Here is a 56,606-nt window from a genome sequence, read left to right on the forward strand (position 1 = left end):
GCCGTACGCCGCAAGGACAGTTGGTGGCTGCCGATGGATCGAGCCGTACGCCGCAAGGACAGTTGGTAGCTGCCGATGGCTCGAGTCGTACACCACAAGGGCAACTTGTTGCCGAAAACGGAGCGAGTCGGACCCCACAAGGTCGTTTGGAGGATAACTAGGCGCTCTGAAGTATGTTTCATAAACACCATCGTTCCTTTTTAGGCGCTGGCGTGCCAACCCCTGCCCCGCTGCACTCTTTGATCTTCCTGCAATCCTGCATGGAATGATTTGGTCGAACGTAGTCGCCCTCATTCAGGTTAAGACTTTGCCGGCACTGTGATGGAGGCCACGCATTTCGCTGAATCGCCTGTGACGGATCTCATCTGGGTAAGGGCAATCAAGGCGATCACCCCCAACCCTATCAAATAGCCATTGATGTAAAACGGGTCACCCCCTCCATATGCAAGCAACGATGTGGCAATGATAGGGGCTAGCCCGCCACCGATAGCTCCGGATACTTGCACTGCAACGGAAATTCCTGTGTACCGCACGTCTGGAGTAAATTGGCCGGAGAATAGCGCACCTTCGGGCCCGTACAGCATCGAGTAAATAATCCCAATGGCTACTACCATCGCAAAAATGATCCAGAACTGTTCCTGGGTTTGAAGCAATTGGAAGAAGACAGAGGAAAACAAAATGACGCCTACAATACCAGCAGCAAACATCTTTCTCTGACCGACTTTGTCACCTATCCAACCGCAAAAGGGCATGGTGAACATGGCAACGGTAGCGCCCCAGACGACCGCATTCAGCATTAAGTCCTTCGGTATCGCAAGCGTCTTTGTTGCATAAGCCAAGGAAAAGGTCGCAATCGTGTAGAACCAGGTCACCTCAGCCAAACGAGCACCGGCAACAGCAAGCAACGCTCGGGGATGCGCACGTAGTACGGTTTTAAACGGCATCTCACGAGGTACATCTCTTTTCACAGAGATAAAGTCGGGGGATTCGGCCACTTTTTCGCGTATATACCAGCCCACTAGAAGCAATGCAGCACTGGCAAGGAAAGGAATTCTCCAACCCCAGCTGAGCATGTCCTCCTCAGGCAATTGGGCGACAGCACCCATCGCAAGTGATGAAAGAATCAATCCAGTGGCAACGCCAGTTTGGGGCAGACTGCCGAAAAAGCCTTTCTTACCCTCAGGCGCATGCTCGACGGCCAAGAGAATCGCCCCTCCCCATTCACCGCCGACCGCAATGCCTTGCAGCACTCGCATCAGTACAAGTAGCACAGCCGCCCAATAACCGATGGAATCGTAGGAAGGGATCAACCCTATGATGATCGTCGGCACACCCATCATGAACAGCGTGATAATGAGCATCGACTTTCGGCCTAATCGGTCTCCGAAATGGCCGAATACAATGCCACCAAACGGACGCGCAAAGAATCCGACGGCATATGTCGCGAACGCTGCCAGGGTGCCAGTGACCGGGTCAAAATCAGGAAAGAATATTTTATTGAAAATGAGCGCAGCTGCGTTGCCATAGAGGAAGTAGTCATACCACTCAATCGTGGTTCCCGTCATGCTCGCAATACCGGCTATCACTGTCTGACGTTTCACGGCTGAAGGAGCCGCATCTGCCTTCGTTATTTTCGACATTTTTCAGTCCTTTATCTGGCAGTGATTGTGTGTGGGAGTCTTTCTTATAAGCACGCAAACTCGGGCCCATACGAAGATGCAGTACGGGCTTGTGGAATGAGATCTTTACATCGGCGGCATGCCAGGCAATCGGTGCGTCTGACGACACCAGTAATCGAATGTCGCTCGCACAATGGAGGGTTTCAAAAGATAGTCGTGAGCTTCCTGCGCTAAGACCGGGTCGACTGGTGTCAGATCACCGAACGCCTTGGCCCGGATCTGCATCCTCGCCGCCCTCTCCAGGTATACCGAAAGGTAAGTGGCTTCCTCTACCGATACGCCGGCGGTGAGATATCCGTGGTGGGCCAGAATGATTGACTTCATCCCACCCAGTGCCTCGGATATCAAAGTCCCCTCGTGGTCGGCGATCGGTACCCCTGGCCATTCACCCAAGAAAGCGCAATCGTTGAACAGCGGAGTCATATCCATCTGCGAGATCACAAGTGGCTGCCTCGCGGCGGCTAGCGCAGATGCCCAGGGAGAATGCGTGTGGATGATCGAAGTGACGTCTGGGCGATTTCTGTAAACCCACAAATGAAAGCGGGTGGCGGGATTAGCCATCCCTTCGCCAGTTACTGTATTGAGATCCTTGTCGACCTCGATAAAGTCTTCCGCTGTCGCTTCTTCAAATCCAAGGCCGAAACGTAATGTCCAATAGGTATCTTCCCTATCGGAGCGCGCGGTGAGCTGCCCGGCAAGACCAGCCTCTTGTCCGGTCATCGCAAGGATTCTGGCTGCGTAAGCAAGGCGCTCCTTCAGAGGCATCTCTTTTGATTTAAGGTGTTGGGCCATCTCGCTTGTGGCCCGCAAATCGAAATATTCTTTACTGCGTAGTTCCTGACTCACTTGGCAATCCTCAATCTAACCATCAACGGTGGCTCAAGCTTATGAAGCTTGATCATCGATGGCGATGAGGCTAGGGCTATATCAGGTATTCACTAGAGCGACTTCGCCGCATCCATGGCAAATCCCAGTATCGATCTGGTAATGGCTGTCGAGGGTGAGTCGGAGCGGTAGATGGCGACTACCTTGCGTTTTAGCAACGGTTTTACGTCGGTCACACGAGTGAGGCTGTACTGCTCCAGCACCCTATTTGGAATGTGTGCGGGGAGGACGCAGGCTCCCACACCTGAAGCGACCAGTTCGAGCATTGCGTCAACGGTTTCAACCTCTGCAGCCACGACATAAGGCACTTCACATGTGTCCAGCATTCTTCGTAGCGCATAACCACTCGGAAACACCACAAGCCTTAATGGCTGCTCCCCCATGTCGATGCTCAGCGGCGCTGGTTCCAGTTCGGCCTTGATTATGATTGCCATTGACTCGGTAAAAAGACCGCTCGACAGCAACTCCTTTGACGCCACTTCGCTGTCGTATACGAAACCCAGATCCGCTCTGCCTGACTCCACGAGCTTTACGACCTCGGTCGAACTTCGGGCCATGAACGAGACGTTTACGTCCTGATTTTGGTGCACGAATCGAGAGACCAGATCTCCAAGAAAATAGTAGGTAAGCGTATGCACCGTTGCCAAGCGCAGACTGCCTTGCGTGATGCCGAATTGATCTCTGATTTGAACGATGGCCGCATCAATTGCCATGAACGCAGGGCTCGCCATAGACGCCAAATGCTTTCCAGCATCGGTTAAAATTAGCCCTCGACCCGTTCGCCTAAAAAGTTGGTTTCCGAGATAGCTTTCCAAACTAGCGAGCTGTCGGCTCAGACTTGGTTGAGAAATATCCAGCTGTTCAGAAGCGGCCGATATCGACCCATGCATGGAAATGCAGAGGAAATTTCTTATTTTTCGATCCAGCTCATCGCTCATAACTAGGACACCCTTTAATGTTGGACACACACGGACATTGAAGCTGCGCCTTGTAGTCCCACCACGATAACAATTGCCGCGCCATGGATTCACCTCCGGCGCAGACGCTCGTTAATCAACTGCGCGTTGCAAGGCCCGGCATTGACTTGCTAGGGAGGTAGGGACAGCCACAAAAGGGCCACAGCGGCCTTTAATCGACGTAATGATAGCGTGCAGTAGATCGCATACCCGCAGCAGATATACGTTACGTCGCTTGTTACCATACCGAGCCTGTTACTCCTATCGCTTTCCAACGGGTTGCCCTCCCCTAGTAGTACCCCTATCGCATGGAGCGTGTATCCGAAACCAAGCCCGATACCATCGTGTAATCGTCCCGCTTTGAATGCTCTGTTCTGATTACTCCTGACTTTGATCCAGACCTAAGTGACAGGGACACTGGAAAAATGCCCATGCGTTCGAAGATCAGGAGATAGAGATGGGGGCCGGAAGAGCGTTGTATACCGTCAGGGTTCACACAAAAGGTTTTCGCGACGGGGGTTACTCTCGCAGTGATGACGGCTGCTTGAACATCAGGCACTCGCTACCGGGTTTCGATAGCAGCGGGACGAACTCGGAACAGCTTTTTGCAGCTAGTTGGTCTGCCTGTTTCGACGCGGCGCTGGGCCTGGCGGCACTGAAGCAGAAGGTGTCACTACCGGTTGACGTCTCTATCGATGCCGAGGTCGATCTTTGTCTCAGTGGAGAGGCGTACTTTCTATGCGCTCGGTTGACCGTCAGCTTGCCGGGACTGGATCGCGAGGTAGCGCACAAACTGATCTACACCGCCCACCAGACATGCCCTTACTCCAAAGCCGTCCGCGGCAATGTCGAGGTTCAGCTCAGCCTCCTCTGAGCTCAGTGCTAATCATTTTCCCCCATTTCAGATACACGCCAAAGAACGTCACAAGCGCGGAATTACGGGCCATGGCGGCCGTCATGTCTGGTGCCGCGCGTTTTCCTGACCAGCACATCTTATGCAGGCTTTTTCAACAACCATAAAAGCAAGGGTCCGATAATGAAAAAATTGACGACAGCAGCCGGCGCGCCGGTGGGCGATAACAACAACTCTCAAACGGCTGGTCCTAGAGGCCCCGTGTTATTGCAGGACGTTTGGCTGCTAGAGAAGTTGGCGCACTTTGACCGTGAAGTTATTCCTGAACGCCGGATGCACGCAAAGGGCTCAGGCGCATTCGGCACTTTCACGGTTACTCACGACATCACCCGCTACACAAAAGCAGACTTATTTTCGAGCATTGGTAAGACCACGGATGTATTCGTCCGATTTTCTACCGTGGCTGGCGAACGTGGAGCCGCCGACGCCGAGCGTGACATTCGCGGGTTTGCCATCAAATTTTATACCGGCCAAGGCAACTGGGATCTGGTGGGCAACAACACACCTGTGTTTTTTCTGCGGGATCCGTTGAAGTTTCCAGACCTCAATCACGCAGTCAAACGTGATCCACGTACAAATATGCGTAGTGCCAGAAACAACTGGGATTTCTGGACACTACTGCCCGAGGCTTTGCATCAGGTCACGATCGTTATGAGCGACCGCGGACTACCGCACTCCTATCGACACATGCACGGATTCGGCAGCCATACGTTCAGTTTCATTAGTCCGGCAAATGAACGTTTTTGGGTGAAGTTCACCTGGAAAACCCAACAAGGCATCAAAAACCTGACTGATCAGCAAGCCTGCGAACTGGTCGGCGATGATCGCGAAAGCGCGCAACGGGATTTGTACACCAGCATTGAGGAGGGTCGCTTTCCCCAATGGAAACTCTACGTTCAAATAATGCCAGAAGCGGAAGCTGGGTCTTATCCGATCAATCCTTTCGATTTGACCAAGGTCTGGCCGCATAAAGATCATCCCCTGATCGAAGTCGGTGTCCTTGAGCTCAACCGCAACCCCGACAACTACTTTGTCGACGTCGAACAAGCCGCCTTCAACCCTGCCAACGTCGTGCCTGGCATCAGCTTCTCACCAGACAAAATGCTTCAGGCTCGATTGTTTTCCTATGGCGATGCGCAACGCTATCGCGTAGGCGTAAATCATCATCAGATTCCGGTAAATGCCCCTCGATGCCCAGTCAACAACTATCACCGGGACGGGCAAATGCGTACCGACGCAAATGCCGGAAGCGCCATCGGATATGAGCCCAACAGCCATGAACAATGGGTGGAGCAACCCGACTTCCGTGAGCCGCCTCTATCACTGCTGGGCAGTGCCTGGCACTGGAACCACAGGGAAGACGAAGATTATTTCACCCAACCTGGCGCCCTATTCCGGCTGATGGACACGGCTCAGAGACAGGCGCTGTTCGATAACACTGCGCGATCGATCCACGGAGCTAGTACACAGGCGAAGCAGCGCCACATCAATCACTGCACACAAGCTGATCCGGAATACGGATCAGGCGTCGCCCAGGCAATTGAACAACTAGCTTGATCGAGACGCTATCAGCAAGAGCAAAAAGGCTACTCGCGTCATTTGCTCTTGCCCCTCCTCACCAGCCCCAACATTGATAATGATTCCAAAGCCATTCAATACAGTCCTGCCAAAGGCTCAGCCATTAGAAGCCGTTCCAGATCACGCGAGGCGGCGTGAAGGTTAGAACCTCGTGGCGTAAGTGGCCTCGCTGATTCAAAAGCGTTCCAGTTCTTTCAGGTACCCGCGTAACTGGGTTGCAGCACTTACACCTTGATGTAATAGACGGCCGCGCACCCAATCGCTAAAAACGTCGCTCGTTAGGGGACATGGCTAAATGCTGAGGATCTATGGTGAGTCAGATGGAACACGTTGATCACATCCTGATAGTCGACGATGATCGCGAGATTCGAGAACTCGTAGGTAACTACCTAAAAAAGAACGGTTTGCGAACCACAGTCGTGGCGGACGGCCGACAGATGCGCTCCTTTCTTGAGTCTTCCACCGTAGACCTCATCGTGATGGACATCATGATGCCGGGGGACGATGGACTGCTTCTATGTCGAGAACTTCGTTCAGGCAAACATAAAAGCATCCCGGTCCTGATGCTGACCGCACGCAACGAAGAAACCGACCGCATCATCGGCCTGGAAATGGGAGCTGATGATTACCTGGTTAAACCCTTCGCAGCCCGTGAGCTGCTTGCACGTATCAATGCCGTACTGCGCCGCACGCGCATGCTGCCACCCAATTTGATTGTCAGCGAGGCTAGTCGCCTGCTTGCGTTTGGTAAGTGGCGGTTAGATACCACTGCGCGTCATTTGCTCGATGGCGAGGGCACTATCGTCACCTTAAGCGGAGCGGAATACCGTTTGTTGAGGGTATTTGTCGATCACCCCCAACGCGTCCTGAGCCGCGATCAGTTACTCAATCTGACTCAGGGGCGCGACGCAGATCTCTTCGATCGCTCCATCGATTTATTGGTAAGCCGTCTGCGTCAACGCTTGCTGGACGACGCCCGCGACCCAGCCTACGTCAAGACCGTGCGCAGCGAAGGGTATGTTTTCACCTATCCGGTGGAAATTTTAGGAGAGCAGTCATGACGCTGCTGCGGTGGCCAAGAACGTTGGCCTCTCGACTGTCGTTGATCTTTCTCGTCAGCCTTGTTGCAGCTCATGGACTGTCTTTTGGGCTGCAGTTTTATGAGCGATACCAAAGCGCGATGACACTGATGCTGGGCAATCTGGAGCAAGACATGACTACCACTGTGGCAATGCTTGAGCGCCTGCCCGCTAGTGAACGTCAAAGCTGGCTAACGCGCTTCGAACATCCCAACTATCGCTATCAACTGGACGAGGGCCAACCTGGTACGCCGATGAACATGGCCTCCGCCCCGCCGTCTGTTAGCTCCATGGAAGCGACACTGGGGCAAGATTACGACCTAAGATTTACTGATATTTCTGACCTGCGTCCGCATTATCAAGCGCACCTACGCCTGAGCGACGGAAGCCCGCTGACGATTGATGTTCGGCCAAAAATATCCCCGCTATCGCCATGGTTACCGTTGCTGTTAGTCGTGCAGCTGTTGCTACTATTCGGCTGTACGTGGTTCGCGGTACGAACTGCAATACGCCCCCTAACCCGTCTATCAAAGGCAGTCGATACCCTTGATCCGAACGGGGGAGGAACTCGTCTTGATGAGGCAGGCCCTATAGAAGTGGCTTACGCAGCAGTTGCCTTCAATACCTTGCAGGAACGCATCGCGAATCACATAAAAGAGCGCATGCAACTGCTGGCTGCCATTTCTCACGATTTGCAGACTCCCATCACGCGAATGAAACTGCGCGCCGAGTTCATGGAAGACTGCATAGAGAAGGACAAGCTCTGTAAGGACCTAAGCGAGATGCAGCATCTGGTTCAGGAAGGGGTGGCATACGCGCGCAGCATGGATGGTTCAACTGAGACCAGCCGCCGGCTCGATCTGCACTCTTTCCTCGACAGCCTGGTATTCGATTATCTGGATACTGGAAAACGTGTGGTTCTAAACGCGGAAATCGGCACCGTTATCGATACACGACCACATGCACTGCGGCGAGTGCTGGTGAATCTTGTGGACAATGCTCTGAAATTTGGCACAGAGGTCCAAATCAACGTAGAGCCCCAGACGGACAAGAGCTTGTTGATTCAGATCCTGGATCGTGGCCCAGGAATTCCCGAGGATCAATTGCCAGAAGTGATTAAACCGTTCTATCGCGTGGAAAGCTCGCGCAACCGTGACACGGGTGGTACTGGGCTGGGTTTGGCAATTTCGCAACAACTAACGCTAAAACTTCAAGGTTCTTTAATACTGTACAACCGAGAAGGTGGCGGGCTTTGCGCTCAGTTGACCCTACCCTACAGCTTGTCTGACTCTTCGAGGATGAATGGCACCGTCGGATAAGGCGGTGCTAATCATCTGCTGCTGCGCTAGCCCTTTGGCTGCATTAACTATTTTATTCGCGAATAAGAAACGCCCGCGGGGACTCTCCCATCGCACGGCGAAACATTGCGCTAAACGCACTTGCACTAACATAGCCCAGATCCCGGGCAATCAACCCGATTGACTCCCCCCTCTCGAGCCGGTTCAAGGCGCAGGCCAATCGCACCTGTTGCACCCAATGGCGGTAGGTCAGGCCGGTTTCTTTGAGAAAAAGGCGGATCAACGTGCGCGAACTGGCACCCACTTTGTCCGCCCAATAGTCTACGTTTCGAGCTTGCCCTGGAGTGTCGAGAATAGCGCTGCATACCACCAACAGCCGGCGGTCTACCGGCCACGGTATCTGCAGCGGCAATGTTCGTGCAGACTCCAGTTCACTAAGAATCAGAGCTACGACGTGACTATTACGGCCCTCGAGTGAATATTCGATGGGTTCACTGGCCAGCACCAGTATCAGTTCGCGCAATAGCAGAGAAACGTCCACGACTCGGCAGCTATCTCCATAACTTGCGGCGACGTCGGCTTCTATGTAGATGGAACGCATCTTGACCGGGCTGAGCATCAATTGGTCATGTTCTTCTCCGGCGGGTATCCACAGAGCCCGTTTAGGCGGGAGAAACCACATGCCACCGCGGGTCGCAACACGCATAACACCGCTGATGGCATACAACAACTGGCCATGGCGATGGGTATGCGGGGGATTGTATTCCCCGGCCATTTGGTTGCGAGCCAATGCCGTCATCAGCCGCGGTACGTCCTGATAGTCTAGGTAATCCTCACTGCGTCCGTTCAATTCTTCGGCTTTGCTGACAATCCGTCCCTTTTGCTTCATCAATCACACTCACTAATTGGGTTGCAATGCCGAAGCCTCTGACATTGTCACTTTGAAGACATAAGCTGGCACTTGCCGATTCTTTGATATTGCTACGATCGCCCTTAATCAAATTTCCGAAAATAAGGGTACGTAAAAAATGGCCCCCATCAACACTTCTCCAAATGCATCCGATAGACATAGCGTGCCTGCAGTCATCGGTTTATTGGTTCTTTCCATTGCATTACGTCCGGCGATTGTTTCTATTGGCCCCATCTTGCTGCTTATTCAAAACCAATATGGTTTGACTTTTACCCAAGCGGCGTTGCTGACTTCCATTCCCGATGTATGCATGGGCATCTTCGCCTTAGTCGCACCCAATTTAAGTCGGCGCTTTGGTACCGACCGTTGCGTAATTGCAGCGCTGGTTTTGCTTGGCGCAGCCTGCTTGGTGCGGGCAATATCTCCGGATGCCGTTTTTCTATTGCTCAGTACATTTCTGGTCAGTATCGGAATCGCAATTGCTGGTGCTCTCATCGGCGGTTGGATAAAAGCTCACTTTCCACATCGGCCAGCATTCTTCATGGGCATCTATGCCGCCGGCCTTAGCGTAGGAGCAACTCTTTCTGCGTTATTCACTGCGCCCATTACTGAGTTCGCTCAAAGCTGGCGGGTGGGTGCCGGGATCTGGAGCTTACTGTGCGTCACAGCTGTAATAAGCTGGTTGTGGATGGCCCGACGGTTCGCAACTTCCGCACCGAAGGTCAACACCGTTGATAACTGGTCGGCCGAGACCGGGATGCCGTGGAGCAATCCTCAAGCGTGGTTCATAGCGTTGTATTTCGGCTCAAGTCAATTCGTGGTCTATGCCCTCTTCGCCTGGTTAGCACCCGCATCTACCGAAGCCGCTCTAACCACCCTGCCCGCCGGAGTGTTGCTTGGGCTATTTACAGCGGTGTTTGCAATCGCAAGTGTCGGTGCTGGCCTAATCCCTGGAAGGGCCCATGACCGTCGTGGTCTTTTGGGAATCACCACCGTACTTGCACTCATTGGTACGGCGGGCATGGCGTTTGCTCCAGATACTTCGCCGATTCTTTACGTATTGCTTGTAGCAACCGGTCTAGGCATGTCCTTCACAGTTGGGATGACGTTGCCACTGGACAATTCCAAAACGCCTGCAGAAGCCGGGACATGGACCGTCTTCATGCTTTTCGTAGGCTACCTTATTGCAGCGTTGGGCCCCGTCTGCTTTGGCGCGCTGCGTGACTATACCGGACGCTACGACCTTGCTTATGACATGCTGTTTGCGGTACTTCTTTTTATGCTGTGCCTGACGCCAATTCTGAAGCCGGCATCCGAAACGGGATTACGGGTGCCAGCGACCTGACATCGCAACGGTTTTATGCCGACGCATACATTGTATCAACCCAATAATCTATGCCACCCGCACTTGCAACGGTGCCAGCTGCACACTTTGGGAAACCACAATGACGGTCTTCTTGTCAGGCCAGCGGGTGGCGGAAATGCGATTGCTCAATGGGACTGGCGTGGCCGCAGACGAACCTGTAAAAGAGCCGGTGTGTCAGCGTCTATCCTAAAGGCGCCATCTGCGGGGGACATGTACATCAGTTGTTCTGGCCGCACCCTTGACCGACGGTGAGATAATCTAGCACCTTAGACTTGCCAGCGGAGTCTAAATAAGCCATCCGTGCGTTAACGACACCGCAGCCGGATGAAGTTGCTTCGCTGACCGAAACCACTTTGGCAATGTCCAAGTGATCACCGTACATGTAGGCGTGCGGAGTTACATTCCCTTGGGCATTAGCTGCGACGGCGCCGAGGCTAACGATGGCAAACAGTGAAGCGATGCTGAGGTTCTTCCAGGTCATGACGACATCTCCAGTTATTAAATGATTGATCCGGCAAGACAGCTTGTGCTGCTGCGATGGGTGCCATTTAACGCCGCTAAGGTATCCCGTGTGTGTCACCAACCTCCGCAAATAAACCAGTTCGTATCGGGAGGGTCTCAGATACATAAAATTACGATTTCAGTTCATCCAAACAGGACTATTCAACCGAAGGATAGGTCGGCCTAATGTTCCGTAAAATGTAATGAAACAAGCGGGTTATTGAGCACTCAACTTCCCTTCACTCAAAAGCAGAAACAAACACACAACTACCTGAAGACCTTAGGCAGTCATGCGCATACTTGGGATTTCGTCAGGGTGCGTTCAGACGAGATTCAGAACGACGTCTATATTTCCGCGAACAGCTTTCGAATAAGGACAAGTCTGATGCGCGGTATCGATCAGGAGCAGGGCTGTATCACGCTCTATCCCCGGCAGGCTAACGTTAAGTCGAGCACGCAGAAAATAGGCATCACCTTCCAGGCAAAGATCGACTTCGGCATCAATGGCGACGTCGGCCGGAAGTTCGACTTTAAACTTGCGCGCCGCAAGCCCCAGCGCTCCGTCAAAGCATGCCGACCAGCCAGCCGCGAAGAGTTGTTCGGGGTTTGTACCATTGCCTTTGATACCCGGTAGCGAATGGCGAATATCCAACTTTCCGTCGTCGCTTCGTGAAGTGCCCCCATCGCGAGCTCCTGTAGTGTGTACTTTAGCGGTATAGAGGATTTTCTTGGATGTCATATTGAAGCTCCTTATTTTATGGGAAGACGCATGACAGGTGCGTTGGTGAATCAGAGCAGACCCTTGGCAACCTCTCGATTGCACGAAGGTATCGTTCACCGCCAAGCCTGCTTATTGCGGCCGTAGTCGCTCGCGGCAGTTTTGTAATTTCACTGGCCCGCTGGGTCGGCCGGATTACGATACTTGGGTGCTACGGCGGTAACGGAACATACATAGGCTGTCGGCGTGGTTCGTGCGGCAGCGAGACTGGACCAAGTGCTTTCAACTCGGCGTCGATGGCTACGAGGTCAGTGTTGAGCACGCACCCCTCTACCTGCGCCAGACTGACTTGTCGCTGCGCTTGGCAAACTTGTGGCGCTTGAGGTAGACGATTTCGTTAGAGAGCTGTCCGTTCGACAGCAACTGCGCTCGCGTGCGGGTAGTTGATCGGGTGTGATTTTGGTTGAGATGGGCCCCTTGTAGGAGTTGGCAAGCAACTCCTACAAGGGTGGTGGTGTTTATGAGACATCATTCAAACCGTCTGGTTATTCACCAACTGACCTTGCGGCGTGCGGCTAGAACCATCAGCCGCTACTAATTGCCCCTGTGGTGTGCGGCTCGAGCCACCAGCCGCTACCAACTGCCCCTGCGGCGTACGGCTCGAACCATCGGCAGCTACCAACTGACCTTGCGGCGTACGGCTCGAGCCGTCCTGTACCAAGAAGTCACCGCCGTCTTGCGCGTTCACAGGGGTCAACTGGAAGCAGGTGTTGCTGCCGCAGGAGGTTTGTTCACCAGCGGCGTTGGCATGAGCGGCAGCACCAGCCAAGGCGAAAGCAGCGGCGGTCAAAAAGCGAGTCACGTTGTTCATGGTTTTTCTCCAGTTTCAAAGGGGATTAGCAATCGGTAAGTGGAGGGCTCAGTTGTCACCAATGCAGCCGTCAGCGAACTTGCGGTAGTCCAAGACCTGCGTTTTGCTTTGAGAATCCAGGTAGGTCATCTGGGCATTCACAATCCCGCAGGTAGGTGCGGCGTCCTCTGTCAGCGACACCACTTTCTTGATGTCCAGGTGCGTGCCATAGGTGTAGGTCTCAGGCGAGACGCCTGCTTCAGCGCGGGCGGACAAAGTGCAGATGTTCAGGACGGCAAACAGGCAAGCGGCATAGACGGCTTTGGTGTTCATGGTGATCTCCTCAAGGCTTCAATGGCTAGGTCGTTCAATTGAGCCGAGGCGATTGAGTTTGCCTCGATGGAACCTATTAAAAGCCTGAGAGGTATCTGGCCTGTGTCAAAAAAATGGGCGTTTAAATCGATGCGTATCAGGGCCGCCAGGAAATACACATCGATACAAAACTCAAACGGTTTGTGGCGCGCTACCAATTTTGGCAACGCTGCCACGCCCTAAAATCATTATTGACTGATCATTCCAATATAACTATGGTTTCGCCATGGCCAGATCTAAAGAATTCGATATAGAAGTAGCGCTTGATGCGGCAGTCGAGGTTTTCCGCGAGCATGGCTTTGCGGGGTCATCCACGCAGATGCTGACGACTACAATGAAGATCGGTAAACAGAGTCTCTACGATACCTTCGACGGCAAATGGCAGCTGTACTGCTCAGCGCTAAAGAAGTACGGCGCATCAGAAACATCGGCTCATATCGCTTTGTTGCGAGGGAGTCCCAGGGCTATAGAAGGCCTTGAGAAGATGCTTGAACGAGTCGTAGCGCAGGCCAATTGCCCTTGCCTTGGCATCGGTTCGATTGTTGAGTTCGGCAGTAACGAAGAAGATCTGAATAAAATTCGCGAGCCATCTGGTCGAGCTTTACGTACCGAATTAGTGAAAAGTATCCGCGAGGCGAAGACTGTTGGCGATCTGTCAATTCATCTTGATCCGGATTATGCAGCCGGTTTCCTGCTGGCAAACGTGGCGGCGATTCGTATCGCTGCACGAGGTGGGGCGAGCCAGGACGAACTGATCGCTCTTTCTCACCTCACGCTCAAGGCTCTGCAATGAGCCTTTTTTACCCAATTCTGGAATGATCGTTCAACAAAACAGGTGCAAATATGAAAGCTATTGTCATGGCCCAACCGGGTGGCTCCGAAGTAATTGAATATGTCAGCTTTCCGACGCCTACTCCCGATGCTGGCCAGGTACTCGTAGAGGTCAGTGCAGCCGGGGTCAACTTCATGGACATTGGCGCCAGACAAGGAAGTGTCTGGCGGGACGTACCAAACCCCAAGCTCCTTGGAGTCGAAGGAGCCGGCCGGGTTTTATCTGTCGGAGAAGGAGTAAAAGGGATTTCACCCGGACAGCGCGTCGCATGGGTTTACGTACCGGGTAGTTATTCAGAGAAGATCGTTTGCCCGGCTTCCTCGCTTGTGACCATCCCTGACGGAATAGATGATCGAACCGCCGCTTCGGTGATGATGCAGGGTCTGACAGCCAGCCACTTCACGTCAGATTTCTATTCGGTCCAACCAGGTGACATTGCTTTGGTGCATGCAGCGTCCGGTGGCCTCGGTCTGCTGCTGACTCAAATGATCAAGCTTAAAGGTGGGCATGTCATTGGGCGGGTCTCTTCACCCGACAAAATTGCAATTGCAAAACAATCGGGTGCCGACCATGTGATCGTCGACACGGAGGGCGATTTTGCCGAGGAAGTTATCCGGCTTTCGGGCGGTCAAGGCGTACATGTGGTTTACGACGGCTCTGGCCCGAAAACTTTCAAAGGGTCTCTCGATTCGCTCCGAATATCAGGGACGTTCTGTTGGTTCGGCCCGGTCCTTGGTGCACCGGGCCCGATAGAACTTATGAGCCTTCCAAAGAGCATAAAGATCGGTTACGCAACTTTTATGGATCACGTACGTACGCCAGAGTTATTGCGTAACCATTCTGCCAAACTTTTCGACATGGTCCTGGCCGGAGAAATCGATATCAAGATCGGTGCGCAGTACCCATTAGCGGACGCGGCAAAGGCACATTTGGATATGGAAAGCAGGCGCACCACAGGAAAGTTACTGTTAATCCCATCACAACCTTAACGCTGAGTGGCTTCGGCGGGAATATTTTTTTGATAAGTTGAAAATTCTAGTTATGCGCATGCGGCAACAATACATGGTTACGCCGCCTCGTTCGGACAATACTTGCAAGAGTGAGCAACATTCCCTTCAACTTCGTAGAATGAGGACAGGTTCTCTTCCTGCCCTCATGACTGGGGTTCAACTTTTAAGCCAATTCAGCCTTCACCATGTCAATCTTCGCCTTGACCGCTTGTTGCTCCGTTCTGGATTTTTCCTTGGTCAGCACCTCGACTCTTTTGTCGAGGGAAGCTTGCTCTTCAGGAGATATTTTTTCATATTCCTCCTTACTCACACCCGTCAATTATTCTCTAACCTTTTCGGCATCTGTTTGGTTCATGTAATCCTTGAATAATTCCGATCCTGTTTTTTCGGATGAGGGTGGGGATTGGTAAGGACGCGTAGCCAGATTATTGCCTGCTGCATCATTGTTTGTAGAAAATGTGGTGCCATGATTATGAGCTGTTGCCATGGGCAACAGGGCCGAGTCTGTACCCTCAGCGTCCTCGGATTTGTATGATGCTGTCCTCAAATTAATCATCATCTTCGCAAAAGCCTCGTCAAAATCCTCTTTATTATCTGAGTCCGTCGTCGAAGTCTCGGTTTTGCTGACGCCTGAAACTCCAGACTGGGAGGATTGGGCGGCTGATACCAAGTTAAAAAGCGAATCCTTTTGTACCAGATTCGTATGAGTGTCGGACTTGTTCCAAGACGCCAAAGAGAAGTCGCGGTTTCCGATTATCAAGGGAAACTCTTTATAGAAAATAATTTTATAGATACTGCAATTCGAAATAGCAAAATATGTGCCATGCAGACGCAGATTTCGTTAAACCTGAGTTTCAAATACGTCAAGCTCATTTCTATCCATGATCAGCAGAGGCGCCGATACAGATCTTTAATTAAGGCGGCAATATGTTGCCGCTGCATTTAAATTTTTTTCCGTTCAGCCTCATGGTGTCTACATACAAAACAGTCCGCATTCCCAGCGTCGCATTGTTTAAATCGTGTCCAATTATCTATGGGAGGACAAGCGTTGACGCTATTGTAATGAGTGCGTTGGGATGATGAGTGGACATAGCAAACACGATGTTGTTGTCCCCCACCCTCTCAACTTCGCCCACCCAACGGGTCTACTATTAAGCGCTAACACCGCATAACTGGTAAATCTCATCCTGTGACGTCATGCTCGAGCTGCACCACTCAAACTTTGGCAACCTCCTATTCCCCGGTTGCTTGATCAGTTGAATAGATGACGTAGAGGAATCCGATCATGGCCGAAGGTTATCGCGTGAGTTGCCTTAGCACAGCTGAGCGGCTTGGGAACGACGAATTGCACGCCTTAATGGCGGGTTTCGTCAGGCGTGACAGGCGTGAGTCACAACAACTCTTTGCGGCAGTGACCCCCTTACTTATCGCCTTCTATGAAGGCCAAGTACAGGCCGGGCGAATTAAGCGTGGAGCCACCGCGGCGTTGGTTCAGGAAGCTTTCAAGGCGCTCTACCTTGGACAGCCAGGTTATGACCCGAACCTACCGTTCAGGGCGTGGGTTCTCGATATCGCACGATCAACTCTACTGGGCAACTCGGGCACAGAAGCCGTTTTCGACGCTTTTGCAGGTGGGGCGGCGCGCCACTGCCGGCAAGTGATGCAGGCCACGTGATTCGATCTTTCGATGCCGCGTTATCAACGCCAGGAAGTACTCATGATCAATATCGAAAAAACCCTCTACACCGGTCACACCTACACAACAGGAGGTCGAGAGGGCACCGGCCGCAGCCATGATGGACGACTTGACCTCAAGCTTTCTCCTCCCGGCGCGCCCGGAATAGGTACCAACCCGGAGCAATTGTTCGCAGTCTGCTGGTCAGCCTGTTTTCTAGGTTCTCTGCGCCATGCCTGCAATGCTCGCAAGATCGCCTTTCCAGTGATGGCCGGTGTCGATGCCCAAGTGGATTTGATCCATGGCGAACAGGGTTTTACTCTGCAGGCCCGACTGGTCGTATCGTTGCCTGACATAGAGTCGGACACCGCTTTGCAACTTATTGAAGCGGCAAACCAGAACTGCCCCTACTCAAAAGCCACGCGCACCAACATCCCTGTGAGCATCACACTCGCCTGATTTTCCGCTCTATGCTCAACACCTTTAGCAGAAGCAGAAGCAAAGGAAACCACCTGCTTCTGCCTCGCAATCATTGGCTATTCACAACACCAGACGCGAACACGATATCCCGCCAAACCCAGGCTAATCCGACACAATACTTTTAGCCTCAAGAAACGATTCCAGCCCAAAGACACCGAACTCCCGGCCGACACCGGACTGCTTGACCCCGCCAAAGGGCGCAAGCAGCTCTGGCGCGATTCTGTTGATCAACACCGAGCCGGCCTGCAGCCGGGACGCCAGGCTTCGGGCACGTTCCGGTTGCCGGGAAAACACATAGGCCTGCAAGCCGTAGAGCGTGTCGTTGGCAATATCGATCGCCTGTTCTTGCGAGTCATACGCAATGATCGACAGCACCGGGCCGAAAATCTCCTCTTGAGCAATGTCCATGTCACTGCTGACGTCGGCAAAGACTGTGGGCCTGACGAAATAGCCCTTGTCCAGGCCGAACGGTTTGCCCTCCCCGCCGGCAATCAGTGTCGCGCCTTGTGCCTGCCCGCGGCGGATGAAACCTTGGACGCGGTCGAATTGCGCCTGACTGACGAGAGGCCCGATAACGGTGGCAGGATCCTGCGGATTGCCGACGACCATCGCCCCGACCAGGCTTTTTACACGGTCGATGATGTCCTCGGCGTGATTGCGCGGCACCAGCAGGCGCGTGCCGGCGATGCACGCCTGACCGTTATTCATGAAGGCAGCATTCAGTGCAAGAGGAATGGCCGCGTCTAGATCGGCGTCATCAAGGACGATGGAGGCGGACTTCCCCGTGAGCGACAAGCTCACTCGTTTCATGGTTTCTATGCCGGCGCGAGCAATGAGTTTTCCGGTGGCGGTGGACCCCGTGAATGAAACTTTCGCGACGTGTGGGTTGGTGCTGATTTCATCACCGACATCACCGCCTCGCCCCAATAGAATATTAAAAACCCCTTTAGGCAAATCTGCGCGATGCAACGCCTGGGCGAGCACATCGGTTTGCAACGGACTCAACTCGCTCGGTTTGATCACCGATGCACAGCCGGCCGCAATGGCTGATGCCAGTTTGCTGCATATCGTCCCGGCGGTGCTGTTCCAGGGCGCAATCAGCGCCGCTACGCCGACCGGTTCCATCACCACGGTCGCGTCGCCGACCGAACGAGTCAGGTCGTAGTTCTTCAACACCTGCGCCGCATTGGCAAATGACTGCGAGGCGTAGCGACTGACCCATTGCGCTCGAGCGAACGGCGCACCGTACTCCTCGATGGTGGTATCGCGAATCTCATCCGTGCTCGCCAGTACGGCAGCCTGCAACTGCTCAAGCATCTCGATACGCTCGGCCTTGGACGTGCGGCCCATCGCGACTTGAGCACGCGAAGCCGCCGCGATGGCGCGCCTGGCATCTTCACGGTTGGCCAAGGTGACCGTACCGATGACCGCCTCGGTCGCCGGGTTGATGCATTGCACCGTTTCATTCCCCTGAACGGGAAGGAATGCTCCATCAATGTAACTATGATTGATCTTCCACATCGTGGCGTACCTGATCGAGTGCGGTTTACCCGCGATGAGCACCAACGCCCGTTATGCCCAGGCGTTGGCCAGGTCGAATAACACGTGCGCGGTTCAGCCTGGCATCGGCTCGCGGCTGAAGGCTTGCACCTCCTGCACCAGGCCTTGTGCTGCCATCATCACCAGTTGCCGGCCTTTTTCAGGGGACGCTTGCGCCGGGTCAGATCCCATGCGGCCATCCGGATGACGGGCACGGAAATCGGCAGCCTCTCGAATGGGCCCCCAATTGGCGATCTGTGGCGAGTAGTCAGCCGATTTGATGGCGTGTGGATAGGCCCATTGGGTCACGGCAATTTCCGAAGGCGTTGCATGAATGCCGTGTCCTGTCGGGAACTGGTCCTTTGCCAGGTCATTGACACCTTCCAGATCCCACCAGTTGCACAGCTTCAAGGCAAAACCCGCCGAGCGACGTGCAAAGCTCGCTTCGGCGTAGAGCTCCGAAAACGCTGCTTCGATCGACGCGATGTTGCCGCCATGGCCATTGAGGAAAAAGATTTTTTCAAAGCCGTGGGCAGCCAGCGAACGCGTCCAGTCACCGATGGCGGCGATGAACGTCGAAGGCCTGAGCGTGATCGTTCCAGGGAAACCCAGATGATGCTGGGCCATGCCGATATTGAAGGTCGGGGCAATCAGGATATCCGCTGACTCCTGCGCCTGATGGGCGATGATTTCGGGGCACATCCAGTCCGTTCCCAGCAGCCCGGTTGGCCCGTGCTGCTCGTTTGAACCGATCGGGATGACGATGGTACGGCTGCGCTCGAGAAATTTGGCGATTTCGGCCCAGGTCGATAGATGTAAAAGCATTTGCGTTCTCTCTTTGGAAAGGTTCCTTGCGGAACACAATGGGTGTGGAGTTCAAAGCGCCCGATCCATCTGCCGTGCATCCAAGACCCGGTCGCGATGCGCCAGCGGTTTGCTCGCTATGATCACGAACGCGGCGCACAGAAACACGCAGCCTACAGCGACGATGCCAGGGTTCATGCTTGCTGTTGATGTCTTTGCCCAACCGATCACTGCCGGGCCCCAGAAGCCGCCGCAAAGACCGATGGTATTGATCAGAGCGATGCCGCCCGCTGCCGCTTCGCCCTTGATGAGTTCAGAGGGCATTGCCCACAAGACCGTGTAGGCCATGAACATCATGGCGATCGCCAACGTCAGCAGAACCATTGATAACATCAGGTTCCCATCGGCAACAGGATACAAAAGTATCAGTATTGCCCCGACGCCTGCCGGGACCGCGCAGTGGTAGCGGCGCTCGCCGAAACGGTCGGAGCGGCGCCCGATCCAGTACATGCCGGCTGCCGCTGCCACATAGGGAATCGCGGCGCACCAACCCAGCTGCATCATGTCGTGGATGCCTTGCGCCTTAAGGATCGCCGGGAGCCAGAAGCTCATGGCGTAGATCGAAAAAATGATGCAGAAATAGGCGCACGCCAGGATGTAGATCCTGCGATCGCGCAACACCGCTCTGAACGAGTGAGTTCCTCCCGGGGAAGCGCCCAGCTCACGCTGCAGCATTTGCTTTTCCTCGACGCTCAGCCAGCACGCCTCGGCGGGATGGTTGCACAGGGAAAAATAAGCAAACGCACCGAGCAACACACAGGGCAACCCTTCGATCAGGAACATCCACTGCCACCCCGCCAAGCCACCCATGCCTTCGAACGTGGAAATCAGCCAGGCCGAGAGCGGACCGCCGATTATTCCGCCCGCCGGACCTGCGATGAACACGATTGCGATGGCCCGGGCCATTCGTTTGGGGCCGTACCAGCACGACAGGTAATAGATCATCCCCGGTGCGAAACCGGCTTCAAAAACGCCGAGGAGAAAGCGCATGGCGTAGAACGTTGGCACGTCGCGTACGAATAGCATGCAGGCCGATGTGATGCCCCATAACACCAGAATGCGACTGAAGGTTTTTCGCGCCCCCACTCGAGGCAGCATCAGGTTGCTGGGTATCTCGAACAGCACATACCCCAGAAAAAACACACCTGCGCCGACACCGTAAGCGGCGTCCGACAGCCCAAGGTCGTTTTGCATCTGCAGTTTGGCAAAGCCGACGTTGATGCGATCCAGATAGGCGAATACGTAGCAAACGAACAACAGTGGCAACAGCCGCCAATTGAGTTTGCGGTACAACGTTGCGAGGGCGGCACTCTCTGTGGGCGTCACGATGGTCGACATGCGAGTCTCCAGTTTTTCTTGTTGGTCTGACGTGTGGAAAGATGTTGCGCCGACGGCGTAAACAGCAGCAAGAGCAACTATGTTCGTGTACCGTTGCCCTATGATCAACGCAGAATCCAAAAGGAAACACTCGTGCGCGAAATCAACCAGCAACGCTTGCGGTATTTTCATGAGGTGCTGACTCACGGATCGATCCGGGGCGCAGCGGACAGCATCAACACTTCCCCGTCAGTGATCACGCGTCAGATCAAACTGCTGGAGGAAGAACTCGGCACCCGGCTGTTTGAACGCCAGGCCCGTGGTGTTCAGCCCACCGAGGCTGCCGCGCACCTGCTGGAGTTCTGGCGGGGCTATCGATCGCACCAGGAAAAGCTTGAAGACCAGCTCCAGGCGATCAAAGGCCTTCAATTGGGACACGTGCGGGTAGTCATCAGCGAGGGCTACGTCGATACATTGGTCGACCACGTACTCGCGCCGTTCTGCAAACAGTATCCCAAGCTCGATATCAGGCTGGACATCCTGCCCGTAGACGACGTCCTCAACGAGATCGCGGAAAACCGCGCTCATATCGGCCTGGCCTACAACCCTCCTCCCCACCCTCATATCGATTATCGAGCGACGTCCCGGCAACCCGTGATGTTGTTGGTTCGCCCGGACCATCCATTGGCCTTGAAAGGGGCAATGGCAACCGTCGCCGATTTGCTCGACTGCCAACTGGTGCTGACGCCGACGACCTTCGGTATCGGTCATGCGCTGAAAATGCTCGAGTACGCCGAGAAGATAGAAATCCGTCCGGCGCTGGTCAGCAACTCATTGGCCGCCCTCAAGCGCCTTGTTGCATCCGGCGAGTTTGCCTCGCTGCTGGGCGAGGTGGCGGCCTATCGAGAAATCGCACAAGGCAGTCTCGCGGCCGTAGCCGTCGACCATCCACTGTTCCAAGGGGTCGAGGCGAAACTGTTGGTGAAGTCCGGACGCCCGCTGGCGGCACCCGCTCAAGAACTGCTGAACTGGATGCTGCAGCGTTTGCCGATGTTCGCTTCCGGCAATCCTGATCACCCATTAGGAACGCGACGTTGATCTTCAGCGGGATTGATAATAAAGGTACTGAATTTAATCCGGCTGGCCATGCCAGCCCTCAACATATCCATAAACCCGGCCAGCTCCGGATGATCAAAATGTGCATGCATCAGACTTTCCGATTCCCAGTAACCGCTGACGATCCAGGCGTTTTTTGCCCGACGATTATCGGTAATCGCGTATCCCATGCACCCTGAGTTGCTGAGGAGTGCACGAACAATGTGAGGGAGTATCGAGCAGACTTCACCCACTCGCCCGGGTGCGGCATCGACTTCGACGGTATTGATTGCTGAAATTAACATTCTCAACCCTCCTGCATGACCTACGGGAATTACTGCCGTATTCACACTGTTCATCGGTTACCTGATCGAGGCACTCGGGGCGCTATTGTTCGCGGTATTGCTCCTGATGCCCGGCATCACGCCAATGCTCTAAACGTTGCACGGTAATATCTACAGGTGTCCAACGACTGACCAGGGCAATACCGCAAGACAGCCGGGATCAGGCCAGATATCCGCCGTCCACCGTCAGGCTCGCGCCAGTGACAAACGAAGCATCGTCACTGGCAAGGTACGCGGCCATTCCAGCGATCTCGTCAGCGGTGCCGAGCCGACCCAGCGGCACCAGTTTGATCACATGATCCAGATAAGGCGCATCGGCCGGGTTCATGTCGGTTGCCGTCGGACCGGGTTGAATGTTGTTGACGGTGATGCCGCGCGCGGCGAAATCCAGGGCTAGACCACGCACCAGACCGACCAGCGCGGCCTTGGTCATCGAGTAGGCGCTGGACCCGGGGAAACCGGTACGCGCGCCGGCGACACTGCCGATGGTGATGATTCGGTCACCGCGACTCATGACCCTGGAGCACGCCTGAATCGCCACATAGGCGGCGCGTACGTTTACCGCGTACATATTGTCGAGCGCCTCGACACTGAATTCGTCTACTGAGCCGAGCCCCAGAATTCCGGCATTGTTCACCAGGATATTCAGTGCACCGAAATGCTCTACCGCCGTGCCGACGGCACGCTCGATATCCTCTGCGATCCGGCTGTCGGCCTTGATCGCCAGCGCCTTGCCACCGTGTGCCCGGATATCGGCAACCAGAGCCTCGGCCTGCGCATCGGATGCCACATAAGTGAAGGCTACGGCGGCGCCCTCCAAGGCCAGTCGGCGCGCAATTGCAGCGCCGATGCCGCGCGAGCCACCAGTGATCAAGGCAGTCCTGCCGACAAAACGTTGTGTGAGGCTGTTCATTTTCTTACCTACCACTGAGGTTCATTAAAAACGCGCATCCGCACGCCGATTGGCATTACTTCGCCGTGGCAGCTTTTTCGATCAGGAGGGCAACCGGCCCCGGGTTCGATACCATCACGACATGGGACGCGCCCTTGACGACTTCCACACCTTTGGCGGCGGCGCGCTTGGCCATGAAGTCCATGGCTTGCGGCGGTATGTTCTTGTCCTTGTCGCCATAGATGTACCAAGACGGAATGTGCTTCCACGCGGGTGTGCCGGACTGTTCGTTAAGCGCCGCTTCCGTCACCGGGCGCTGGGTGGCGGCCATCAACGCCGCCTCTGCTGCGGGGACGTCAGCGGCGAACTGTTCGGGAAACTTGTCCTGCTGGATGTACAAGTCCTTGCCGCCATCGGCCAGCGCTACAGGCGCAGCCAGCGTTGGACCCAGCGTGCTGCCCGGAAACTTGCCGGCCAGCCCGGCGACGGTTTCCCCGGCCTCGGGTGCAAACGCACTGACATAAACCAGCGCTTTGACGTTGGCATGATCGTTGGCCGCATCACTGATGACGTTGCCGCCATAGGAATGGCCGACCAGTACCACCGGCGAATGAATGCTCGTCAGCAATGCCGAGATTGCCGCGCCATCGCTTTTTACGCCGCGCAGTGGGTTGGCTGCGGCAACCACCGGGTAACCATCTTTCTCGAGAATCTTCACCACTCCATTCCAACTCGACGCATCGGCAAAGGCGCCGTGGACGAGCACGATCGTGGGCTTTTCAGTTTGTGCCCAGGCGTGTGTACCCATACTTAGGCTGACGGCGACGGCCAGCGCGGCCAATACTTTTTTCATTGCAGACTCCGGGTTTGACGGGAAATTAAGGGGCGAAGCGAGTGAAAACAAAGTCGTGATTGCGCACTCGCGCCTGGTGACAGGCGAAACAGGTTTGATGCTGAGCTTCATCGGCCGGTTTACCGTTGATAAACCGACCGAACCCCCAGCCTCCTGTTGCTGCATATTTCTTTGAGTCCTTGACCATGACCTGCACGGTCGTGGCCGCCCCCGGGATCGACGCCGGCTCGAATTCCGGGGACTGAACATGTTTCCAGGCAAGCTTTACCAGCACCGTGCCGTCAGGGAATGGCAGCGTTGAATCCTGATAAGCCTTGATGGCCAGATCATTGCCCAGCACGGCTCGCAGCTCGTCCAAAGGTGCCGCTTCGTGCGCCGGGGCAATCATCGGCCACAAGCGATAGTTCTCAGGCAGCTTCACGCCATAGATCGGTGAGGCGTCGTCATTACCGGCGTCGCCCAAGGCGGCACCGGTGGCGGTCACTGCTGCGGTTGCAATGGCAGTTGCAATGGCAGCCGACATCACTGCCAGATATTTGAGCTTCATCGTTGCCATCCTTTCAGCCGGTTCTCAAAGGTGATCGGCATCGATCACGGCCTGGGCGAAGGCTTGCGGCGCTTCTTGCGGCAAGTTGTGGCCGACACCACCTCTGATCAATCGGTACTCATACTTGCCAGTGAAACGCTTGGCGTACGCCTCGGCAGGTGGATGCGGTGCGCCGTTGGCGTCACCCTCCATGGTGATGGTTGGCACACTGATGGATGGAGAGGCCGCGAGCTTCTTCTCCAGCGCGTCGTATTTGGCCTCGCCCTTGACCAGCCCCAGGCGCCAGCGATAGTTGAAGATGGACACAGCAACGTGATCCGGATTCTGCAAAGCGGCGGCGCTGCGGTCGTAGGTGGCGTCGTCGAAGTTCCACTGCGGCGAGGCCAGCTTCCAGATCAATTTGGCGAAGTCGTGGGTGTTTTTCTCGTAGCCCAGACGGCCGCGTTCTGTCGCGAAGTAGAACTGATACCACCACTGCAATTCGGCGGCGGGCGGCAACGGTGCCTTGCCAGCGTCCTGGCTACCGATCAGGTAACCGCTTACCGCGACCAGCGCCTTGACCCGTTCAGGCCAGAGAGCCGCAACGATGTCAGCCGTGCGTGCGCCCCAGTCATAGCCACCGAGGACGGCTTGTTTGATCTGCAATGCATCCATGAAGGCGATCAGGTCGCTCGCCAACGCGGCGGGCTGACCATTGCGGATTGTCTTGGCGGAAAGAAAACGCGTATCGCCATAACCGCGCGCATAGGGAATCAGTACGCGATAACCCTTCTGCGCCAATGCCGGCGCGACGTCGGTGAAGCTGTGAATATCGTATGGCCAGCCGTGTAACAGGATCACCACAGGACCGTCAGCCGGGCCGACTTCGGCATAGGCGACATCCAGCAATCCGGCCTTGACGTGTTTCAACGGCCCGAAGGAAACGTTGCTACCCGGCGTAATCACGTCGATTTTTCCGGCTGGCACATCAGCGGCGTAGATCGGCGATGAGGCAACGCTCAGGACACCCGCTTGCAGCAATGCGATCGCCAGAAGGGATCGAGCGAGCAGGCTCCGATGCGGTGATACGGCTCGGTGGTTCAACGCAGGCTTCTTCATGGTAAGTCTCCCTTGGGAACGGCAGGTTGGCGGATCCGGGTTGTCGGGTTGGGTGTCAAACGGTTTAACGGGTAGCGGTTTTTTGCGCAGCCGTGCGCAGTGGACGGAATGCCGCGCGCAATTCTTCGCTGAACAATTGAGGTTGTTCCCACGCCGCGAAGTGGCCGCCCTTGCTGACCTCGTTGAAGTAGGACAGCGATGGGTAGGCACGCTGCGACCACACTTTTGGTGCGCGGTAGATTTCGTGCGGGAACACGGTGATAGCGACGGGCACCTTGATGTCGGTGGTCTTCTGCGCTGCTGCGCTGAAGTTATTGTTGTTGTTCTCCCAGTAGAAACGGGAAGACGACGCACCACTGTCGGTCATCCAATAAAGACTGATGTCATCAAGCATTTCATCGCGACTGAGCACGCGTTCGGGATGACCATCACTGTCCGTCCATGCGGCAAACTTTTCGTACATCCAAGCCGCTGTGCCGGCGGGCGAGTCGGCCAGCAGGTAGCCGATGGTCTGGGGCCGGGTAACCATCATTGCGCCATAGGCGGCGTTGCGCCCGAAAAAGGTGCTGAGCGAGTTGTAAGCGTTACGCTCCGGATCGGTCAGTCCGGCTGGCGCTGGATCGCCGCTGTTGATCGGCTTGACCAGTTCCGGCGGCACGGTGGCCGGCATGTTCAAGTGAATGCCCAGTAAACCGGGTGGGCCCAGGCGACCCAATGCATCAGAGATAACCGAACCGTGGTCGCCACCCTGCGACACGTAATGGGTGTATCCCAGGCGATTCATCAGCACATCCCAAGCCTTCGCTACCCGATCAGGCCCCCACCCAAGTTCGGTCGGCTTGCCGGAAAAACCATGGCCGGGGATCGATGGAATCACGACATCGAAAGAATCCTCCGCACGCCCACCGTAAGCCGTCGGGTCGGTCAGCGGGCCGATGGTATTGAGGAATTCGAACTGCGAACCTGGCCAGCCATGGGTAAGGATCAGCGGCATGGCATTGGGGTTGCGCGAGCGGACATGGATAAACTGGATGTCGACACCATCAATGGTGGTCACGAACTCCGGCAATGCGTTGAGTCTCGCCTCGGCCTTGCGCCAGTCATAACCGTTGCCCCAGTACTTCACCAACTCCTTGACCTGAGCCAACTGCACACCCTGAGATACGTCGTTGACCGTTTCCTTGTCGGGCCAGCGGGTGTCCGCGATGCGTTTGCGCAGGTCTGCCAATTGCGCTTCATCGACATGAATCCGGAATGGACGAATGGCTTGCGACTGAGCGGAAGCAACGTTGGCCGTCGGCTGCTCAGCAGCCGTGGTGGCCGCCCATGCGCCACAACTGGCCGCCAGCGCCGCGAAACCGAACATGCTTGCCCTGACGTGATGGCGCCAAGTAAAAACGGACGAAACCACACGCATGATGAATCTCCTTTTAGGTAGGTGTCCTGCAGCCGTGGCGACTGCCGGGATAGCCTTCACAGGCCTGGGCACTGGTCTAAACTATGTCAACTGCGACTGTGCAGCTGACGTAAACGGATCTAATCACCCGAACGCCTTGAGGGCGATTACACGATGGTGTCGGTCGATACTTAAGTATGAACGACCTGGCAGACAGGCTGCGCGCAGTCCTCTGCTGTCATCAGGAAGTACCCGGATATTCCCCCGCATCAAGCAAACACAGGCGAATCCCGGCTTGATCGGAAAATGTCCGGAAAAAAACTCGACGGCACCGCTGCTTATAGCCAGCATTGAAGCCTTTTCGGACGACAACACGGTTCAAGGAACACGGATGCGCGGGAAAGCAACGCTCAAGGGTGGGGATGACATGGCAATGGCCTCTTCTCAGTGGATAGTCATCGGCCTATGCATGCTCTTCAACGTGATCGACGGCATGGATGTCATGGCCATGGCATTTACCGGGAGCAGCGTATCGGCCGAGTGGGGATTGACCGGCGCACAACTCGGCATGCTGCTGAGTGCGAGCCTGGTCGGCATGGCACTCGGCTCTTCGCTTGCCGGCCCCCGAGCGGATGATTGCGGACGTCGGCCGCTATTGCTGGCGGGGCTCTCGCTTAGCGGTTTGAGCATGCTGCTGTCCTTCTGGAGCCCAAACCCATCTCTGCTGATGATCTTGCGTTTACTTACAGGCATCGGCACCGGAGCGGTTCTCGTGGCCGCGAATGTGCTGACATACGAGCGTGCCAGTAAGCATCGACGCAATCTGGCCATCGCCCTGCAATCGATGGCCTTCGCATTAGGCGCAAGCCTGGGCGGCGTGCTGGCCCATGCACTCAATACCAGCGCGGGCTGGCGCTATGTATTCCTCGCTGGTGGTCTGATTACGCTTGCGGCTGGCGTGGCGGGCGCATTTTTTCTGCGCGAGTCGGCGCAATTTCTGGTACTGGATCAGCAGCGACATCAGCCGCTTTCGATCCATCCGGCAGCAACGTCAACGATGCCACGTTCAAAGTACCGAGCGTTGTTTACCCCTGCACAGTGGCAGCAGACAACCTCGCTGGCGCTGGCACTGTTGCTGCTCATGGCGTGTTTCTACTTCGTGATGAGCTGGACGCCGACACTCATGACCCTCAACGGCTTTTCCGAAAAAGAAGGCGCCGTCAGCGGCGTGTTGCTCTGTGTTGGCGGCATGTCAGGGGCGCTACTGATGGGCCTGGCGGCCAATCGTTTCGGCTGCTGGCGATTGCTGCTTGGCTTTTTGCTGTTCAATAGCGTGTTGATGACCTTGATCGTACCGGCCGCCGGCTTGCCAGGTCTGGCCATTCCCGCTTGCGTCATCACCGGCCTGTTGCTCAATGGTGCCATTGCCGGGCTCTTTACCCTGGCTCCCCAGGCCTTTGACACCGCCATCCGCACGACTGGCGTCGGCGTGGTGCTGGCAACAGGGCGTCTTGGCGCGATTATCTCGCCTGTTGTCGCCGGGGTGCTCCTTGACGCCCATTGGACCGCACAAGACCTGTTCATGTTTTTTGCGAGCAGCCAGATAGTGGCGGCCCTTCTGGTCTGGTATAGCTGCAGAGGCTCGAAGTTATGCAGCTCATCATGAGGCGTTGCTGAGGTTTACCAGTTCATGACGCTATCTCCCAGCGTTGTCTGATTAGTACGACAGCCTTGGCTGCCTCGCCAATAAAGCCTATTGCTTACCAGTGTCATCCGGGCAAACACCCCTCTGTCTGAGGAAGGATGAGCAGTTTCCCCGTCGTCTGCCGAGACTCGAGATCACGATGCGCCTGTTCGGCTTGCGCCAATGAATAGCGCTGGCCGATCACGGTTTTCAACTTGCCTGAAGCCACCCAGGCGAACAGCTGCCGGGTGCGTTCCAGCAAAGCGTCGCGGCTCCGCACATAATGCAGGACCGACGGATAAGTCAGCTTGATACTGCGCGGAATGGAAAAGATATCGATCGGTGCAATCGGATTCATGAATTGGCCATAGAGCGCCAGCGTACCGAAGTAATCGAGCAGGCGCAGTGAAGCGGCGAACCCCTCCCCCCCCGTTCCGTCGTACACCACACTGACGGGCTGGCCTTCCGTCAAGCGCAGCACCTGGCCGGCGATATTGCTTGTGCGTCCGATCACCACATAGTCGGCACCCGCGGCGAGCACCGCGTCTACTTTGTCGGCCTGCGACACCCGGCCGATAACTTTTGCGCCTCGCAGCTTGATCATCTGAGTCAGCATCAGCCCCACACCGCCCGCTGCGGCATGCACGAAAGCAACATCACCGGGGGTGATGGCATGAACCTTGTCCACCAAATTGCTGGCCGTCAGGCCTTGCATCATCAGACTCGCGGCGGTGTCGAAGTCGATTTCGTCGGGCAGCGGCACCAATTGGCTGACCGGTGCCAGCACTTGTTCGGCGTAGCTGCCGGGCACATAGTGCCATGTCACGCGGTCGCCGGGACTTACCTCGTCCACACCCGGCCCTATCGCCATGACGATTCCGGCGCCCTCCACGCCCGGCGTCATCGGCAACGACCAGACCGCGCCAAGTCCACGGCGAGTGCCGGTGTCCATAAAGTTGATACCGGCAGCCATGACCCGTACAAGCGCCTGACCTGGCCCCGGTTCTGCCAGCTGGATGACTTCCACCGACATGACTTCGGGATCGCCAAAGGCATGCATTACTACCGCTTTCATAAGTTTAGAGCCTGCTGCATGGACGACCTTGCCCCCTGCCTCATTCGAACCAAAGCGGGAAAAGGTGCGTCACGTCTGATCATACAATCGTCGAGCGACGATGAAACCCGTGCCAATACTGACCGGGGGGTGTATCCAGGGTGTTTCGAGAACGGCGATGACTGCATGCTCATGTAACTACGCTGACCATTGATACAGTCGCTTACAACGGCTGTTTCGGATCATTCGCAGGAGGGGGCTGCGCGTTGCGGCGCAGTGCAATGGCGGGGATATTTATCGAAAGCGACACCAAAGTATGATGGGCGAGCGTCGGGACAAAGGCGCATCTTATTTCAATGGCGACAGCACAATGAGAAACGGTATGGCGAATGACCTCAAGCGCGTCTTGGACGCGCTGCCGGGTGTGGTATTTACCGCACTGCCAGATGGTTGCGTCGATTATGTCAATCTGCAATGGCACGACTATACGGGGCGCGATGCCAATGATGCGCTAGGGAGCAACTGGCAATCCGCAATACACCCCGATGATCGCGCGAACCTGCTCGAACGTTTACAAGCCGCGGCGGACAGTGATGCACCTCGGCCGACTCACGCCCGTCTATTGCGCTTCGACGGCACTTATCGACGGTTTGCCTGGCATTTCTCGTCATTGGAAGATCATCCCGAGAGTGCGCGCAAATGGTGTGCGCTCGGCACCGATATCGAGGCGAGCCACCCCCCGGACACCCGCGATGCGGCCAACCTATTCGACGTCAGCTCGATCATCGACAGCATTCCGTCCATGGTTGCGTTCATGAAACCGTCCGGTGAGGTGGAGCGGGTCAATCGCCAGATCGAGGATTACATCGGCGCCCCACTAGATGTCCTGAAAAGCTGGGCCGCCGGCGATACCGTGCACCCGGATGATCTGCCATCAGTCATCGCCGCCTGGATGCATTCGGTCACCACCGGTGAACCGTACATGATCGAGCACCGTATTCGCCGCTTCGACGGTGTATACCGCTGGTTCCATGTGCGAGGCCTGCCGCTGAAAGACCTTGAAGGGAACATCACCCGCTGGTGTGTGTTGCAGGTTGATATTGACGAACGCCGACGTGACAAGGCGCTGATCGCGAGGGCCTTCGCGGAAGTCAGCGCTTCAGAGGATCGCCTGCGCAATATCATCGATGCCGTGCCCGGGTTTGTCTGGAGCGCGTCGCCTGAAGGCAGCGTGGGTTTCGTCAATCAGCGCTGGTGCGATTACACCGGCATGTCGCTCAGCGAAGCGTGTGGGAGCGGCTGGACGGCCTCAATCCATCCCGACGACGCGGACGCGCTGGAAGTCTATTGGCGAAGCCTTTTGCAATCGGGTGACGCCGGTGAACACGAGGCTCGACTGCGACGCTTTGATGGCACTTTCCGCTGGTTCCTGATCAGGGCCGTACCACAACGGGACGAAGCCGGCCGAGTGCTGCGATGGTATGGCGAGAACACCGACATCGAAGACCGCAAACGGGCGGAGATTTTGCTCGATGGCGAAAAACGCCTACTTGGCCTGATGGCTGGAGGCTCCTCGCTACCGGTGATCCTGCAGACACTTTGCGAACTGATGGAAGTCTTTCTCGAGCGCTGTGTCGCTAGTGTGGTGCTGGTCGATCTGAAGCGCTCTGAAGGTACAAAGGAGCATGCGTTGCGAATGCATCAGGGCGCGCCGACAAAAATGCCGGCCGACTTGTTGCCGGGGGCGGACGACAAGCCGCTTCGCGCCGAGCGCTGCCCTATCGTCATGGCGGCCACCTTCAACACGACGATCATCTCCAACAGCCTGTCTCACGAATCACGCTGGAATGGCTGGTGCACGACGGCCCGCTCCCACGGTTTCCGTGGACTCTGTTCAATGCCGATTACCTCTAACAGTGGAGCGATCACGGGCGTTCTTTCGGTATTGCACCGAGAAGCCGAACCGCTTTCACCGGAGCAGCAGAATCTGATCGCGCAGTTCACTCACCTTGCCAGTATCGCCATTGATCGTGTGCGCGCCGAAGCTGCGCTCAAGCAGAGTGAGGCCTTTCTTGCCAAAGCCCAACGCCTGAGCGCCACAGGTACGTTTTCCTGGCGAGTCAGCACCGACGAGATCACCTGGTCCGATGAGGTCTACCGTATCCTCGAACTGGATTCGGTAACCACACCTGGCTTCGACGCCATTTACCGACGCATTCATCCGGACGACATTTCGAGCCACCGGGAAATGATCAGACGCCAACGCCGCAGAGGACGTGACTTCGAGCATGAGCATCGATTGCTAATGCCCGATGGCACGGTTAAATATGTGCGTCTGGTCGCACACTCGATCAAGGAACCGGCAGGCGGACTGGAATACATTGCCGCGCTGCAGGACATCACCCAGTGCCGGCAAGCCGAGGAAGTATTGAGCAAGGCCCGCTCCGAGCTGACGCATCTGGCCAGGGTGGCGAGTCTCGGCGCGGTCACCGCTTCGATCGCCCACGAGGTCAATCAACCTCTTGCAGGGATCATCACCAACGCCAGTACCTGCCTGCGCATGCTCGGGGCCGATCCGCCGAACGTCGATGGTGCCCGGGAAACCGCGCGGCGAACCATTCGCGATGGCAATCGCGCCGCCGATGTGATCAATCGATTGCGTGCGCTGTTCTCGAAAAAAAGCATCGCGATCGAAAACGTGGACCTTAACGACGCGACCCGGGAAGTCATCGCCTTGCTGCTGGGTGAACTGCAACGCAGTCGAGTTGTGCTCACCCCGCAATTTGCCGATGCACTGCCGTTGATCCAGGGCGACAGGGTTCAACTTCAACAGGTGATCCTCAACCTGATCATTAATGCCGCTGAGGCGATGAACACCATTACCGGTCGCTCCCGGCAGATGATTGTCAGCACCGGCCTGACGGAAGATCACAGTGTTTTTCTCGCGGTGAAGGACAGCGGAAGCGGTGTTGATCCTCAGGACATGGAACGTATTTTCAACGCTTTCCACACCACCAAGAGTGCCGGAATGGGGGTTGGCCTGTCTATCAGCCGCTCCATTATCGAGCGCCACGCTGGCAACCTTTGGGCTCGCGACAACGACGGACCTGGGGCAACCTTTCTCTTTACTATCCCGCTTCCGGCTGTACCGCTCGCAGGAAATGGAGAATCTCCCGTACAGCCGAACCCTAATGACGTCTCCGACCACGCTATGGAGGGTAATTGATGGGCACGCCTCTGCTCGTTTCAGTCGTCGACGACGATGAGTCGGTTCGTGAATCGTTGCCAGATCTGATCAAGGAGTTCGGCTTCGCAGTCCAGGCGTTCGCTTCGGCGCAAGAGTACTTGGCCTCCGATTGTGTCGACCTCACACGCTGCCTCATTTTGGACGTGGCCATGCCGGGCATGTCGGGGCCAGATCTAGTAAAAGAATTGTGGCGTCGCGGGTACCGTATACCGGTTATTTTCATCACCGCACTGGGTGACTCCAGCGACCAAAGGCAACTTCGGCACTGTGGCGCAGTGGAATGTCTGATCAAGCCTTTCAGCGAGGCGCAACTGCTCAAGGCATTGAGCGCCGCGCTTGCGTTTGATTGAACTTGCAGCCGGATATACAAGGAGCTGACATCTTGAACCCGAAAAGCGCCCTCGCCCCTGGAGACGGAAAATTACCGATGCGTGATGAGACGCCCGTCGTATTCGTCGTTGATGATGATATCTCCGTGCGTGAATCGCTGGAGCTGTTGATTAGCTTTGCGGGATGGCAGCCACGACTTTTCGAGTCGGCTCAGGATTTTCTCAATGCACCTCGGCCGCTTGCGCCCAGTTGCCTGGTGCTAGACATCAATCTGCCGGACCTCAATGGCCTCGATCTGCAAACAACGATCGCTGGCGACAGGCGCAACATGCCCATCATATTCATCACCGGCTATGGTGATATCCCGCTAACGGTTCGAGCCTTGAAAGCCGGTGCGGTGGAGTTCCTGACCAAACCTTTCAACGACGATGTGTTGCTAAAAGCCATGGCCGATGCGCTGCAGAGCAGCCATGCTGCGCTCGAGGGGGAAAAAAACCTGCGCACATTGTTGGAGGCCTACCGAACCTTGACACCCCGCGAACAGGAAATCATGGCATCGGTGGTCAGCGGACGAATGAACAAAATCATTGCCGCCGACCTCAACATCAGCGAGATCACGGTCAAGGCTCATCGAGGTAAAGTCATGCGCAAAATGAAAGCCCGCTCGCTGGCCGACCTGGTAAAAATGGCCGCACTGCTTACCCCCGTGAATTGAGATGGCGGCACGCCAAGCAAGCGATACACTCTGAGCAATCTCATCACGTCGGCTGTGTATTGCCCTGGGCTTCCTGCCAGAGTGCTTCCAGTCGGCGCACATCAAGTGTGTCGAAGCCTTCCGATACCCTCTCACGGCATGTGTTGAGCAACTCCAGCGCCTGCAGTCGACTACCCTGTTCCAGCCATGACCTGGCCACGTCCATCGACGCCCTTAGTTCCCAGGCCCAGGCGCCCTGCTCCCGGCTCAAGGTTCTCGACTCTTCTAGCATGACCGATGCGGCGTGGACGTCATCGCCGTTTATAGAGTTGATAAGGCTGGCCTTGATTCGCAGCAATTCCGGCAGCGCAAAGGCATCACCGCTGGCGCGGCAATGACTGATCGTACCGTCAACCAATTCCATGCCCTTTTCATATTGGTGACTCAGAATCAATCCTTCGGCCAGTGAGATTTCGAATGAGGTTGTGAGCAGTTCGTAGCGCATGCCGTGCAGCTGCGCCAGACTTTCTTCGAGCAGTGCGACAGAGTTGCCGGGCTGCCCGGCGCGTATGGCAATCGCCGCACGAAAGCCATGGGCAGCGGCAATGTAGGGATCGAGTGCGTTCGATTCGGCGATCATGGCGAAGCGTTCAAGACTTACCACCGCCTTCTGCAAATCTCCCGCCCAGATGTAAATGCACAGGATCCAGACCATCGCAATGCAGTAGGTGACCGAATGCTGCAGCGCAGATGCCTCGGCCTCTATCTGCTCTGCCCAGCGTCGGGCCTGGTCAGGGAAACCTTGTAGCCAGAGGGTTCGAGCCAACGCCAATCCGGTGCGATTACGATGATCGAATCCGTAGTAGATCGTACCGCTGCGTTTTGACGGCAAGCTGTTACGCAATGAACGTTCCAGTTGCTGTCGAGCAAGCGGCTGGTTGCCAAGCAGATGGTTGGAAATACCGGCAAGCGAAGCGGCAATAGCAATCGCTTCAGGCTTGTTCAAAATGTTGCCGACCTCGCTGGCTTGCTCAGCCCATGCCAGAGAAGAGGCGAAATCTCCGATGCGCTCATAGAAAATCTGTAGCCGCCCGAGAAGCCTGAGTTGGGACCAGTAATCGGACAATGAGATGGCGATGTCGAGTGCCCTGAGCAGAGCCTTCTGCGCCGCCCCGCTGTTGCCACGAGTGAACATAAGCACCAGACCGAGCGCGGCTTGCAATTCCATTTCAGTCGGCGTGCCGAAGTAACCCAGCTCGAGTAATTCAGCCGCCCGTGTGCACCAGGTCCGGCACTCGACCAACAAAGAAAAATGCAGGAACAACGGTGCGCTGGCCGCTGCAAGTGGTAACGCGAGCCCTGGATCACCCTGCGGCCCGAAGCTCCACTCCAGCGAACTCCTGACGTTGCCCAACTGACTGGCAAGGCGCTCCGAATTTTCGAAAATCTCATTGGGCGAGGTGCCTACGCGTCCTAGCAGATCCATATAGAAAGCCGCATGCCTGAACGCCAGAGCGTTGACCTCGACATCGCCTCTGGTGGCCAGCTTCTCCCGTGTGTAGGCGCGGGTCATCTCCAACAGTCGGTAGGTCCACCTCAAGTCGCGGTGATCAATTGTGACCAGCCCTTTGCAGACCAACTCATCGAGGATGGCCGCTGCAGCGGCTGTGTCGATCTGTGCATCGGCGACGACTTGGGACGCCGCCTCCTGAGAAAACGGTCCGACGAAAACCGAAAGCCGCTCCAGCGCCAGACGCTCCAGCGGCGACAGCAGGCCGTAGCTCCAATCGAGCATCGCGCGCAGGGTTTGATGCCGTGGCAAGGCCGTCCTGCGTCCTGACCAGCCCAGGGAAAAACGCTCGCCCAGCAATGCGTGCGTGGATTTCAGTCCATGGCTAGCAGCACGCATAGCCGCCAGCTCGATCGGCAGTGCCATGCCCTCCAGACGCTGGCATATATCGGAAATCAACTGCGCATCATCATCGTCCAGCACCAGCGCTGTGTTACCCGATGATGCACGCTCGACAAACAGTCTGATCGCAGCAAATCCCAGCAACTCATCGATAGAAAGGTGCTTAGGCTCGCGGGGAAATTCAAGTGGATTGAGCCAGTGAACGTATTCGCCACGGGCCCGCAGCGGTTCGCGACTGGTGGCCAGAACCCCGACATTCGGGGCCGCGTCGCTGATTTGTTCAACGATCGCTGAAACCGCATCGATCAGGTGTTCGCAGTTGTCGATGACCAGCAACAGCCTTTGCGTGCGCAAGTGCGCGAGCAGTACAAACATGGAATCCTCGGCCTGAACCGGGATTTCCAGTGACCTGGCCAGCGCCGACAGCACCAGCGATTGATCTTCGACCTGAGCCAGATCGACGAAACGGGCAGTCTGGTAACCCTGTGCGCAAATGCGGTGCGCCACCTCGATGGCAAGGCTGGTCTTGCCAACGCCACCGGGGCCGACGATGGTAAACAGTTTGGGCTGCAGCATGTGATCGACAACTAATAGAAGATCGGTTTCGCGTCCGAACAGCTTCGCACGCGGTGGTAAGTTACATTGGGGCTCCACACGCTCGCCGTCGGTAGCTTGTGCCTCGATAACTGCTGGTTGGCTCCCGGGCGGTTGTTTTTCCAGAGGTGCCACAAACGCGTATCCCACACCAACCTGCGTGGAGATATATCGCGCGTTTTCGTCACCGTCACCGAGAATCCGCCGCAGGGCCGTCATATGAAAGCGCAGGCTGCCTTCCTCGACAATGATATCGGGCCATACCTGCTTGATCAGGTCACTCTTGGTCAGCACCCTGCCCGGTCGCTCCAGCAAGGCAATCAATAAATCCAGTGCTCGCCCACCGATCTCGACTGGCGCTCCATTTTTTTCAAGCAACCTTTTCGCGGGCACGACGCAGAATGGCCCGAAAACATAATGGGTGGTGTTTGATTCGTGCGATTCGGCTGGAAAGGACTCCACGAGGATCGTTCTCTCAAAATGGGGCGTTCACAGGTCGGAAACCGTTCGTGTAGGCCTCGAAATCATAGGTATATTGCACGATCTTTCAAATTAGATCATTCCACCAAACGTTTGATATTCAGCATTTCGCCGATGAGCGCATGGCAGGGTGGCGAAAGTGAGTGTAGAAGCCAGCAGATGCAATATTGGTGCTTCGCAATAAAAATACCTAGATGTCCTGCTGGCCGTCTGCTTTGGGTTGCCTTCTGCTCTTCGTGAAAGGCAGCAACTGGCCTAGAGTGTGTAAAAACGCCTCCGCGAAAGTGAAGGCAAACAGACTATCTATCGTCGAATTGCACGAAGGCAATCGTTCAAAAAAAGTGGCCTTGAAGCTGAACTGGAGATACGGATTTCGTTCAACGTAATAGCAACCGGAAGTAAAAGCATCGATGCTGTTTTCAGGCAGTGAACCTCGTTCAGACCGCTGGTTATCTGAAGGATCCCAGACAGTGTGCCGGGCAGATCCTCTATGACAACAACGTCTGTTACTGCGGCGAACAATGCACAGAGACGTTGCATTGATTACCCCGGCCCTCACAATCGCCCGTAAAAATCTGACAAAACCGGACTACGAAAGTACATCGAACTGTTATATCCGGTAAAAATCAACGCCGATGGAACCGCAAAATGGCGGCGCACGCCACAGGCAAGCATAGAGTCCACCGCAACGATCCTAATCGACTACGATCTGTTTATACGCCTCGGCGGTCTGGACACCGAAATCACTATTGAACAATTGGCTCAGATCAGGTGTGAGGTTTCAGCTACTGCGCGCGACTGGCGCAGATATCTCATCAGCTTTGTCAGATGGCCAGCAACGGATGCGCCGCCCTCTCTCGCGTCGCTGTTAGACTCAAGTTGGGTTAAAGCAGGGATGCTAAGCCACGTCGGGCAGGATGGTCAGACCGTGGCAAATCGCATTAAAACGTTAGCTAAGATTTTTAACGCCGAGCTGAACATCGACCTGTTTGAAAAGCGTTTCATTGTCGAGTGGTCGACCCTTGCTAGCCTAGGACGGCTCATGAAGATTGCGAGAACCCATTGCTGTGCTGTGCCGCAACGCAAAACGATCGCCCCACAACTTCAGCCAAGCGATCAGTGATTGGGAGCAGGGCTTGGAATATTTGCGTTGAAACTACTACCACACCTTTTTGAATCTTGAGGCGCTGAGCTAGCCAGAAACCAATAGAGACGGATAGCTGTCCATATGCTCGCCAGAGCGCAACTGCTCTGACGTTGATCCATTAGAGCTTGAGATGAGTCCCGCCTCCCTTGCTCAAGCGAATGAGCTTCGTATTGTGCAAGATGCCTATGACACGTTCTATCCGCGGGAACAGGAGACTTTTCAAAGGTCGTGATGGGTCGCATGACTGATCGCCGATGATTTAAAAACAGCATCACCGTCAAGACTCACCGGGGCAGAGTAATGCGTAAAATGAAGGCGCGGTCAGTTGCCGAACTCTTGAGAATGGCTGCGATGCTGACATCGAATAATAAGCGTAGCCATCGAAGTCTTGCATAGCGATCCAGAACTGGTAGTGTTCAATATCCTGGAGCTAACCACTGGTGCACGACTGAGGGCGCCGTTTGCAGCTCCACACCCAGAAGGCTCCCGATACAGCGTCGAATGGATTGGATACGAATCGAATCGATTCCATGAGCCAAGCCGAGTGAGGCCACTTTATCGATACGCGAATCCGAAAAGCCTTGTATTTTCACTTTACTGTCGGACGTTGGGCTCGTGCAGACTGTGAGAATTGTATCGCAACGTATCTACGTCCATGACCGACACCTGCTGATGCTTCTTCAGAGTTTCAAGATACATCCGGTATACACCAGGCGCGTTAAATGTGATCCATGGAGACGGCACAAAACCTCCCCGATCACTCAATTCTTAACGCACGAGGAGTCACCCCATGAACTGGAAAAATCTGACGCTCGCTTCAATGTTTGCCGCACGGCACCTTCGGTGCCGGTGGCGCTAACGCCGCAGAGCAAATTCAGTCGCATACTTACATGTATGGCGAGCACCTGGACATCGCGAAGGTCGCTTCGATGACCGAGAATTCCTCCGAATGCGATATAATCAACGCGCGTCTTACGTACATGGATTCGGCTGGTCAGACTCAGGCTCTGGACTACCGTAAGTTCGCACAAGGATGCACGCAAGACAATTGAGCCTACGCCCAGCTCACATTCAGATCGGAAACCGTCTTTATCGTACAACTTTCGTTGAAAGAAGATTTGACCGACTGGTGGACTATCAACCAAAGGTGAAAGCGTAAAGCTCTGAGCCTGGGTCGAGAAACTCGATCTCGATTTGATGATCGGTAATTGGGTATGGTTGGCGGATTAGCTGATACATCCTGGCACTATCCACTTTGCCATTCCCCTCGCCGTCAATATCTAGGCCGTGAGCTACACCAGGCGCTTTTCCGTCTAACGTGACGCGTATGTGTATCGGAGCACCGGAAGATGCCCGCATCACTAAATGGACATCCCTTGCATGGAAGCGATAAACAACCTGGGCTCCTGTCCCTTTTGCTATTGCCGATTCTTCACCAACCCGCCAGCCTCCGGAAAAGGCCCAGCGATTGAGTGGAAGGTACGGAGGCAACGCATACATATAGGTGCGGTTCGGCTCAGTGCCACCCACGGAGGAAAATCGCTCGGCACGACCATATCCAATATAAGTCTCCTGTGAGCGCAGATTGCTCCAGTCAGCGGCAGCCTCAACACCTTGAGCAGTTACAGATACCGATTCACCGTTGAGCTGATGATTTCCGGATTCGTCCAACAACTGCTCTATGACTCGCTCGGATGCCGCGTAATCGCCTTCCCCGATTTTCACATAGCGCACACGTCCTCGCGGATCAATGAAGTAAAGTGCAGGCCAAGCATTATTGCCGAATGCCTGCCATACGCGATGGTCGTTATCAATCGCCACCGGATAATCAACGTCTGCTTCCTCAATACCGCGCCTTACATTCTCAACATTCTGCTCAAATTCGAATTCTGGAGAATGGACTCCAATAACTACCAAGCCTTTTGACTCATATTTTTTTGCCCAGGCGCGCACATATGGAATCTGGCGCAAGGAGTTGATACACGAATAGGTCCAAAAATTGACCACCACGACTTTCCCAGCGAGATCTTTGGTGCCAAAAGCACTTGTATTGAGCCAACGCGTTACGCCGTCGAAGCGAGTAGGTGCTTCATAACTAATTAGTCCGTGCTCTTGAGGGAGATACGTAGGCGAAGTCTCTGATTCGTTGGCGTAAACCACGGGAGCAATAATAAGGCCAGCTGCAATCATTAAGTTCATTACCAATTTCCGGTATTCCATTGAGGTGAGCATCCCGTATGAAGAGCAGCAGAAGCAGAGGGAGCGGTGAGCGATCCCTATTTTTCAACTGATTAAAGCTGCGCTAAGACATAGCTGCAATGACACCATGGTATTGATTAGGGAAGGCACGAAGTGGTTGGGTAATTGATTCTGGCCATTTACTGCTGATCTAGACGTCAGAAGTCAGCCATTTTCAGTCGTTCTCGAATGCCTGCAATGGTCGTTTCCCATCGCTCCGTCTATCGGCAGATATTGCTTGATAGTGAACACCAGACTTTCTGATTGATACACAGCAGGCGCACCGGACATTCGAGCGTGGTCAACTCGGTCTGCTTCTGCACCAGATATCGAACCATTACGGTAACGGTAGCCAGACCCTTAAAGACATATGGCATCACGAGCATTCCATGTGCGGTAGAGTAGCAGTCAAGGCCTAGAACCAGACGGCGTGGATTTGGTCGTCCAGTCTAGGGCGGTGGGAGAATCGGAGACAATTAAAAAGGCCCCGCACCCGGAAGTGTGGGTGCCCATTGAACATATGACGCGTTATGCGCGGCCAGTAGATCGTCTACATGAACGGATTAAAATATCGACAAGGGGATGAAGTAAATCCACCTGCGCTGAGCCTAAAATGGTTTATCAATCTGAGAGTTGTATTGGCGACCAAGGGTAAGTACCAGTTACCCGAGCGAGATGATCTCCTACAGCGAATTCAGTATGGAAAGCGATACTGATAACGTGCATCAAATAGTTGAATTCATCCCCCTTACCCACCGGCTTACCGTGCCGTAAGCGATGGGCGATATCGCCGTGCATAGTGATGAATTTATCCAGCTTCTCGGAGGCTTTTTTGGAGAAACGCCTTTCCAATCCCAGTTATTGCTGAGGGTCGGGATGCCTAACAGCTGATCAAAAAGATTATTCACTGGCTCGGTTTTTGGGGTATTAAAATTGCCGACCCATTTCTCCAACACTGCCGCTTTATGCGAAGCTAAAACTTGTTTCCACCCCAAGTCTGCTACCTCCCACACTCGGTTTGGATCTTCTGATTCAAAACCGCCGCTACAATATGATTTTTGATTTTTTGGGGGATATGGGCGGAGTCAGATGCATGAGTAATCAGGTAGTCAAACGCTTCTTGAGCCAAATCTGCTATAAAGCTTTCCCAGATAGCCGTCACGAACAGGATAACGGAATGGTTCAGCACCTCAACACCATGCTTACGCCCTCTACCCTCACCAGCATAATCCTCGTGAGTAACCCATAGCTGCTCGATGTCTTCCTGATTCCCTACAAACAGCTTTAATGTTTGTGACATCTTCGTATCGCTCCCCTCAAAAACTGAGCGTACCGCATGCCCTAGGTTATGAAGCGACGCAGCAAGGTTACTTTGTGATGTTGTTGAAAATCTAGTTGATGTCGTCACTCACGATGGGGTTCCTCCCGCTCTCGGAGTACTCCGCCATGCGTTTGGCTTCTTCCCGTTTATTTCCTCGAAGAGTTTGCGCTCCTCACAAACCATCTCCTCGCGACGACTAACTTATACGGCCCATATCTACTGGCACATGCCTGCCACTGCCGATAACCGTCAAAGACTTGGATCTGCGAGTCACCGCAACATACAGATGCTTGGCACAGAGCGAATCCGCGTCAAGGATCACCACATGGCCGTATTGAATGGAACAGGGCAAAGGCATCCCAAGCCGGTTTGGTTTCCGGCATCATCTGCACCCTCAGCCTATCGAAGTTCGGTTGGTTGTTGTCGCCTTTGTAGCTATGCGGCGCGTGATAATCAGCAGCCAGTTACCGGACGGTGTCAAGGGTGGCGTCAAACACCGCACGGTCGTGGTCGGCGCCGCGCGATCGCTGCAGCAGCAAATCGGTGTCTAGCAATTCGTAGAGTTGGAAGCGCAACTCGCGTTCGAGGTCAGTCATAGACACCCATAGTTATTTCATCAAAAAAAAAGGACGGCCCGAAGGCCGCCCAAGATTTAACCAAAAACGTAAACGTACGCCGGCGTTGCGCAGCGCGCTGGGGGTAAAGTCGTTAGCCGAGGTTTTCACCCCGAACTGCACCGAAGTTTTATCTTCGTTGCCAAGACCGATGGCCAGGTAGCGACCGGCAACCAGGTCATAGAGCGCTAAAGGCGTAAACCGGTACCTGATAGCAGGTGCGCTTTACCGACACGCCACAGCTGACCGCGACCGTCGTAGAACTCCGACTCGGCAATCTGCCACGACTCTTCAGCGAGGTAAAACCGACGTTTGCCGTAGATGTTTCGCTCGCCATCTGTCAGCGCCTGCATTATCCATACGCGGTGTAGCTCGTAGCGCGTCAGATCCAGATTGATGTAGCCCGGCCGGCTTGCCCTCAGCCCTTTGTATTTCACTGTTTCCACCGTATCGACAGATACACAAAGAAGCAAAAACGACAAATTTCCCTAGTTTTGTATCATGGTGTATCGCGGGGCAACGCTGATACGCACTGATATATCTGCACCAGTTTCCGACACAGTCGGGATAACTTTCGGGTTTCTAATGACTTCCATCGAGTAAAGCCAAGTTGTCCTGGCTCATTGAACGGTCTAACCATTGAAATCTTTAGAAAAACATCATGAACAGCAAATCCATCTTCGCTGCATGCCTGTTTGCCAGTCTGAACATTTGAACAATTTCGGCGCATGCCGAGGCCGATGCTACCGAAAAAATTCACCTATGGCGCGTATCTGGATATCTAGAAAATCGTATCGATGAAACAAGACGCCTCCCCTTTTGCGGCGTAGTGAATGCGCAACTGACGTACCTCGACTCACAGAACAAAACGCAAGTCATACACTATCGAAAGTTCGGTGACATATGCAATTCGGGCAGCTAACTGTTCCGACACCCTACCCGGGCCTATTTGAAACAGGAACAAGACGATGAACAACGCAACCCGCTTTTTGACCGCCATTACCTTCTCGTTCGCCGGTGTAGCGGCGCATGCAAATGTAAGTGTTGGACAACACGCCGGCGGCAGCAGCATTTGCTCCCAGCTTGCGCCAGTGGCAGGACAAAGTGGCAACGCTTTTCTGGCTGAGGATGGTGTTAGACACACGCCACTTGGATAAATAATTGCCGAGGATGGGAGCAGCCGCACACCGCAAAGGCAGAAAATTACAGAGAACGGAAGCAGCCAGACACCACTGGGTCGCATGCTGGATAGCCAGGCTGCTTGAGGCTGACACGACAACAGTGGCCGGGACCAAGCTTCCTGACGATAAGACTCTGTGATGGGCATTAGCGCTTGAACGTCCGGCATCCATCCTTCACCACGCCAAGGTAGTTAACATGATACTCATCGCTTTTCTGGGAGGCATTTTGACAGTCCTCAGTCCTTGCATTCTGCCTGTCGTACCTTTCCTGTTTGCAGGTTCCAATCGTTCACGTTCTTCAATCATCCTCACCCTTGGCGGCATGGTCTTCACGTTCGCGCTTATTTCCAGTCTTGCTGTAGTAGGTAGTGACTGGGTCGTACAAGCCAACTACGCCGGGCGCCAGGTAGCCCTGGTGGTGATGGTGCTGTTCGCGTTGTCGCTGACTTCCGCAAGGATCGGTGCATTGTTGACACATCCCTTCGTACTGTTGGGCGACTGTATGGATCCCGAAACCCTTAAGCTGTCCGGGCCTCTGGCCTCAGTGATGGTTGGAGTCGCCACAGGTCTGCTTTGGACTCCCTGCGCCGGGCCGATCTTGGGTGTGATTCTCACCGGAGCCATGCTTCAAGGCGCCAACGTCGGAACCAGCTTGTTGTTGGTGGCGTATGGCTTGGGCAGCGCATTGTCGCTCGCCACCTTAATCGTCGCCGGTCGTAGCCTAGCCAATCGCCTGAAAGCAACCATCCCGGTCACCGGCTGGCTGCGCCGAGTTGCAGGGGTAGCGGTAATGGGCGCCGCTGCGATCATCTATACCGGCGCCGACAAAACACTGTTGGCCGACACCTCATCCGAGGGTGTCAGCAATTTCGAGAAAAGCGTGATGGAAAACGTTCCGAAAGTGGTCGATTTCTTTATCAGCAAAGTCAGGGCTGATATGGACGGCAGTGAAGGCGCCATGCCTTCTTTATCCGGAGCGGTCGAATGGCTTAACTCACCGACACTGACCAATGAGTCGCTGAAAGGCAAAGTCGTGTTGGTGGATTTCTGGACCTACAATTGCATCAATTGCCAGCATACCTTGCCGTACGTGAAAGACTGGGCGAAAAAATACGAGAATCAGGGTCTGGTTGTCATTGGCGTCCACACACCTGAATACGGATTTGAACGCATCATTGGTAACGTTAAGGACCAGGTAAAAAAGCTCGGTATAACCTACCCGGTTGCGATCGATAACGACTACGCGATCTGGCGCAATTTCGGCAACCAGTACTGGCCCGCTCATTATCTGATTGATGCCAAAGGACAGGTGCGTTTCACTCACTTTGGTGAAGGCAGTTATGACAAGCAGGAAAGGATGATTCAACAATTGCTAGAGGAGGCCAAAGCGACTAAAGCGTAGCCACCAACCCATCCAGTATAGTCACACGAGTCTTTCTGAAGACTATTGCCTCTTTTCTTTGATTTGCGTCATCAAGCGGCAGGTACGAAATCCACGGAACACGGCGGGAGTCTCTTCAGTATTCACTGGCCCCTGACCGTGGGACTTAGCAATTCGCTCTGACCTTGTTTGCTTGGTGCGCAGGTCAATCACGATTGCTTCAAGCATCTGTCCAGCATGATCCCGCAAAGCCTCCGTGTCCAACGTAGCACCCGGAGTCTCAATAGTTCTCGCAAAATCCTCCCAGGCTTGAAGAATCGGCTCAATATTTTCAACGATAAAATCTGGCAGGCGCATGCCGGTAATCCTGGTAAGAGCTCATGAAAGGCCGCAGCAAGGCATCGCAATGTTGCTAGAGGAAGAGTCGCAACATTAGTAGCTTACACATGAACTTCAAATGGCGACTGAGAACAAGCCTAAATCATTGATGTGCATGATTAGCGCATCGCCGGTTTTCACAGCTATTTTGATGTTCTTGATCAATAAGTCAGAGCAGCCTTGCGCGGGTAGCGCTGAAAGCCTATGCACCCCCATAGTAAGTCCAAAATTGGCTACCTCCCCCGCTTCAAAATCGGCAGCGGGCCTGCCATCAATCGAAAAGTGAATGGTGCATCTGCTGTCTTCCGATTTGTCACGCATCACCACCAGATGGGCATCTGATCGTTTAATGAAATCGTAAAGCCTCGATGCTGGAACCCCGAGCTGCAAATGACTCAGCTTCAAACCTCTGAAGTTCGGTACCGATACTACTCTGTCGCTCCAAGCGGGCGCTCTCGCCTAATGCGTAAGGCTCTTGGTCTGGAATTGGAAGAAATCCCTGATGCATTCGTACTACAAAAACTGTTCGATTGACCCCGTTGATACTTTCTATAAATTTGGTCGATTCAGGTGAGCGCTGAACGCTTGCTCGATGCACCACTTCCCACGCTCTTGGTTCCGCTCCCTGAATCCTGATTAATGCCGATTCGTTTTCAGGCGGCCCGGACACAGCTAGTTCGACGGTGACGCCTCCATTACCTTCGTAACACCGTACGATCGGCTTATCTACGCTGGATGCGGCGTTGCAATAATAGCCAGGCCACAGCACCGATTGAGCGATGAACACTAACGGCAAAATAAGCGCTTTGAAATTCAGCATGGTGCTATCTCATGAGTAAGTGGGCGCAGCATAAAAGCCGTCAAGCTGTTGACCTAGAGCGCCGCTTATTCATAAGCTGTACGCATGACGTACAGCTCCCACGATATTTTCCCTCCATTCGAAGCGCTTCAGGCTGCCCTATCCGCCGCCAGAACCGGCTCCTTTACGGCTGCTGCAGCGGAACTAGACGTTACTCACGCGACTATAAGCCGACGCGTTGAAATGGCTGAAAAATGGTTTCAATGCGCCTTGTTTGATCGCCATGCACGCGGCGTCACCGTTACCGCGAGTGGACAAATGGCGCTCGCCAAAGTCGCTCATGCCTTTAACCATCTAAAACAAGCGCGCCAATCTCGGCCTGTCAGCGAAACCCTGCCCATCGTGAAATTAGCTACCACGTCATCCTTTGCTCGTTTCTGGCTGATTCCGCGCCTGACAGAATTGGAAGGTACGATTCAAGATTTGCGAATTGAGCTCGTCACATCTGCGCTGAATGCCAGCCTTGCTTCAGGTGAAGTCGATCTGGCCATCAGATACGGTCGTGGACAATGGAATGACGGAGAGGAGGAATCCTTGTTCGACGAGTCACTTTGTCCGGTCGCGAAACCAGAGTTGCTCGCCAGGCACACGCAAGCGGTATCCCTCGTGCAGGAAACCCCATTGCTACACACCGGGGACACAACCTTATGGCGAGCATGGATGAGCCATCACGGCAAACGTCTGATCCCAAAGCTCAGCGATAGGGTTATGGGTGACTACGCTCAAGCCATCGAAGCCGCCATTGCTGGATTGGGTATCGCACTCTGGAATCCCGCAATTCACTCTCTGGATGCATTCAATGGGCAGTTGATCCCATTGGAAGAATTGAGCTGTCCAAGTCCGCTTAAATTCTACCTGCTATCGAAACCTGGCCCAGCCCATACGCCACCGATGAAAGTTCGGTCGCGGCTTCGCCGCTTATTGAAAGATGACTTCACTATTTAATTCCAAGGATTGAACCGTCCTTCTGAACGACTCATTACCTCCAATAAGGTGCTGCAATAGATCGAAAAATATTCGACCGCGAACGGCTACTTCTGACCGATAGCTGCCACTCACGACCGACTGCTTTCGGCCAATAGCTGCCCTACGCGGAAGCAGATCACGGCCAGCATGTTGGAATAAAAATCACTCTTGGTGTCGGTGCTGAGGGCACATCAGCATAAGCTCAACCGCACAGCCGATCTGTAGTCCTCGGAGCTTTCACTTAGGTCAGTCAGAGGTACTCGACATTTCCGTCAACGCTGATGGCCTGGCCACTGATGTTGGCAGCTGCCGGCGACGACAAAAACAATGCCATTGCAGCAACGTCTTCCATCGTAACCATTCGGCGCAGTGAAATTTTTTCCAAATACTGATCACGCATGGATTCGAAGGTGATACCCAGTGTTTGAGCACGGGCATCGATGACCCTATCCATACGCTCCCCCGCCACCACGCCCGGCAGGATGGCATTCACCCGAATATTGTCAGGTCCCAACTCAGCTGCAAGCGACTTCATCAATCCGACAATGGCCCACTTGGTCGAGGCATAGGGGGTACGGAACGGGTACCCCAAACGACCGGCAACCGATGACATGGCGATGATGTGCGGGTTCTGTTTAGAGCGCTTCAAGAACGGAACCGCTTTGCTCAGGAAGTAGAACTGGCTGTTAAGGTTGGTCGACACTGTCTGTTCCCACGCCTGCGCATCCAGTGCCTCGACGTTGCCGGTCGGTCCGGCAATGCCGGCGTTGTTGACCAGCACGTCGATGCCGCCGAGCAACTCGGTCGCTTCGTCCATGATGCGGTGGACCTGCGGCTGGCTGCTAACATCCACCACGCCACCGTGCAGGCCCGGGTAGTCAATTTTCATGCGCTCGACCGCGCCGGCATTGATGTCGCCAATGTAGACCTGCGCACCGACTTCATAAAACGCCTTGGCGATGACCGCGCCGATGCCGGCGGCGCCACCGCTAATGACGACCTTCAAATTCGGCGGTGGTGTCAGCAAATCAACAATTTTCATAATGCTTCCTCTTATTCAGTCACCGGCTGCGGCAGCAGCGGGCTCGGCTCGGCATTGATCGCTTTGGCCAATACCGGCACAAGAAGCAAGCCCAACACCGCAGCACTCACAATCACATAGAAACCGGACGAACTTAAACCCGAGGCCTTTTCCGCCAGCCCAAATAGGTAGGGGCCGGCAAAGCCGCCCAACAGACCGATGGTGTTGATGAACGCCAATCCGGCGGCGGCCTGAATGCCTTGCAGGCGTTTCATGGCGATGGCCCAGTAGATCGGCAACACGCCACCGGCAAAGAACGCTGTGGCGGTGAACAAGGCGATGCGCGCCGAGGCGTCATCAATTAGGGTGAACGCCACCGAACTGGCAATTAACCCACAGGTGAACAGGCCCAGGCAAAAGCAATCGCGTTCGATCTTGCGATGAATCCTCGGCAGTACCAGCACCCCGGCGAGAAAGCCGATGCCGACGCTGCTGGACAGCAAGCCCACGGTCATCGGTGAGGTGATTTGCATCTGTAGGATGATTGACGGTGTGAAGAACACCAGCCCGACAAACGCCACCTGGTTCAGGAAGTAAATCAGACCGATCAGAATGGTCGTGGGTCGCGTCAGTGCCTTGACCCAATGGCCGGAATACTCGTGGGAATTAGCATGGCCCGGCAGCAAGGCATGGGCTTCTAGCGAGTCGGCCTCAGCTTTGGTCAACCAGCGCGCATCACTCGGACGCTCCGGCAACTTGAACCACAAAATAATACCGACAATGATGCTGGGCAGGCCTTCGAGCAGGAACATCCACTGCCAGCCGTGCAAGCCGCCGATGCCGTCCATCTTCATCAGCGCACCGCCGATGGGGTTGCCGATGACCAGTGCCAGTGCCGGCGCCAGGTAAATCCAGCCGATGGCAATGGCGCGGTCCTTGGGCGCAAACCACAGGGTGACCATGTACATCAGCGCCGGAAACAGCCCGGCCTCGGCAATGCCAAGCAGTACACGCAGCAAGTAGAACGACCACTCACCCTGGACAAACATCATCGCTGAGGACAACGCGCCCCAGGTCACCGCTATCCGGGCGATCCAGCGACGCGGCCCGATGCGGTGGGCCAACAGGTTACTGGGTACCTCCAGCAGTGCATAACCAAGAAAAAATATCCCCGCGCCCAAGCCATACGCGGCGGCACTGATCCCCAAGTCGGCGCTCAAGGCCGCTTTGGCCAGCGCAACGTTGGTACGGTCCAGGTAGGACATGAAGTAGATGGCGCACATCAACGGAATCAGGCGCGCCATGGCTCGCCGGGTGGCCAGCCAGTGCGTCTGTTCGGTACTGAGCATAATCGTCATGGTGAAACCTCTTTTTTGTTATTTTTTTGGGCTCAAGCAAATCAGTTACGAGTGAACGTTGTGTTTGCCTTTGAGGCCGAGCATCTGACGAGCTTCTTCAGGCGTGGCGATTTCATAAGACAGCTCTTCAAGGATGTGGCGAATCTTGCGCACTTGCTCGGCGTTGGTCTTGGCCTTGACCCCCTTCGCCAGATAAATGCTGTCCTCAAGGCCGACCCGCACGTTGCCGCCCATGATCGCGCCCATGGTCACGAAGGGCAGCTGATGGCGTCCGGCACCGAGGATGGAAAACTCGTAGTTCTGCCGACCGAACAAGCGGTCGGCAGTAGTGCGCATGATCGTTAGGTTTTCCGGGTCGGCGCCCAAGCCACCGAGGATGCCAAAACACGACTGGATGAACAGTGGCGGCTTGACCAGGCCTTGTTCGACGAAGTACGCCAAGTTGTAGAGATGGCCGACGTCGTAGCATTCAAACTCGAAGCGAGTCCCGTATTCACCCAGCTCCAACATGATCGCCTTGATGTCCTTGAAGGTGTTCTTGAACACCACATCTTCCATGCCTTCGATGTGCTCCTTCTCCCACTCGTGGTTCCAGCTGGAGATTTTCCGAGCGATCGGGTGGATTGAAAAATTCATCGAGCCCATGTTCAACGAGCACAGTTCTGGCTTGGCCATCAGCGGGTAAGCGAGGCGTTGCACTAAGGTCATCCTGGTGCTGCCGCCGGTGGTGATGTTGATGATGGCATCGGTGGCACGGGCAATCGCCGGGACAAACTGACTGAACACCGCCGGGTCGGGGGTGGGCCGACCGTCGAGGGGATCGCGGGCATGCAGGTGCAGAATGGCGGCGCCGGCTTCGGCCGCCTCGATCGATTGCCGCTCGATATCGGCTGGTGTTAGCGGCAGGTATTCAGACATTGAGGGCGTGTGCGTCGCCCCAGTGATCGCGCAGGAAATAATGACTTTGCGGTTTGGCTGACTCATTGGGGTGACCTTTGTTGTTATTGGGCTTTGCAGGTGCGTTTGACTGCTATTGGCTTCACAGTCACTGCTGATGGTTGGAAGCTTATTGAATTTCCCGCTCGGCAGTAAGATCATTACCGGACAACAATGAATCCCTAAGGGACACTCACAGGAGCCTGCCGATGCCACCGAAAATGCCGCTGTTCAATGAGCGCATCTATGCGCCTTATAAAATTGCCGCGCTGGTCGAAGTCCTCAATGAACAAGGCATCGCCCCCGCGGAGAGTTTGAAAGGTAGCGGCGTCGATGAGGACAAGATTTACGACGCAACAGCGCTGACCTCGGTCCGTCAATACGCGGCGGTATGCGGCAATGCAATGTCTCTGTCGAATGATCCGGCCACACCCTTCAAGACTGGCGCCCGCCTTCACCTGTCCGCCTATGGGATGTATGGCTACGCATTGATGTCGTGCCTGTCGCTGCGCGACTACTTTCGGCTTGGGGTGAAATACCATTCATTGGCCACGCCTACCTTGACCATCGAATGGCAAGAGTACGAAACAGAAGCGGTGTGGACCTTCCCCGATGCAGCGAACCCGAACCCGTCGAAAGACATAAAACAGTTTTGGATCGAGCAGCAATTCACTCAGCACGTCACCCATCTTCAAGATGTGTTCGGCAAAAGCTGCCCGCCGACAAAAGCTTGCTTTTCCTATCCCGCACCGGCCCACGCAGCGATCTATTCGCAATACTTGGGTTGCCCATGCATCTTCGATCACGACCAATGCGAACTGCACTACGACAGCTTGATCCTCGATCAAAAACCTCACCTTGCCCACCGCTTGACGGCAACCGTCCTGCAAGAGACTTGTGATCGACTGATCGGCCAGGCCAAGGTATCTGCGGGAATCTCCGGGGAGGTGTACCAGATGATGATGCAGACGCCGGGGGAGTTTCCGAGCATGGAAATGGCCGCCGAAAGGTTGCACATGACCACCCGCAGCTTGCGGCGCAAACTGCTAGAGGAAGATACTTCATTCGTGGCCATTACCGATGACGTGCGTTGCTCGCTCGCCATCGAATACCTCAAGACCACGATCATGAGCACCGACGATATCGCCCTGCTGCTGGGCTTTTCCGAACCGACCAACTTCCGCCGCGCGTTCAAACGCTGGACCGGTAAAACCACCAAGGATTATCGCCAAGGCTGAGGGCGACGAACGCAATTACGGTCCGTCGACTTCTACCGAGTTAAAAAATCGAAACGGGATAGCTCATAATCAGGCGGTTTTCGTTGAAGTCCGCCAGGCTGAAATCACGCTTGATCACCGAGTTACGCCAGCGCAGCGACAGGTTCTTCAACGAGCCACTTTGCACAACATAGGTCAACTCGGATTCGCGGCCCCACTCCTTGCCATCGGTGAAACCACCGGAGTGCACGTTGGAGCCGCTGATATACCTGTTCATTAGGGTCAATCCCGGCACACCCACGGCAACAAGATCGAAGTCATGGCGGATCTGCCAAGAGCGTTCTTCAGCGAAGTCGTAGCTGTTGCTGAAGCTATCGTTGGCAAGTGTCGCCCCGCTCGTTCCGTTAAGGCGCATCCAATTATCGCCATCCACTTTTTGCAGTCCAACATAGAAAGTGCTCGACAGGTATCGCGCGGAAAACAATGCTGAGTAGGTCTTGTTATCTAGGTTTCCAGCCAGTTTTTTCCCGTCGTCTTCGCCTTCGAAGTAGCCCAGGTTTGCACCTAACATCCATTGGCCTAATGGTTGACTGTGGGTGAAATTGAAATAGCGCTGATGATAGATATCTTCCAGTTGTGCATACCACGCACCGACCTGACTCCGACCGACATTGAACGCGTATTCCACGCCGGAAAAATTGAATCGATCTGAGGTCACACCCGGTCGGTTGAACATGGACATTCGCTCCATGCTCGCATCGTTACGAGGGCTGTTTCCACGGAATTGCCCACCGTAAAAAGTGAAGTTGTCCAGGTCCTTCGAACTGATCTGCGCTCCCCGGAAGGTTTGTGGCAGCGAGCGGCCATCGTCAGACCGAATCACGGGCAGTGAAACTGACCATTCGCCGATGCGCGCCTGAGTTTTCGCGAAGCGGATCTTCGCCGCCAGCACCAGGCGTCCGAAGTTATCCGCTGGCTGTCCTCCATCATGTACAGGCAGCAATTGGGTATTGGTAGTGCCGTTACCGCCATCAAGCTTCTGGGAATACAGCCCCAGCGCATCAAGACCAAAGCCAACAGTGCCTGACGTGAAGCCGGAACGTGCATCCATGATCACGCTCTGCGTCCACTCCTCAGCCTTGGCCTGAGGGTAGGCGTTCTCGGTGAAATTGCGATTGATGTAATAGTTTCTGAAGTTGGCGCTGACCTTTGCGTCTTCGAAAATGCCTTCCGCCATGGCTGGAAGGCAGAGGAACGGCGTGCTAAGCAGCAACCACTTGAATGACCCGAAATCGCGCATAGGTACTCTCTTTTATTGTTATTCAGAGCGAGACATTTCCATGCAACGTCTTTGGCGGCTTTATCGCAGGCGACATTCGCCAGTGACCGTGCATTAGTAAATGCGCGGCCTCCATCGACATTCAGCATGGGGGCGATACTAACGGTATTCGCACTCAACAATAAGATCTTAACCAGACATTAGGAGATCATAAGAGGACATCTCACAGCTCCTCATTGATGCGCCCTTACACCCAACGCGAACTTTTGGCAGCAAGCTTCCCGCCAGTGTCGATAAGTTGGAAGTCAAATATATCGGCATATGCAGCCCCTGATTCCGAGGCATCTGCTCTACATCTGCATCGGTAGGCAGGTTTGGTCGCGAGGTGCGGAGTGGCAGCAAGTGGCTGCTTGATGCATGTCGCGACCGGCAGCTATGGGTCGACTACTGCCCTTGGCCAGGGGCAGTAGTCGGCCGTTCTCTACCGATCATGGTGACAACGTTCAGGCGGTCACGTGGAGTGCTATTTCGCGACATGGAGTCTGCGTACATGACCTGTTCATGGCGTCACGATGTTGAACCAGAACGGGAAGGTATCGAGCAGCCCCAAAAACTCATCCAGCTTCTCGCGATTGCCCTGCAGTTTCAGATCGCCGCTGGCAAGCGCATCGTCGATGGTGACTTTCTTCATCTGGATCGCGGCCAGCGTGGCCTTGCTTAGGCTCAATGTCACATCGGCGGCAACCAGTGGTTCGCCGTAGTTGAGCACGGCATTTTCCACCGCCAGGCCATATTGTTTGTGCAGGTCAATCAGGTCGAGGTTCAGGCCGATTTTCTTGCCTGCGGCTTTCGGTCCGTTCAGGCGCACCGCCAGATAATCGAAGAGCAATTCCGGGGACATCGCCTTCATCGCGTCCGGCGAAACGGCGCTGATGCCTCCGGCGCTCGGTACGCCATTGCGCAGTTCGTAGGAACCTTGCAGGTAGACGCCGCGCCACGCGCCACTTTCTGCCTGATACCCCAGTTGCTCGTACGTATCGGCCAGCAGATCCTTGGCCGCCGCATTTGCCGGATCGGCAAAGACCACGTGCTTAAGGATTTCTGCCACCCAGCGGTATTCACCTTTGTCGAAGTCGGCCTTTACCTTGGTCATGACCGCTGCTTCGCCGCCCATGTAGTCCATGTACTTTCTCGCCGCCGCTTCGGGCGGCAGGTTGTCGAGGTCCGACGGGTTACCGTCATACCAGCCCATGTACCGCTGGTACACCGCGCGGGAGTTATGCTTGAGGGTGCCGTAGTAGCCTCGGTTCGGCCAGAACTTGTCCAGCTCCGGCGGCAGCTTGATCATCTCGGAGATTTCTTCTCCGGTGTAACCCTTGTTCATCAGGTTGACCGACTGGTCGTGGGTGTACTTGTAGAGGTCGCGCTGTTTTTTCCAGTAGTCGACAATCCTCGCGTTGCCCCACTGCGGCCAATGGTGGCTCTGGAACTTGACCTCGGCCCTGGCCCCGTAAAGATTGATGGTTTCGTTTATATAGTGCGACCACATCAACGCATCGCGCACCTGGGCGCCGCGCAGGGTCAGGATGTTATGCATGGTGTTGGTGGTGTTCTCGGCCATCCACATCGCCTTGAACTGTGGGAACCAGGTGTTCATTTCCGCCGGGGCTTCGGTGCCCGGGGTCATCTGGAATTCCATTTTCACACCGTCGATGTCCAGCACCGTTCCGGTCTTGCTGACGAACTGCGTCGGCAGCACCAATGAAGTGGTGCCGGTCGAGGTAGTCTGGCCCAGGCCACCGGTCACGCCACCGCGCTCGTTGCGGGGCAGCAGCGCGCCAAACATGTAGATGGCACGGCGGCTCATGGCGTTGCCGGCGATGATGTTTTCGCTGACGGCGTGTTCGCTGAAACCTTGCGGCGCAATGACCTTGATCTTGCCCGACGCAAAGTCCGCATCGCTGGCCAGACCCCGTGCGCCACCGTAGTGATCGAGGTGCGAATGACTGTACACCACGGCCACCACCGGACGTGCGCCCAGGGCCTTGTTCGCCAGTTCAAGGGCTGCCTTTGCGGTTTCCGTGGAAATCAGCGGGTCGAACACGATCCAGCCAGTATCACCCTGGATGAAGGTGATGTTGGACAGGTCATAACCGCGCACCTGGTAGATACGATCGGTGACCTTGAACAGGCCGTATTGCAGGTTCAATTGCGCGTTGCGGTACAGGCTCGGGTTGATTTCCGCCGGTGCGGCCTGGCTCAGGCCGATGTACTTCTTGTAGCTTTCCAGGTCCCAGACCACGTCGCCCTTGGCGTTTTTGATGGTCAGGGTATCGGGCTTGGTAATCAGCCCGCGCTGGGCGTCACTAAAGTCGGAGGTGTCACTGAAGGGCAATTCGGCGAGCACTTTGGCATTCGCCGCCTGGGTCGCCGGCGTTGCCGGCTTCGGCTGGATCAGTGCCTCTTGTGCATGCACCAGCGGCACGGCAAACGCCATGGCCAGCGCCAGTGAGGTCTTTCGATAGGACTTTAGCAAGGTGCTGTTCATCGCTGCTTCCTGAATCGGGAAAAATGCGCCCCCCTGATAGCGAATGGAGGCTGATGGCTGGCCGCTACCTTAGGCGTCAGCACATCGACGACCAATACTGAAAAAGGATGACTTTCGACAGGATTCCGGCCATTACGGGAACAATTCGTTACATCCTTCCCTTTCCTTCTGGCCGTGCTCTGCGACCTTGATAGACCAAGGCCCTTTCAAGCAAAAAACTCCCACCAAAGGATGAGTTGCAAATTCACTCTTTTGTCCCGTTACTTCCCGCGCGGCGATTGCGTAGCGTTTCACTTGGCTGCCAGGCCGCCTCGTACCCGTCTCGATAAGGATAAAAACAATGAGCAACCGCAAGCACGTCATACACACGGGCGCCCTGCTATTGAGCCTGTTGGCCAGTAGCGTCATGGCCCAGGTCAGCCCACAGGAAGCTGCCGCCCTGGGGAGCAAGCTGACGCCTCTGGGCGCAGAGAAAAATGGCAACGCCGACGGCAGCATTCCCGCCTGGACCGGCGGCCTGCCGGTGAACGCCGGCGCCGTGGACAGCAGGGGCTTTTTGGCCGACCCCTTTGCCGATGAAAAGCCGGTGTTCACCATCACTGCGCAGAACGCCAGCCAGTACAAGGACAAGCTGTCCGCCGGGCAAATGGCGATGTTCCAGCGCTATCCGCAAACCTACAAGATTCCGGTCTACAAGACCCATCGCACCGCGGCCGTGCCGGACGCCATCTATAGCGCCGCGAAACTCAGCGCCGTCAACACCCAGGGCGTCGATGGCGGGAACGGCCTGACCGGCTTCAACGAGAGTCACTACTACGCCTTCCCGATCCCGAAAAGCGGCATCGAAGTGGTGTGGAACCACAGCACGCGCTACCGCGGCGGCAATACCAAACGCCTGATCACCCGGGTCCAGCCACAAACCGACGGCGACTTCAGCATGGTCCACTTCGAAGATGAAGTGGCTTATCCCAGCGAGCTGGCGGACGAAAACAAGAGTTCGGCACAGAACATCCTGTTCTATTTCATCCAGCGCGTCACAGCCCCTGCGCGCTTGGCCGGCAACGTGTTGCTGGTCCACGAGACCATCGACCAGGTCAAGGAGCCGCGCTCGGCATGGCTC

54 protein-coding genes and 4 pseudogenes (2 of these 58 cut by a window edge) are annotated in these 56,606 nt (G+C 55.2%); 24 read left to right on the plus strand and 34 right to left on the minus strand.

What is annotated here, in order from left to right; translation table 11 throughout:
- Positions 1 to 161, plus strand: the 3' end of a protein-coding gene (locus tag GVL50_RS07105; protein ID WP_159812262.1) for a hypothetical protein. 211 nt of this gene lie to the left of the window's left edge; only the last 161 of its 372 coding nucleotides appear in the window; its start codon lies beyond the left edge, outside the window; its stop codon occupies positions 159 to 161.
- A 138-nt stretch (positions 162 to 299) separates the two neighbouring features.
- Here GVL50_RS07105 and GVL50_RS07110 read toward each other — a convergent pair whose 3' ends face one another.
- The 3 genes from GVL50_RS07110 to GVL50_RS07120 form a co-directional block, all read right to left on the minus strand.
- Positions 300 to 1,640, minus strand: a complete 1,341-nt coding sequence (locus GVL50_RS07110; RefSeq protein WP_218586031.1) for an MFS transporter — start codon at positions 1,638 to 1,640, stop codon at positions 300 to 302.
- Between the two features lie 105 nt (positions 1,641 to 1,745).
- A complete protein-coding gene (locus tag GVL50_RS07115) occupies positions 1,746 to 2,525 on the minus strand; it encodes an aldolase (protein ID WP_159812263.1) in 780 nt (259 codons plus the stop codon).
- A 92-nt stretch (positions 2,526 to 2,617) separates the two neighbouring features.
- Complete coding sequence (locus tag GVL50_RS07120; protein WP_159812264.1) at positions 2,618 to 3,502, minus strand: LysR family transcriptional regulator; 885 nt, start codon at positions 3,500 to 3,502, stop codon at positions 2,618 to 2,620.
- A gap of 475 nt (positions 3,503 to 3,977) precedes the next feature.
- On the opposite strand from GVL50_RS07120, the gene GVL50_RS07125 reads away from it, so the two are divergent.
- The 4 genes from GVL50_RS07125 (at position 3,978) to GVL50_RS07140 (ending at position 8,409) form a co-directional block, all read left to right on the plus strand.
- A complete protein-coding gene (locus tag GVL50_RS07125) occupies positions 3,978 to 4,394 on the plus strand; it encodes an Ohr family peroxiredoxin (protein ID WP_033046113.1) in 417 nt (138 codons plus the stop codon).
- A gap of 162 nt (positions 4,395 to 4,556) precedes the next feature.
- Entirely contained in the window at positions 4,557 to 5,990 is a 1,434-nt protein-coding gene (locus GVL50_RS07130) for a catalase (protein WP_159812265.1), read from the plus strand.
- Between the two features lie 341 nt (positions 5,991 to 6,331).
- Positions 6,332 to 7,072, plus strand: a complete 741-nt coding sequence (locus tag GVL50_RS07135; protein ID WP_123419598.1) for a response regulator — start codon at positions 6,332 to 6,334, stop codon at positions 7,070 to 7,072.
- Positions 7,069 to 8,409 carry a HAMP domain-containing sensor histidine kinase gene (locus GVL50_RS07140; protein WP_159812266.1) on the plus strand — a complete coding sequence of 447 codons (1,341 nt, stop codon included), beginning with the start codon at positions 7,069 to 7,071 and terminating at the stop codon, positions 8,407 to 8,409. The genes GVL50_RS07135 and GVL50_RS07140 overlap by 4 nt, the downstream gene beginning before the upstream one ends.
- 52 nt (positions 8,410 to 8,461) lie before the next feature.
- Here the strand turns inward: GVL50_RS07140 and GVL50_RS07145 are convergent, their stop codons facing one another.
- Entirely contained in the window at positions 8,462 to 9,277 is an 816-nt protein-coding gene (locus tag GVL50_RS07145; RefSeq protein WP_159812267.1) for a helix-turn-helix transcriptional regulator, read from the minus strand.
- 139 nt (positions 9,278 to 9,416) lie between these two features.
- On the opposite strand from GVL50_RS07145, the gene GVL50_RS07150 reads away from it, so the two are divergent.
- Positions 9,417 to 10,643 (plus strand): CynX/NimT family MFS transporter, encoded by a 1,227-nt coding sequence (locus GVL50_RS07150; protein WP_159812268.1) that lies wholly within the window; start codon positions 9,417 to 9,419, stop codon positions 10,641 to 10,643.
- 238 nt (positions 10,644 to 10,881) lie between these two features.
- Here the strand turns inward: GVL50_RS07150 and GVL50_RS07155 are convergent, their stop codons facing one another.
- The 5 genes and pseudogenes from GVL50_RS07155 to GVL50_RS07170 form a co-directional block, all read right to left on the minus strand.
- On the minus strand, positions 10,882 to 11,145 hold the full coding sequence (locus GVL50_RS07155) for a DUF2790 domain-containing protein (protein ID WP_159812269.1): 264 nt from the start codon (positions 11,143 to 11,145) through the stop codon (positions 10,882 to 10,884).
- 342 nt (positions 11,146 to 11,487) lie between these two features.
- Positions 11,488 to 11,904, minus strand: a complete 417-nt coding sequence (locus GVL50_RS07160) for an organic hydroperoxide resistance protein (protein ID WP_159812270.1) — start codon at positions 11,902 to 11,904, stop codon at positions 11,488 to 11,490.
- Between the two features lie 193 nt (positions 11,905 to 12,097).
- A pseudogene (locus GVL50_RS28950) lies at positions 12,098 to 12,291 on the minus strand (IS66 family transposase); the annotation flags it as partial.
- Positions 12,292 to 12,415: 124 nt separating this feature from the next.
- A complete protein-coding gene (locus GVL50_RS07165; protein ID WP_159812271.1) occupies positions 12,416 to 12,754 on the minus strand; it encodes a hypothetical protein in 339 nt (112 codons plus the stop codon).
- A gap of 48 nt (positions 12,755 to 12,802) precedes the next feature.
- Positions 12,803 to 13,066, minus strand: a complete 264-nt coding sequence (locus GVL50_RS07170) for a DUF2790 domain-containing protein (protein WP_159812272.1) — start codon at positions 13,064 to 13,066, stop codon at positions 12,803 to 12,805.
- Between the two features lie 265 nt (positions 13,067 to 13,331).
- On the opposite strand from GVL50_RS07170, the gene GVL50_RS07175 reads away from it, so the two are divergent.
- Entirely contained in the window at positions 13,332 to 13,898 is a 567-nt protein-coding gene (locus tag GVL50_RS07175; protein ID WP_159812273.1) for a TetR/AcrR family transcriptional regulator, read from the plus strand.
- A gap of 50 nt (positions 13,899 to 13,948) precedes the next feature.
- Positions 13,949 to 14,926 carry a quinone oxidoreductase gene (locus GVL50_RS07180; RefSeq protein ID WP_159812274.1) on the plus strand — a complete coding sequence of 326 codons (978 nt, stop codon included), beginning with the start codon at positions 13,949 to 13,951 and terminating at the stop codon, positions 14,924 to 14,926.
- A 184-nt stretch (positions 14,927 to 15,110) separates the two neighbouring features.
- On the opposite strand, the gene GVL50_RS07185 is transcribed toward GVL50_RS07180, so the two are convergent.
- Both GVL50_RS07185 and GVL50_RS07190 read right to left on the minus strand, forming a co-directional pair.
- Positions 15,111 to 15,257, minus strand: a complete 147-nt coding sequence (locus GVL50_RS07185) for a hypothetical protein (RefSeq protein WP_159812275.1) — start codon at positions 15,255 to 15,257, stop codon at positions 15,111 to 15,113.
- Positions 15,258 to 15,266: 9 nt separating this feature from the next.
- Positions 15,267 to 15,707 carry a hypothetical protein gene (locus tag GVL50_RS07190; RefSeq protein ID WP_159812276.1) on the minus strand — a complete coding sequence of 147 codons (441 nt, stop codon included), beginning with the start codon at positions 15,705 to 15,707 and terminating at the stop codon, positions 15,267 to 15,269.
- A gap of 525 nt (positions 15,708 to 16,232) precedes the next feature.
- Between GVL50_RS07190 and GVL50_RS07195 the strand changes: the two genes are divergently transcribed.
- Complete coding sequence (locus tag GVL50_RS07195; protein ID WP_159812277.1) at positions 16,233 to 16,622, plus strand: hypothetical protein; 390 nt, start codon at positions 16,233 to 16,235, stop codon at positions 16,620 to 16,622.
- A gap of 42 nt (positions 16,623 to 16,664) precedes the next feature.
- Positions 16,665 to 17,081 (plus strand): Ohr family peroxiredoxin, encoded by a 417-nt coding sequence (locus GVL50_RS07200; protein ID WP_159812278.1) that lies wholly within the window; start codon positions 16,665 to 16,667, stop codon positions 17,079 to 17,081.
- 123 nt (positions 17,082 to 17,204) lie between these two features.
- Here GVL50_RS07200 and GVL50_RS07205 read toward each other — a convergent pair whose 3' ends face one another.
- The 3 genes from GVL50_RS07205 to GVL50_RS07215 form a co-directional block, all read right to left on the minus strand.
- Entirely contained in the window at positions 17,205 to 18,623 is a 1,419-nt protein-coding gene (locus GVL50_RS07205) for an aldehyde dehydrogenase family protein (protein WP_159812279.1), read from the minus strand.
- Between the two features lie 93 nt (positions 18,624 to 18,716).
- Entirely contained in the window at positions 18,717 to 19,466 is a 750-nt protein-coding gene (locus GVL50_RS07210) for a creatininase family protein (RefSeq protein ID WP_159812280.1), read from the minus strand.
- Positions 19,467 to 19,517: 51 nt separating this feature from the next.
- The gene (locus GVL50_RS07215; protein ID WP_159812281.1) at positions 19,518 to 20,843 is read right to left on the minus strand and encodes an MFS transporter; all 1,326 of its coding nucleotides are present in this window, start codon (positions 20,841 to 20,843) and stop codon (positions 19,518 to 19,520) included.
- A 132-nt stretch (positions 20,844 to 20,975) separates the two neighbouring features.
- Between GVL50_RS07215 and GVL50_RS07220 the strand changes: the two genes are divergently transcribed.
- On the plus strand, positions 20,976 to 21,920 hold the full coding sequence (locus tag GVL50_RS07220) for a LysR family transcriptional regulator (RefSeq protein WP_150732530.1): 945 nt from the start codon (positions 20,976 to 20,978) through the stop codon (positions 21,918 to 21,920).
- Here the strand turns inward: GVL50_RS07220 and GVL50_RS07225 are convergent.
- From GVL50_RS07225 to GVL50_RS07250, 6 genes are all read right to left on the minus strand, one after another.
- Complete coding sequence (locus GVL50_RS07225) at positions 21,896 to 22,222, minus strand: antibiotic biosynthesis monooxygenase family protein (protein ID WP_159812282.1); 327 nt, start codon at positions 22,220 to 22,222, stop codon at positions 21,896 to 21,898. The genes GVL50_RS07220 and GVL50_RS07225 overlap by 25 nt on opposite strands.
- A gap of 199 nt (positions 22,223 to 22,421) precedes the next feature.
- Positions 22,422 to 23,174 (minus strand): 3-oxoacyl-ACP reductase family protein, encoded by a 753-nt coding sequence (locus GVL50_RS07230; RefSeq protein WP_159812283.1) that lies wholly within the window; start codon positions 23,172 to 23,174, stop codon positions 22,422 to 22,424.
- Positions 23,175 to 23,229: 55 nt separating this feature from the next.
- Positions 23,230 to 24,006: an alpha/beta fold hydrolase gene (locus GVL50_RS07235; RefSeq protein ID WP_159812284.1), complete on the minus strand. Its 777-nt coding sequence runs from the start codon at positions 24,004 to 24,006 to the stop codon at positions 23,230 to 23,232.
- Positions 24,007 to 24,031: 25 nt separating this feature from the next.
- Positions 24,032 to 24,553 (minus strand): cytochrome P460 family protein, encoded by a 522-nt coding sequence (locus GVL50_RS07240; RefSeq protein WP_159812285.1) that lies wholly within the window; start codon positions 24,551 to 24,553, stop codon positions 24,032 to 24,034.
- A 24-nt stretch (positions 24,554 to 24,577) separates the two neighbouring features.
- On the minus strand, positions 24,578 to 25,651 hold the full coding sequence (locus GVL50_RS07245; RefSeq protein ID WP_159812286.1) for an alpha/beta fold hydrolase: 1,074 nt from the start codon (positions 25,649 to 25,651) through the stop codon (positions 24,578 to 24,580).
- A 64-nt stretch (positions 25,652 to 25,715) separates the two neighbouring features.
- Complete coding sequence (locus tag GVL50_RS07250; RefSeq protein WP_159812287.1) at positions 25,716 to 27,068, minus strand: epoxide hydrolase family protein; 1,353 nt, start codon at positions 27,066 to 27,068, stop codon at positions 25,716 to 25,718.
- Positions 27,069 to 27,438: 370 nt separating this feature from the next.
- Here GVL50_RS07250 and GVL50_RS07255 point away from each other — a divergent pair, with 370 nt between their 5' ends.
- A complete protein-coding gene (locus tag GVL50_RS07255; protein ID WP_159812329.1) occupies positions 27,439 to 28,713 on the plus strand; it encodes an MFS transporter in 1,275 nt (424 codons plus the stop codon).
- A 103-nt stretch (positions 28,714 to 28,816) separates the two neighbouring features.
- Here the strand turns inward: GVL50_RS07255 and GVL50_RS07260 are convergent, their stop codons facing one another.
- Complete coding sequence (locus tag GVL50_RS07260) at positions 28,817 to 29,806, minus strand: quinone oxidoreductase (protein WP_159812288.1); 990 nt, start codon at positions 29,804 to 29,806, stop codon at positions 28,817 to 28,819.
- 361 nt (positions 29,807 to 30,167) lie between these two features.
- Here GVL50_RS07260 and GVL50_RS07265 point away from each other — a divergent pair, with 361 nt between their 5' ends.
- The 3 genes from GVL50_RS07265 (at position 30,168) to GVL50_RS07275 (ending at position 34,077) form a co-directional block, all read left to right on the plus strand.
- Positions 30,168 to 33,011: a PAS domain-containing protein gene (locus tag GVL50_RS07265; protein ID WP_256671830.1), complete on the plus strand. Its 2,844-nt coding sequence runs from the start codon at positions 30,168 to 30,170 to the stop codon at positions 33,009 to 33,011.
- Positions 33,011 to 33,382, plus strand: coding sequence for a response regulator transcription factor (locus GVL50_RS07270; RefSeq protein WP_159812290.1), 372 nt, complete (start codon positions 33,011 to 33,013; stop codon positions 33,380 to 33,382). The genes GVL50_RS07265 and GVL50_RS07270 overlap by 1 nt, the downstream gene beginning before the upstream one ends.
- Positions 33,383 to 33,459: 77 nt before the next feature.
- Entirely contained in the window at positions 33,460 to 34,077 is a 618-nt protein-coding gene (locus tag GVL50_RS07275; RefSeq protein WP_159812330.1) for a response regulator transcription factor, read from the plus strand.
- A gap of 43 nt (positions 34,078 to 34,120) precedes the next feature.
- On the opposite strand, the gene GVL50_RS07280 is transcribed toward GVL50_RS07275, so the two are convergent.
- Positions 34,121 to 37,024, minus strand: coding sequence for a winged helix-turn-helix domain-containing protein (locus tag GVL50_RS07280; RefSeq protein WP_159812291.1), 2,904 nt, complete (start codon positions 37,022 to 37,024; stop codon positions 34,121 to 34,123).
- A gap of 946 nt (positions 37,025 to 37,970) precedes the next feature.
- Between GVL50_RS07280 and GVL50_RS07285 the strand changes: the two genes are divergently transcribed.
- The 3 genes from GVL50_RS07285 to GVL50_RS29260 all read left to right on the plus strand — a co-directional run bounded on the left by GVL50_RS07285 (position 37,971) and on the right by GVL50_RS29260 (position 39,241).
- Positions 37,971 to 38,165 carry a hypothetical protein gene (locus GVL50_RS07285; RefSeq protein WP_159812292.1) on the plus strand — a complete coding sequence of 65 codons (195 nt, stop codon included), beginning with the start codon at positions 37,971 to 37,973 and terminating at the stop codon, positions 38,163 to 38,165.
- 294 nt (positions 38,166 to 38,459) lie between these two features.
- Positions 38,460 to 38,585, plus strand: a complete 126-nt coding sequence (locus GVL50_RS29385; protein WP_371925932.1) for a LuxR C-terminal-related transcriptional regulator — start codon at positions 38,460 to 38,462, stop codon at positions 38,583 to 38,585.
- Between the two features lie 533 nt (positions 38,586 to 39,118).
- Positions 39,119 to 39,241, plus strand: a complete 123-nt coding sequence (locus GVL50_RS29260; RefSeq protein ID WP_371925933.1) for a DUF2790 domain-containing protein — start codon at positions 39,119 to 39,121, stop codon at positions 39,239 to 39,241.
- An 85-nt stretch (positions 39,242 to 39,326) separates the two neighbouring features.
- Here the strand turns inward: GVL50_RS29260 and GVL50_RS07300 are convergent, their stop codons facing one another.
- The 4 genes and pseudogenes from GVL50_RS07300 to GVL50_RS07315 form a co-directional block, all read right to left on the minus strand.
- Positions 39,327 to 40,388: a redoxin domain-containing protein gene (locus GVL50_RS07300; RefSeq protein WP_218586032.1), complete on the minus strand. Its 1,062-nt coding sequence runs from the start codon at positions 40,386 to 40,388 to the stop codon at positions 39,327 to 39,329.
- A gap of 1,039 nt (positions 40,389 to 41,427) precedes the next feature.
- Positions 41,428 to 41,835: a hypothetical protein gene (locus tag GVL50_RS07305; protein WP_159812294.1), complete on the minus strand. Its 408-nt coding sequence runs from the start codon at positions 41,833 to 41,835 to the stop codon at positions 41,428 to 41,430.
- Between the two features lie 377 nt (positions 41,836 to 42,212).
- Positions 42,213 to 42,344, minus strand: coding sequence for an acyl-CoA dehydrogenase N-terminal domain-containing protein (locus GVL50_RS28955; RefSeq protein WP_256671831.1), 132 nt, complete (start codon positions 42,342 to 42,344; stop codon positions 42,213 to 42,215).
- Between the two features lie 72 nt (positions 42,345 to 42,416).
- Positions 42,417 to 42,799: pseudogene (locus GVL50_RS07315) on the minus strand (DUF1329 domain-containing protein); the annotation flags it as partial.
- A gap of 356 nt (positions 42,800 to 43,155) precedes the next feature.
- On the opposite strand from GVL50_RS07315, the gene GVL50_RS29390 reads away from it, so the two are divergent.
- The 3 genes and pseudogenes from GVL50_RS29390 to GVL50_RS07330 all read left to right on the plus strand — a co-directional run bounded on the left by GVL50_RS29390 (position 43,156) and on the right by GVL50_RS07330 (position 44,945).
- Positions 43,156 to 43,284: a DUF2790 domain-containing protein gene (locus GVL50_RS29390; protein ID WP_371925934.1), complete on the plus strand. Its 129-nt coding sequence runs from the start codon at positions 43,156 to 43,158 to the stop codon at positions 43,282 to 43,284.
- A 46-nt stretch (positions 43,285 to 43,330) separates the two neighbouring features.
- Positions 43,331 to 43,516 (plus strand): annotated as a pseudogene (locus tag GVL50_RS29395) (hypothetical protein); the annotation flags it as partial.
- A gap of 223 nt (positions 43,517 to 43,739) precedes the next feature.
- On the plus strand, positions 43,740 to 44,945 hold the full coding sequence (locus GVL50_RS07330; RefSeq protein WP_159812295.1) for a cytochrome c biogenesis protein DipZ: 1,206 nt from the start codon (positions 43,740 to 43,742) through the stop codon (positions 44,943 to 44,945).
- Between the two features lie 102 nt (positions 44,946 to 45,047).
- Here GVL50_RS07330 and GVL50_RS07335 read toward each other — a convergent pair.
- From GVL50_RS07335 to GVL50_RS07345, 3 genes and pseudogenes are all read right to left on the minus strand, one after another.
- Positions 45,048 to 45,281 (minus strand): annotated as a pseudogene (locus tag GVL50_RS07335) (sensor histidine kinase); the annotation flags it as partial.
- Positions 45,282 to 45,377: 96 nt separating this feature from the next.
- Positions 45,378 to 45,623, minus strand: a complete 246-nt coding sequence (locus tag GVL50_RS07340; protein ID WP_159812296.1) for a hypothetical protein — start codon at positions 45,621 to 45,623, stop codon at positions 45,378 to 45,380.
- A 25-nt stretch (positions 45,624 to 45,648) separates the two neighbouring features.
- Positions 45,649 to 46,122: a hypothetical protein gene (locus GVL50_RS07345; RefSeq protein ID WP_159812297.1), complete on the minus strand. Its 474-nt coding sequence runs from the start codon at positions 46,120 to 46,122 to the stop codon at positions 45,649 to 45,651.
- Between the two features lie 84 nt (positions 46,123 to 46,206).
- Here GVL50_RS07345 and GVL50_RS07350 point away from each other — a divergent pair, with 84 nt between their 5' ends.
- The gene (locus GVL50_RS07350; RefSeq protein ID WP_159812298.1) at positions 46,207 to 47,106 is read left to right on the plus strand and encodes a LysR substrate-binding domain-containing protein; all 900 of its coding nucleotides are present in this window, start codon (positions 46,207 to 46,209) and stop codon (positions 47,104 to 47,106) included.
- 271 nt (positions 47,107 to 47,377) lie between these two features.
- Here GVL50_RS07350 and GVL50_RS07355 read toward each other — a convergent pair whose 3' ends face one another.
- From GVL50_RS07355 to GVL50_RS07365, 3 genes are read right to left on the minus strand one after another with little or no spacing between them, the layout of a single operon-like run.
- Complete coding sequence (locus tag GVL50_RS07355) at positions 47,378 to 48,169, minus strand: SDR family oxidoreductase (protein WP_159812299.1); 792 nt, start codon at positions 48,167 to 48,169, stop codon at positions 47,378 to 47,380.
- Between the two features lie 11 nt (positions 48,170 to 48,180).
- Entirely contained in the window at positions 48,181 to 49,506 is a 1,326-nt protein-coding gene (locus GVL50_RS07360; protein WP_159812300.1) for an MFS transporter, read from the minus strand.
- A gap of 45 nt (positions 49,507 to 49,551) precedes the next feature.
- Positions 49,552 to 50,490, minus strand: a complete 939-nt coding sequence (locus GVL50_RS07365; RefSeq protein ID WP_159812301.1) for a 3-keto-5-aminohexanoate cleavage protein — start codon at positions 50,488 to 50,490, stop codon at positions 49,552 to 49,554.
- Positions 50,491 to 50,651: 161 nt separating this feature from the next.
- On the opposite strand from GVL50_RS07365, the gene GVL50_RS07370 reads away from it, so the two are divergent.
- Entirely contained in the window at positions 50,652 to 51,680 is a 1,029-nt protein-coding gene (locus GVL50_RS07370) for an AraC family transcriptional regulator (RefSeq protein ID WP_159812302.1), read from the plus strand.
- A 40-nt stretch (positions 51,681 to 51,720) separates the two neighbouring features.
- Here the strand turns inward: GVL50_RS07370 and GVL50_RS07375 are convergent, their stop codons facing one another.
- Together GVL50_RS07375 and GVL50_RS07380 are read right to left on the minus strand one after the other, a co-directional pair.
- On the minus strand, positions 51,721 to 52,959 hold the full coding sequence (locus GVL50_RS07375; RefSeq protein WP_159812303.1) for an OprD family porin: 1,239 nt from the start codon (positions 52,957 to 52,959) through the stop codon (positions 51,721 to 51,723).
- Positions 52,960 to 53,497: 538 nt separating this feature from the next.
- Positions 53,498 to 55,486 (minus strand): alkyl/aryl-sulfatase, encoded by a 1,989-nt coding sequence (locus tag GVL50_RS07380; protein ID WP_159812304.1) that lies wholly within the window; start codon positions 55,484 to 55,486, stop codon positions 53,498 to 53,500.
- 340 nt (positions 55,487 to 55,826) lie between these two features.
- Here GVL50_RS07380 and GVL50_RS07385 point away from each other — a divergent pair, with 340 nt between their 5' ends.
- Positions 55,827 to 56,606 carry the 5' portion of a DUF1329 domain-containing protein gene (locus tag GVL50_RS07385; RefSeq protein ID WP_159812305.1) on the plus strand. 594 nt of this gene lie beyond the right edge of the window, so only the first 780 of its 1,374 coding nucleotides appear in the window; its start codon is at positions 55,827 to 55,829; the stop codon falls past the right edge of the window.

The sequence above is a fragment of the Pseudomonas sp. 18058 genome, from assembly GCF_902706155.1.
GTDB lineage: Bacteria > Pseudomonadota > Gammaproteobacteria > Pseudomonadales > Pseudomonadaceae > Aquipseudomonas > Aquipseudomonas rustica.

What these genes read in the sequence shown, in the direction of transcription:
- GVL50_RS07120 (WP_159812264.1), bottom strand. Translation starts at nt 3,502, where the DNA reads ATGAGCGATGAGCTGGATCGAAAAATAAGAAATTTCCTCTGCATTTCC.
- GVL50_RS07370 (WP_159812302.1), top strand. Translation starts at nt 50,652, where the DNA reads ATGCCACCGAAAATGCCGCTGTTCAATGAGCGCATCTATGCGCCTTAT.
- GVL50_RS07235 (WP_159812284.1), bottom strand. Translation starts at nt 24,006, where the DNA reads ATGAAAAAAGTATTGGCCGCGCTGGCCGTCGCCGTCAGCCTAAGTATG.
- GVL50_RS29260 (WP_371925933.1), top strand. Translation starts at nt 39,119, where the DNA reads ATGACCGAGAATTCCTCCGAATGCGATATAATCAACGCGCGTCTTACG.
- GVL50_RS07255 (WP_159812329.1), top strand. Translation starts at nt 27,439, where the DNA reads ATGCGCGGGAAAGCAACGCTCAAGGGTGGGGATGACATGGCAATGGCC.
- GVL50_RS07200 (WP_159812278.1), top strand. Translation starts at nt 16,665, where the DNA reads ATGATCAATATCGAAAAAACCCTCTACACCGGTCACACCTACACAACA.
- GVL50_RS07245 (WP_159812286.1), bottom strand. Translation starts at nt 25,651, where the DNA reads ATGAAGAAGCCTGCGTTGAACCACCGAGCCGTATCACCGCATCGGAGC.
- GVL50_RS07150 (WP_159812268.1), top strand. Translation starts at nt 9,417, where the DNA reads ATGGCCCCCATCAACACTTCTCCAAATGCATCCGATAGACATAGCGTG.
- GVL50_RS28955 (WP_256671831.1), bottom strand. Translation starts at nt 42,344, where the DNA reads ATGACTGACCTCGAACGCGAGTTGCGCTTCCAACTCTACGAATTGCTA.
- GVL50_RS07130 (WP_159812265.1), top strand. Translation starts at nt 4,557, where the DNA reads ATGAAAAAATTGACGACAGCAGCCGGCGCGCCGGTGGGCGATAACAAC.
- GVL50_RS07340 (WP_159812296.1), bottom strand. Translation starts at nt 45,623, where the DNA reads ATGCGTGACAAATCGGAAGACAGCAGATGCACCATTCACTTTTCGATT.
- GVL50_RS07145 (WP_159812267.1), bottom strand. Translation starts at nt 9,277, where the DNA reads ATGAAGCAAAAGGGACGGATTGTCAGCAAAGCCGAAGAATTGAACGGA.
- GVL50_RS07215 (WP_159812281.1), bottom strand. Translation starts at nt 20,843, where the DNA reads ATGTCGACCATCGTGACGCCCACAGAGAGTGCCGCCCTCGCAACGTTG.
- GVL50_RS07240 (WP_159812285.1), bottom strand. Translation starts at nt 24,553, where the DNA reads ATGAAGCTCAAATATCTGGCAGTGATGTCGGCTGCCATTGCAACTGCC.
- GVL50_RS07300 (WP_218586032.1), bottom strand. Translation starts at nt 40,388, where the DNA reads ATGAACTTAATGATTGCAGCTGGCCTTATTATTGCTCCCGTGGTTTAC.
- GVL50_RS07110 (WP_218586031.1), bottom strand. Translation starts at nt 1,640, where the DNA reads ATGTCGAAAATAACGAAGGCAGATGCGGCTCCTTCAGCCGTGAAACGT.
- GVL50_RS07135 (WP_123419598.1), top strand. Translation starts at nt 6,332, where the DNA reads ATGGAACACGTTGATCACATCCTGATAGTCGACGATGATCGCGAGATT.
- GVL50_RS07175 (WP_159812273.1), top strand. Translation starts at nt 13,332, where the DNA reads ATGGCCAGATCTAAAGAATTCGATATAGAAGTAGCGCTTGATGCGGCA.
- GVL50_RS07125 (WP_033046113.1), top strand. Translation starts at nt 3,978, where the DNA reads ATGGGGGCCGGAAGAGCGTTGTATACCGTCAGGGTTCACACAAAAGGT.
- GVL50_RS07155 (WP_159812269.1), bottom strand. Translation starts at nt 11,145, where the DNA reads ATGACCTGGAAGAACCTCAGCATCGCTTCACTGTTTGCCATCGTTAGC.
- GVL50_RS07265 (WP_256671830.1), top strand. Translation starts at nt 30,168, where the DNA reads ATGGCGAATGACCTCAAGCGCGTCTTGGACGCGCTGCCGGGTGTGGTA.
- GVL50_RS07260 (WP_159812288.1), bottom strand. Translation starts at nt 29,806, where the DNA reads ATGAAAGCGGTAGTAATGCATGCCTTTGGCGATCCCGAAGTCATGTCG.
- GVL50_RS07275 (WP_159812330.1), top strand. Translation starts at nt 33,460, where the DNA reads ATGCGTGATGAGACGCCCGTCGTATTCGTCGTTGATGATGATATCTCC.
- GVL50_RS07180 (WP_159812274.1), top strand. Translation starts at nt 13,949, where the DNA reads ATGAAAGCTATTGTCATGGCCCAACCGGGTGGCTCCGAAGTAATTGAA.
- GVL50_RS07170 (WP_159812272.1), bottom strand. Translation starts at nt 13,066, where the DNA reads ATGAACACCAAAGCCGTCTATGCCGCTTGCCTGTTTGCCGTCCTGAAC.
- GVL50_RS07350 (WP_159812298.1), top strand. Translation starts at nt 46,207, where the DNA reads ATGACGTACAGCTCCCACGATATTTTCCCTCCATTCGAAGCGCTTCAG.
- GVL50_RS07250 (WP_159812287.1), bottom strand. Translation starts at nt 27,068, where the DNA reads ATGCGTGTGGTTTCGTCCGTTTTTACTTGGCGCCATCACGTCAGGGCA.
- GVL50_RS07355 (WP_159812299.1), bottom strand. Translation starts at nt 48,169, where the DNA reads ATGAAAATTGTTGATTTGCTGACACCACCGCCGAATTTGAAGGTCGTC.
- GVL50_RS07270 (WP_159812290.1), top strand. Translation starts at nt 33,011, where the DNA reads ATGGGCACGCCTCTGCTCGTTTCAGTCGTCGACGACGATGAGTCGGTT.
- GVL50_RS07330 (WP_159812295.1), top strand. Translation starts at nt 43,740, where the DNA reads ATGATACTCATCGCTTTTCTGGGAGGCATTTTGACAGTCCTCAGTCCT.
- GVL50_RS07345 (WP_159812297.1), bottom strand. Translation starts at nt 46,122, where the DNA reads ATGCTGAATTTCAAAGCGCTTATTTTGCCGTTAGTGTTCATCGCTCAA.
- GVL50_RS07165 (WP_159812271.1), bottom strand. Translation starts at nt 12,754, where the DNA reads ATGAACAACGTGACTCGCTTTTTGACCGCCGCTGCTTTCGCCTTGGCT.
- GVL50_RS07360 (WP_159812300.1), bottom strand. Translation starts at nt 49,506, where the DNA reads ATGACGATTATGCTCAGTACCGAACAGACGCACTGGCTGGCCACCCGG.
- GVL50_RS07230 (WP_159812283.1), bottom strand. Translation starts at nt 23,174, where the DNA reads ATGAACAGCCTCACACAACGTTTTGTCGGCAGGACTGCCTTGATCACT.
- GVL50_RS07225 (WP_159812282.1), bottom strand. Translation starts at nt 22,222, where the DNA reads ATGTTAATTTCAGCAATCAATACCGTCGAAGTCGATGCCGCACCCGGG.
- GVL50_RS07160 (WP_159812270.1), bottom strand. Translation starts at nt 11,904, where the DNA reads ATGACATCCAAGAAAATCCTCTATACCGCTAAAGTACACACTACAGGA.
- GVL50_RS07195 (WP_159812277.1), top strand. Translation starts at nt 16,233, where the DNA reads ATGGCCGAAGGTTATCGCGTGAGTTGCCTTAGCACAGCTGAGCGGCTT.
- GVL50_RS07365 (WP_159812301.1), bottom strand. Translation starts at nt 50,490, where the DNA reads ATGAGTCAGCCAAACCGCAAAGTCATTATTTCCTGCGCGATCACTGGG.
- GVL50_RS07375 (WP_159812303.1), bottom strand. Translation starts at nt 52,959, where the DNA reads ATGCGCGATTTCGGGTCATTCAAGTGGTTGCTGCTTAGCACGCCGTTC.
- GVL50_RS07380 (WP_159812304.1), bottom strand. Translation starts at nt 55,486, where the DNA reads ATGAACAGCACCTTGCTAAAGTCCTATCGAAAGACCTCACTGGCGCTG.
- GVL50_RS07140 (WP_159812266.1), top strand. Translation starts at nt 7,069, where the DNA reads ATGACGCTGCTGCGGTGGCCAAGAACGTTGGCCTCTCGACTGTCGTTG.
- GVL50_RS07205 (WP_159812279.1), bottom strand. Translation starts at nt 18,623, where the DNA reads ATGTGGAAGATCAATCATAGTTACATTGATGGAGCATTCCTTCCCGTT.
- GVL50_RS07210 (WP_159812280.1), bottom strand. Translation starts at nt 19,466, where the DNA reads ATGCTTTTACATCTATCGACCTGGGCCGAAATCGCCAAATTTCTCGAG.